Below are 57,671 nucleotides of genomic sequence, written 5' to 3' on the forward strand. Positions count from 1 at the left end.
ATTTACTGCTCAGTTTGTCACGGTGCAAAAGGAGATGGAAAAGGTAACTTGGTGAAAAGAGAAAAATTCTTAGGGGTTCCAAACTATCACGATAGAGAACTTACTGAAGGAGGTATCTACCACGTTATTACTTATGGTTTGAATTCAATGGGGGCGCATAAAAACCAATTAACGCAACACGAGCGTTGGTTAGTTACTGATTATGTGCTTAAATTGAAATCAGAATAATAAATTGTAAAACTTAGTTGAAAGTTTAGATATGTACACATTATCAAAAAATTTGAAAACCTTTGCCTTTATCCTTATGGCTCTTGGAATTATAGGGATCGCGTATGGGTTTTTCAGTGCACCAAAGACGACTGCTGAAGTAGAGCAGATTTTAAATGAGCAAGCGCACCATGATGGTGGACATCATGCGGACCATAGTGAAGTGTCAGATGCAGATCATGACGCTCACCAAAAACATTTAGAGCATGTGTTAACTCAGATGCAAAATAAACCTTGGACAGCTGTATATGTAGCTTGTATTTTCGTAATGCTTGTTTCTTTAGGGATTCTTGCTTTTTACGGGATCAATTACGCAGCAGCAGCAGGTTGGTCGCCAGTTCTTTTCCGCGTTATGGAAGGACTAACGGCTTACTTATTGCCAGGTTCTATTATTTTCTTCTTGTTGTTAATCGCTAGTGCTGCTGGAGGTAACCACCTATTTATTTGGATGGATCCTGCCGTAGTAGAACACGATGCGTTAATTCAAGGGAAAACAGGATATTTAAATATTCCTTTCTTCTTTATAAGAGCTATCATCTTCTTAGGTGGTTGGAACTTATATAGAATCTATATGAGAAAGCAATCATTAAAATTAGACGAAACAGGTGACTTAACTTTCCACAAGAAAATGTTCAAAGCATCTGCTGGTTTCTTAGCTTTCTTTATTGTTACTGAATCTATGGCTTCTTGGGACTGGATCATGTCTATTGATACACACTGGTATAGTACATTGTTCGGATGGTATGTTTTCGCTAGTTTCTTTGTAACTGGTATTACTACAATCGCATTCTCTACTTTGTACCTGAAAAGCAAAGGTTATCTAGAATTTGTGAACACAAGTCACATTCACGATTTAGCTAAATTTATGTTTGGTTTAAGTATTTTCTGGACTTATCTTTGGTTCTCACAATTTATGTTACAGTGGTACTCTAACATTCCAGAAGAGGTTACTTACTTTATCTTCAGAATTCAAGAGTATAACTTACCATTCTTCGGAATGTTATTGTTGAACTTTGTGTTGCCATTATTATTGTTAATCAACACAGATTTCAAACGTTTATCTTGGATTGTAGTTATGGCTGGTACTTGTATTATCGTAGGTCACTATTTAGACTTCTTTATTATGATCAGTCCTGGTACAGTTGGTGGATCTTGGTTTATCGGTGTTCCTGAAATTGCAGCGTTAATGTTCTTCATCGGATTATTTATCTATGTTGGATTTACAGCAATTTCTAAAGCTCCATTATTAGCTAAGAACAACCCGCTAATTGAGGAAAGTAAACATTTTCATTATTAATAATTAAAAATAAACCAATGACTAGTTTATTAATAGTAGCGATAGTTGTATTATTGGGAATTGCAATTTGGCAGTTAACGAAGATATTTGATCTAACGCAAGTAGGATCAGGTCCTAGTGACTATGCATCTCAAGTAGCTAACGAGAAAGACAATAACATACATGGTTATATTGTTTTTGCATTCTTAGCTTTTATCTACATCTTCACAATATTCTGTTTAGTAGAATATGGGAAGTTCCCTTTAATGAGTGATTCTGCATCAGAACACGGAAATACAGTTGATAACCTGATGTGGATTTCAATGGGATTAATTTTCTTTGTTCAGATTGTAACTCAATTCTTATTACACTACTTCGCTTTCAAAGGACGTGGAGTAAAAGGAAGAAAAGCAAGATACTTCTCTGATAATGATAAGTTAGAAGCAGCTTGGACAATCATCCCAACAATTACATTAACAGGTTTAATCCTTTATGGTTTATTCGCTTGGAATGATATCATGTTTGTGGACGAAGAAGAAGAAGTGATCAACATCGAAGTTTATGCAAAACAATTTGCATGGGACGTTCGTTATTCTGGTGAAGACAATACATTAGGAAAAGCGAACGTACGTTTCATCAAAGGTGTAAACGTAGTTGGTGTGGATATGTCTGACCCTAACGCGCAAGACGATAAAATGGCAAAAGAACTTCACTTACCAGTTGGAAAGAAAGTTGTTTTAAAATTTAGATCGCAAGACGTTTTACACTCAGCTTATTTACCTCACTTTAGAGCACAGATGAACTGTGTACCTGGTATGGTTACTCAATTTGCTTTTGTACCTAGCGTTACAACTGAAGACATGAGAACTCGTGAAGGAATTGTTAGCAAAGTGAATAATATTAATAATATTAGAGCGGAAAGAAGCCAAAAATTAGTTGCTGAAGGACATGAGCCTTTAGATCCATATACATTTGATTACTTACTATTATGTAATAAAATTTGTGGAGCTTCTCACTATAACATGCAAATTAAAGTTGTAGTGACTAAAGAAGAAGAATTTAAAGCTTGGTTAAAAGAGTTGCCAACTTTAGCAGAACAAGTAGCTGCTGAAAATGGTGCTAAAGAAGAAGAAGTTACTGCTCCTGCTGAAACAGAAGTTGTTACAGAGGCAGTAGAAACTGAAGCTATCGCTCAAGTAGTACAATAATTCACGTATTAAATTAAAACTTATACTATGTCAGCAATAGGACACGAAATAATTAATGATCACGATCACGATCATCACGATAAAGGAAATTTCTTTACTAAATACGTATTTAGTTTAGATCATAAGATGATTGCCAAACAATACTTGATTACAGGTATCATTATGGGAATCATTGGGATTGTAATGTCCCTTTTATTTAGAATGCAAATCGCGTGGCCAGAAGAATCTTTTCAAGTATTCAAATGGTTATTAGGTGATAAAATGGCTCCTGATGGAGTAATGCGAAATGATATCTACCTTGCTTTGGTTACCATGCACGGAACAATTATGGTATTCTTCGTATTGACAGCAGGTTTAAGTGGTACGTTCTCGAACTTACTTATTCCTTTGCAAATTGGAGCACGTGATATGGCTTCAGGATTTATGAACATGTTATCATACTGGTTCTTCTTTGTTTCTGCAGTATTAATGGTTATCTCATTATTCGTAGAAGGTGGACCTGCTTCTTCTGGATGGACTATTTACCCTCCATTAAGTGCATTGCCACAAGCAATCCCAGGATCAGGTATGGGGATGACACTTTGGTTAATCTCTATGGCTATCTTCATCGTTTCTTCTACAATGGGTTCATTAAACTACGTGGCAACTGTAGTGAACTTGAGAACAAAAGGAATGACAATGACTAGAATGCCATTGACAGTTTGGGCTTTATTCGTTACTGCTATTATCGGTATCGTATCTTTCCCAGTTCTTTTATCAGCTGCTTTATTATTGATTTTCGATAGAAGCTTCGGTACTTCATTCTTCTTATCAGATATTTATTTAGCTGGAGAAGTTTTACACTACCAAGGTGGATCTCCAGTATTATACGAACACTTATTCTGGTTCTTAGGTCACCCTGAAGTATATATCGTAATCTTACCAGCAATGGGTATTACATCAGAAATTATCGCAACTTCTGCTCGTAAACCAATCTTCGGTTACCGTGCAATGATTGCTTCAATTTTAGGTATTGCTTTCTTATCAACAATCGTTTGGGGTCACCACATGTTCGTTTCAGGTATGAACCCATTCTTAGGATCTGTGTTTACATTCACAACCTTATTGATCGCAATCCCTTCTGCAGTAAAAGCATTTAACTACATTACGACTATTTGGTCTGGTAATATTCAAATGAACCCTGCAATGTTGTTCTGTATTGGATTCGTTTCGACATTCATCACAGGAGGTTTAACAGGGATTATCTTAGGAGATTCAACATTAGATATCAACGTACACGATACGTATTTCGTTATCGCTCACTTCCACTTAGTAATGGGTATTTCTGCTCTTTACGGAATGTTTGCTGGTATTTACCACTGGTTCCCTAAAATGTTCGGTAGAATGATGAATAAAAACTTAGGTTATATTCACTTCTGGGTAACTGCTGTTTGTGCGTACGGAGTATTCTTCCCAATGCACTTCATCGGATTAGCTGGTCTACCTCGTCGTTACTACTCTAACACTGCTTTCCCATTATTTGACGAGTTCTATGATGTGAACGTATTAATTACAGTGTTTGCTTTAGTAGGTTCGGCTTTCCAATTGGTATTCTTATGGAACTTCTTCGTTAGTATTTTCTACGGTAAGAAAGCGCCTCAAAACCCTTGGAGATCAAACAGTTTAGAGTGGACTACTCCAGTAGAGCACATCCACGGAAACTGGCCTGGTGAATTACCAGTTGTTTACAGATGGCCCTATGACTACAGTAAACCTGGATTACCAGAAGATTACGCACCTCAAACTATGCCTTATATGGAAGGTGAGGAGCAATTACACCACTAAGATTATTTTAGTATAAATACAAAAACGCCATTCAAATTTGAATGGCGTTTTTTTGTATCCCATTTTTTGATTTATCTTTGTTTTATGAATGAACATTTAGATCCTACGACCAAACATTTCAACCAAGAGGAATTTGACGTTGAAAAAAGACTAAGACCCCTGTCCTTTGACGATTTTGCAGGGCAAGATAGTGTTTTGGAAAACCTTAAAGTTTTCGTGGCTGCTGCAAATCAACGCGGTGAAGCGCTTGATCATGCGTTGTTTCACGGACCTCCAGGATTGGGAAAAACTACATTGGCAAATATCTTAGCCAATGAGTTAAACGTGGGAATTAAAATTACTTCAGGACCTGTGTTGGATAAACCAGGTGATTTAGCAGGACTCTTGACTAATTTGGAAGAAAGAGATGTGTTGTTTATTGACGAAATACACCGATTAAGTCCTATTGTGGAGGAATATTTGTACTCGGCAATGGAAGACTTTAAAATCGATATTATGATCGAATCGGGACCTAACGCACGCTCAGTTCAAATTCACCTGAATCCATTTACTTTGGTAGGGGCAACCACGCGCTCAGGTTTGCTTACAGCTCCTATGCGTGCGCGTTTTGGTATCCAAAGTCGTTTGCAATATTATTCTAAAGAACTACTCGCAACAATTATAGAACGCAGCGCTTCTATTCTCAATGTACCTATTGATCTCGAAGCAGCCATCGAAATTGCCGGGAGAAGTAGAGGAACTCCACGTATTGCGAATGCATTACTGCGTAGGGTTCGCGATTTCGCACAAATTAAGGGAAATGGTAGTATTGATATAGCAATCTCTAAATATGCCTTAAATGCGCTTAATGTAGACGCTAGAGGGTTGGATGAAATGGATAATAAGATCCTCTCTACTATTATTGACAAATTTAAAGGCGGACCTGTAGGATTGTCTACTTTAGCAACAGCTGTGTCCGAAAATGCAGAAACACTTGAAGAAGTGTATGAACCTTACCTGATTCAAGAAGGTTTTATTATTCGTACGCCTAGAGGGCGTGAAGCCACTGAGCTAGCTTTTAAACATCTTGGACGATCGAAATCCGTGGGCGGATTATTTGATTTATAGAAAATTATGGATAAAAAATCCCACTATGCCGAGCTGATCAAAGCCGAAGCCAAGCGTTTGGGGTTTATGTCTTGTGGTATATCCAAAGCCGGTTTTCTCGAAGAAGAAGCACCTCGTTTGGAGCAATGGCTCAAAGGTAATATGCATGGAAGCATGCAATACATGGAAAATCATTTCGACAAACGCTTAGATCCAACCTTACTAGTAGAAGGAGCAAAGAGTGTAGTCTCGCTCTTGTTTAATTATTATCCCGAACACCACCAAACACAAGGAGCATATAAAATTTCAAAATATGCCTATGGTGAAGACTATCACTATGTAGTTAAGGATAAACTAAAAGAACTCCTGCATTTTATCCATGAAAATATAGGAGAAGTCGATGGACGTGCTTTTGTTGATTCAGCTCCTGTTTTGGATAAGGCTTGGGCAGCAAAAAGTGGATTAGGATGGGTTGGAAAGAACAGCAATCTCATCTCTAAACAAGTAGGGTCTTTCTTCTTTATTGCTGAACTAATTATCGATTTAGAACTCGAATCTGACGGAGCTACAACCGATCACTGTGGTAAGTGTACCCGATGCATAGATGCTTGTCCTACAGGAGCAATAGAAAGCGCTTATATCGTCAATGGATCTAAGTGTATTTCGTATTTTACCATTGAATTAAAAGACGATATTCCAACCGATTTAGCAGGACAATTTGATAATTGGATGTATGGTTGTGACGTCTGTCAAGACGTTTGCCCATGGAATCGCTTTGCCAAGCCTCACAACGAACCTCGATTTACTCCTAACGAGGCGTTAATGAACTACTCAAACAGAGAGTGGGAAGAACTTACAAATGAGGTTTTTAATGATATTTTTAAAAAATCTGCAGTAAAAAGAACTAAATATGTGGGTTTAGTACGGAATATTAAATTTTTAAAGGAATAAAATTCTAACATTAAATTATCTTTAAAAAGAGGTAACTTTGTTTATTCGGTTAAAAGTATTTTTATGAATAAAGAAAGCTTACGTAGGGAAGCGTTGTTATATCACGCAAAACCAACACCTGGAAAAATTCAAGTAGTACCTACAAAAAAATATTCTTCTCAAAGAGATTTAGCACTGGCATATTCGCCAGGAGTAGCTGAACCATGTTTAGAAATTGCAAAAGATGTAAATAACGTTTATAAATATACAGCAAAAGGAAACTTAGTTGCTGTTATCTCCAACGGAACAGCCGTTTTAGGATTGGGAAATATCGGTCCGGAAGCGTCAAAACCCGTAATGGAAGGAAAAGGACTGTTGTTTAAGATCTTTGCAGATATCGATGTTTTCGATATCGAAGTTGATACAACGGACATCGATAAATTTATCGAGACAGTAAAAAATATTGCTCCTACATTTGGAGGGATTAACTTAGAAGACATCAAGGCACCAGAATCTTTTGAAATTGAAAGAAGATTAAAAGAGGAATTAAATATTCCAGTGATGCACGATGATCAACACGGAACAGCTATTATCTCTGCTGCGGCTTTATTGAATGCTTTAGAATTAGCAGGAAAGAAAATCGAAGAAGTGAAAATGGTCGTTTCTGGAGCAGGTTCTGCGGCAATCGCTTGTGCTAATTTATATGTTGCATTTGGTGTAAAACAAGAAAATATCTTAATGTTCAACAGTAAGGGGGTATTGAAGAAAAGCGATGATCGCATTTCGGATATGCAACGCGTCTTTGCAGTTGATTACGATATCTCTTTACTAGATGCTATGAAAGGCAGTGATGTATTCATTGGTCTTTCTACAGCTGACGTTGTTACGCCAGAGATGTTGTTAGGTATGGCAGAAAATCCAATCGTATTTGCTATGGCTAATCCAAAACCTGAAATTGATTACAACTTGGCGGTTCAAACCCGAAAAGACGTAATTATGGCTACAGGGAGATCGGATTATCCGAATCAAGTGAATAACGTTTTAGGATTCCCTTATATCTTCAGAGGAGCTTTAGATGTTCGCTCAACAAAAATTAACGAAGAAATGAAGATGGCTGCAGTTGTTGCTTTAGCTAAATTAGCAAAAGAACCAGTGCCAGAACAAGTTAATATCGCTTATGGAGAAACAAAATTGAGTTTTGGACGTGAGTATATCATTCCAAAACCGTTTGATCCTCGTTTGATCGCTGTTGTTCCACCAGCGGTAGCAAAAGCAGCCATGGAGTCTGGACTTGCAGAAGCGCCGATTACAGATTGGGATAAATACAAGCAAGAGCTAGAAGAACGCATGGGATCTGACAATAAGTTGGTTCGTATGTTGTTCAATAGAGCTAAAATTGATGCCAAACGCGTAGTGTATGCAGAAGCAGATCATTTAGATGTGCTAAAAGCAGCTCAAATTGCGTACGAAGAAGGAATTGCTATTCCAATTTTATTAGGTGATAAAGAAACCATCTTAGAATTGAAAAAAGAGATTGAGTTTCATGCAGATGTCGAGATTATCGATCCTAAAGCCGATATTGAGAAAGAAAGAAGAGCAACATTTGCCGATTTATACTGGAAAACAAGACAGCGCAAAGGAATTACGCAATATGAAGCGTCAAAATTAATGCGCGAACGCAATTATTTTGCTGCGATGTTGGTTAATACCGGACAAGCAGATGTTTTGGTAACGGGATATTCTCGTAGCTATCCAACAGTGGTAAAACCAATTTTAGAGTTAATTCCACGTGCACAAGGAGTAGATAAGATTGCTACAGCTAACTTGATGATGACCAAAAGAGGTCCTATGTTTTTAGCAGATACAGCCATTAATCCGAATCCAACGGCGGAAGAATTAGCAAAAATTGTCACTATGGTTGAGAAAACAGTGAAAATGTTCGGATTAGATCCTGTAATCGCCATGTTGTCTTACACCAACTTTGGTTCAGCAGAACACGCTTCACCAACAAAAGTGAAAGAAGCTGTGAAAATCTTACACGAAAACTATCCTGAAATGGTAGTGGATGGTGAAATTCAAATGGACTTTGCGTTGAATAATGACATGCTAAAGTCTAAATTTCCATTCTCTAAACTTGTGAATAAAAAGGTAAATACACTTGTTTTTCCAAACTTAGATTCAGCTAACATTACGTATAAAATGTTGAAAGAATTGAATAAAGCTACTTCAATTGGTCCAATTATTATGGGTCTTGAAAAAGCTGTTCACATCTTTCAATTAGGTGCTAGTGTTGATGAAATGGTCAATATGACAGCTGTTGCTGTGGTAGATGCTCAAGTAAGAGAGAGCCGCAAGAAAAAATAAAAAACCAAAATAAAAATCTTCCTTGGTTTGCCAATCATTATGTTAGTAAATAGTTAAAATTATTTACTATTTTTGATGAAAATTAGATAGTATGATTGCGCAGATTCAAGGAAGATTAATTGAAAAAACACCTACCGAAGTAATTGTGGATTGCCACGGGGTAGGGTATCAAATAAATATATCACTGTATACATATTCGCTTATAGGGAATGCTGAAAGCCTAAAGTTGTATACTTTTCTACAAATTAAAGAGGACGCGCATACCTTATTCGGATTTATTGATAAAGTAGAGCGCGAGCTATTTAAACTTCTTATCTCCGTATCTGGAGTTGGTGGTAATACCGCCCGTAATATCTTATCTTCTACAACACCCAAAGAATTATTGCAAATGATTGCCAATGCTGATGCAAAGGGCATTCAGCGTATCAAAGGGATTGGTGCAAAAACAGCACAGCGAATTATTCTCGACTTGCAAGAAAAAGTACTGAAACTTTATAATATTGATGAAGTTTTGCCAACAATTAACAATACAAATGCCGATGAAGCGTTATCTGCTTTAGAGGTACTTGGTTTTGTACGCAAAACAGCTGAAAAAGTGGTGGATGCTATTTTGAAAGCTAACCCAGAAGCTTCTGTTGAAGATATTATTAAACAAGCATTAAAAAAATTGTAAGTCTTGGGAGATTTCTTTGTTTTTCACCGAAAGTTAGCGTTGTGTTTACTTTTTATTTTATGTGGTGTTCTACCTGGAGCCGCACAAAATACGCTATTGAATCAACCGAATGATTCTATTGCACAACCTGCTTATGATTTTGGTAAGGTAGAATTACCAGATCCCGAAATTATCAAGGAATCTTATCGCTATGATCCTCTAACGGATCAATATTACTACGCTAAAGTAGTGGGCGATTATAACCTGAGTTTACCTCTTATTCTTTCTCGTAAAGAATACGAGAAAATACTGATGCGTGCAGAAATGCGTCGCTATTTTTCACAAAAATTCAATGCCGTTAACGGAACCTTAGAGGATGAACAAGCGCAACGAGATATGTTGCCGCGTTATTACGTGAATTCTAAATTGTTTTCTGGGATCTTCGGATCAAATGAAATTGATGTAAAACCTACAGGATCTGTTGAGTTTGATATGGGAATTCGCCATACTAAACAAGAAAATCCATTGATGTCTAGCCGAAATAGAAAGTCAACAACTTTTGATTTCGACCAGCGAATCAGTATGGGATTACAAGGAATGGTTGGAACGCGCTTAGCAGTGAACGCTAATTATGATACGCAAGCGAGTTTTGACTTTCAAAATATCATGAAGTTAGAATACAGCCCAGACGAAGATGATATTGTTCAGAAAGTAGAAGTAGGGAACGTAAGTATGCCAATCAGTGGATCGTTAATTCGTGGTGCTCAAAGTTTATTTGGAGTAAAAACGGAATTGAAATTTGGTAAAACTACAATTACGGGAATCTTTTCTGAACAAAAATCTCAAACAACTTCTGTCAATGCAGAAGGTGGCGGGATGTTGGAAGATTTCGAAATGTACGCGTTGGATTACGATGAGGATCGACATTTCTTCTTATCTCAATACTTTAGAAGTAAGTATGACGAAGCGCTGAAAAATTATCCTTACGTTAACTCTAGGGTGAGAATTACTCGTGTGGAAGTTTGGGTAACCAACCGCTATAACCGAGTGAGTCAGACCAATAACAATTTGCGAAATATTGTGGCCATCCAAGATCTTGGAGAAGGTTTTTTGCGCAATGTAAAACCTGAAATGATTTTCTCACCTCGTGTAGATCCTGCTGCTTTTGTATTGAATAAAACAATTGATGCGCCAGTAGATAACAAGAATAACCAATATGATCCAGGAAAAATAGGAAGTAACTATTTGACTCAAGCAATTCGTACCTCAGGAATTGGCGGAAGTGGTTTTACAAATAATGTGCAAGAAGGGTTAGATTATGCTCGTCTAGAAAGTGCGAGAAAATTAAGTCCTAATGAGTTTACCTTTCACCCTCAATTGGGATATATCTCCCTACAACAACGCTTGTCTAATGACGAGGTATTAGCCGTAGCGTTCCAATATACAATTGGAGATAAAGTATATCAAGTAGGAGAATTTGGTACAGACGGTGGAAGCTCAAACGTTGATACAAATATACCAGGGCAAACAGATCCAGATGCGACAGTGCCCTTGGCACAAGCGCTTGTCGTAAAAATGTTGAAGAGTTCGTTAACCTTAACGAGCGCACCTGTTTGGAATTTGATGATGAAGAATATCTATCAGATTCCAAATGCAATGAATATTTCGCAAGATAAGTTTCGCTTCAATCTTCTTTATACAGATCCGAGTCCACTCAACTATATTAGTCAAGCAGGAGATACCCCTCTTCCAGAAGGAGTAGAGCGTACTCCATTATTAAAAGTATTTCATTTAGACCGTTTAGATTCATCCAATAACCCACAAAATGGAGGAGATGGATTTTTCGATTACCTGCCACAAGGAAGCGCAGCAAATGGACTAGATCCCAATACGGGAAGTTTTAACAATAACAATAACGGAGGATATGGTGGAAATAGTGGCTATGGCGGCTATGGAAATAACTCCAACCAAAATCAGTACAACAGCAATACCTTTGATGGTATTACTATTGACGCTGTAAATGGTCGTATTATCTTTACTACTGTCGAACCATTTGGTTCATATCTTTTCGACAAATTGAAAGGCAAAGTAGAGGAAGATTATGAAACACAAGCCAGCTACAACAGCAACCAAAAGAAATATGTGTTTAGAGAACTATATGCTAATACAAAATCATCTGCAATCCGCAATCAAAGTAGCAAGAATAAATTCCAATTAAAAGGAAAATATTCGAGTGTAAGTGGACAGGGAATTCCAATCGGAGCATTTAATATTGCGCCAGGATCTGTAATAGTTAATGCAGGTGGTCGCGTGTTGACAGAAGGAGTAGATTATACTGTTGACTATACTGGTGGCCGTGTAATGATCTTAGATGAAGCTTTGTTGGCGTCTAATACACCTATTAATATTTCAGTTGAAAACAATACCATGTTTGGTCAACAAACCAAGCGCTTTTTCGGATTAAACATCGATCACCAATTTAGTAAAGACTTTAAAATTGGCGGTACATTTTTACGTCTATCGGAAAAACCAATGACGCATAAAACGGTTTACGGACAAGAATCTGTAAACAATACCATTTGGGGATTCAATATGCAGTACTCGACAGAAGTGCCCTTCTTAACCAGAATGGTGAATAAGTTACCCAATATTGATACTGATGTTGAATCGAGAATTTCGCTTCGAGGTGAATTTGCCTACTTACAGCCAGATGCATCGAAGAACGATCAAATGAATGGAGAAGCTACGGTTTATATTGATGACTTTGAAGGGGCGCAATCGCGTATTGATATTCGATCTCCTTTGGCTTGGAAATTGTCGAGTACACCTGTTGGCTTCTTTAAAAAAGATAGCAATACATATGAAGATCCCAATCAATTACCACAATCATTAGAGGATGGATTCCGAAGAGGAAAACTATCTTGGTATACAATTGATCCTACGTTTTATGTAGGAGCAAAACCATCTGGTGTTGGAGATCGCGATATGTCGTCTAATAGAACGAGACGTATTTACAGTGAAGAGTTATTTGCAACCAAAGACATTGCTTACGGAGAAAGTAGAGTAATCACTACCTTGGATATGACATACTATCCAGAAGAACGAGGACCATACAACTTTAACCCAGAGTTTTTACAAGGATTGAAATCTAAAACTCCACGTAAAAACTGGGGAGGTGTAATGAGAGGTTTGGCAACAACCAACTTTGAACAAGCTAATATAGAATTTGTTGAATTTTGGGTGTTAGATCCTTATGTAGGTCGTTCAAATGACGTGATTAACCAGCGAAATGATGGTGAACTTCGCTTGAACTTTGGATTTATTTCTGAGGATATCTTGCGCGATGGATACAAACAATATGAAAACGGTTTGCCAGGAGTTGGAAGTACGGTTGCCACAATTGAAACGATTTGGGGGAAAGTGCCTGCTGCGCCATCTCTAATTTACGCCTTTGATGTCAATTCGGAAAGTAGACGTTTACAAGACGTCGGATTGGACGGATTAGGCGATGAAGACGAAAAAATAAAATTTAAAGATTTTGCTGGTTTCCCTGATCCAGCAGCAGATAATTTTGTACACTACTTAGACGCTGAAGGGGGAATCTTAGAACGCTATAAAGATTACAATGGATTAGAAGGAAATTCACCTGCTTCTGGAACAAGAGGAGGAAATAATCAACCCGATGCAGAAGATATTGATGGTGACAATACCATGAATACCATCGATGCTTATTTTGAATATGCCGTAAAAATTAAACCTAACCCAGAGGTTGGTGAAAACTATGTAACCGATATTCGAAATACTACAGCGCAGCTAGCAGATGGATCAGTTACACCTGTACGTTGGGTACAATACAAAATTCCGATTGACGAGAATGGTAAAAAAATCGGAATGATCGACGATTTTAGATCCATGCGTTTTATGCGTATGTATTTAACAGGATTTGAAAGCGACGTGACCTTGCGTTTTGGAAGTTTAGATTTAGTGCGTTCTGACTGGAGAAGATACAATGCAAGTTTGCAAAATGACAAGGATAATAACCCGATGCCATTAAGACCGAATACAGGATTTGATGTTACTTCAGTGGGAGTTCAGGATAACTATGATAGAAAACCTATACCCTATGTTGTACCTCCAGGAGTGAAACGCGAACAGTATTACGTAAACAATACAGTAGTCGCTCAAAATGAGCAATCGTTATCGCTAAAAGTATATCCTGTTGAACCAGGAAAAACACCAGACGGATTAGCACCAGGTGACTCAAGAGGAGTGTATAAAAACTTTAATTTAGACCTTCGTCGTTACAATAAACTGAGAATGTTTATCCACGCGGAAGCACTTGAAAATAGTGCAGTTCGTTTGAGAGATGACGAAATGGTAGCCTTTATTCGATTGGGAACAGATATTACAGATAACTTCTATCAGATTGAAATCCCATTAAAAGTAACCAACTTAGGTGAATCAAACCCCGATTTGATTTGGCCAGAAGCGAATGAATTAGAATTGAGATTAGAACTTTTGACGAAGTTGAAAGTGCTATTCATGAATGAAGTAGGAAATCAAGAAAGATTAACTGATATCTTCTTCAAGGAAGAAGAAGAATTGTCAAGTGGAGCTTCGCGTCCAAATAAATTGCGCTATGGTATTAAGGGGAATCCAAACTTTGGAAACGTTCGCGTGATCATGATTGGATTGCGAAATGATTTGGATCGCGTTGGGGCTACAGGTGATTTAGCTGGAGAATTCTGGTTTGATGAATTGAGAATGTCCGATATGGATAACAAAGGAGGATGGGCAGCTACCTTGAGTATGGATGCCAATATCGCCGACTTTGCCAATATCTCCGCAACGGGAATGAAGCGAACCATCGGATTTGGTGGTTTGGAACAAGGACCTAACCAACGAAGTAAAGAAGAGTTTAAATCGTACAGTATTGTAACAAATGTCAATTTAGGACAATTACTTCCTAAAGATTGGAGAATTAATCTACCGTTCAACTATGCGATTAGTGAAGAGTTTATTGTGCCAGAATTTGACCCTGCCAACCCAGATGTCAAGTTGAAAACAATGAAATCAGTTTCTCCTTCTTCGGCAATAGCAGAGGAAATTGAAAAACGAGCTACAGATTATACCAAGCGTAGAAGTATCAACTTTATTGGAGTAAACAAACAGAAAAATCCAGAAAGTAAAAAGAGAATATACGACATTGAAAATATTACCCTTTCTCATTCGTATAATGAAGTAATTCACCATGATTTTGAAGTGGAGTCTATGATCGATCAGCAAACGCGTTCGTCTTTAGAGTACACCTATAGTTTTGAAACAAAACCTGTAGAACCTTTTAAAAAGGTGAACTTTATGAAGGGAAGATATTGGCAAGTATTGAAGGATTTTAACTTCAATTATTTACCGTCAAACATTATGTTTAGCAGTAATATTATGCGTCAATACAACCGTCAGCAATATCGCTTAATTGATGTAGAAGGAATCGGATTAGATCCCTTGTATAGACGTAATTATTATTTCAATTACAACTATGGGTTCAATTTTGATTTAACCAAATCTCTGCGTCTAAATTATGTAGGAGGAAGTAATAATATCGTTCGAAACTACTTTGATAGCCAATATAATGTTATTGAAAGTAACACCATTTGGGATGACTATTTCAATACGGGAGAACCGAATCAGTTTACGCAACAAATAACGTTGAACTACGATTTGCCAATCAATAAAATACCGTTCTTAGCCTTTGTTCGATCTACTTACGCTTATACAGGAACGTATAATTGGCAACGTGCTTCTGATGCATTTAGTGAAATTGAGTTTGAAGGAATGAACTACAGTTTAGGGAATACAATTCAAAATTCACGCAATCAACAGCTGAATACAACCTTTAGTATGGAAACACTATATCGCTATGTTGGTTTAGTGAAGAGCAATAAAAACAAACAGACAACAGCGAAAAAAGCAGCGATTGTTCCGGGGCAAAAAGTGGTACAAACCAAAGGAAATGAAAAAGAAGGTGCGGGTACGGCATGGAAAGATTTTGCAGTTGGTTTATTGACGTCATTAAAAACGGTTCAAGTTAACTATTCAGAAAATAGCAGCACAGTTTTACCAGGTTATATGCCAAGTGTTGGATTCTTTGGAACGGCAAAACCAACAATGGGATTTGTGTTTGGAGATCAGTCTGATGTGAGATATAAGGCAGCTAATAATGGATATCTAACCGATTTCCCTGAGTTTAACCAAGAGTTTACTCAAGTAACAAACAAAGCGCTGAATTTTACAGCTAGTTTAAGTCCTATTCCTGATTTGACTATCGACGTTACGGGACGAAGAATGAAGTCAGAAAACTATTCAGAACAGTTTCAGGTTGTCGATAACGAATACTTGTCTCAATCGCCATATAATTACGGGAATTTCAATATTTCGACGATTATGTTAGGAAGCGCATTTTCTAGTAATTCACTAGAATACTCCGAAGCATTTGAGCAAATGAAAGAAAATCGTTTGACTATTGCTAATCGTTTGGCAACGGCAAGAGGAATCGATTTGAGCAATCCAAATAACATTGATGCAGATGGCTTTCCCATTGGTTACAGCAAAGGCAATCAGGAAGTGTTATTGCCTGCATTTTTAGCAGCCTATACAGGAAAAGGAGCCAGCAGTGTATCGACTAGTATGTTTAGAGATATTCCATTGCCAAACTGGACGATGCGCTATACAGGATTAATGCGTATTCCTTGGATCAAGGATAAATTTAGACGATTTTCTCTTCATCATGGTTATACGGCAACGTATGCTTTAGGTTCGTTCACATCGAATTTTGAGTACCAAGCCAATCCTAATGAGATTAATCAATATGGAAATTTTCCAGCTAAAACAGTGGTTAATAATGCAATTCTAACAGAGCAATTCAACCCGTTGATTCGCTTTGATATGGAAACAAAATCGGCGATTAAAATTTTAGCTGAAGTTCGCAAAGATAGAACCTTGGCCTTGAGTTTTGACAACAACTTATTGACGGAGACTATAGGGCACGATTACGTGATTGGACTGGGGTATCGCATTAAGAATGTAGGTTTCAATTCCATGTATGCAAATAACGGAATGGGCGGACGTATTGAAAGTGATATCAATATCAAGGTCGATTTAACCCTAAGTCAAAGAGAAACTATTGTACGTTATTTGGATTATAACAACAACCAAGTAGGAGGAGGACAAGATATGTGGAAGTTGTTAATCACTGCCGATTACATGTTGAGCAAGAACTTAACGGCTATATTCTTCTACGATCATTCGTTCTCGAAAGCCGTGATTTCAACAATGTATCCGATAACTAATATTCGCACGGGATTAACGATGCGATATAGTTTTGGAAATTAGTCGAATTTGTTTCGAAATACATAAGTTTATTATACATTTGCTAAAAAATAAATACAAAATGAATTTACCAGCTAATTTAAAGTACACAAAAGACCACGAGTGGGTAGCTATCGAAGGTGATATTGCTACTGTAGGTATTACAGATTTCGCTCAAAGAGAGTTAGGAGATATTGTATATGTTGAAGTAGAGACATTAGACCAAACGTTAGATAAAGACGAAGTGTTTGGTACAGTTGAAGCTGTAAAAACAGTATCTGATTTATTTTTGCCATTATCAGGTGAAGTAATTGAGTTCAACGAAGGATTAGAGACAGAACCAGAATTAGTTAACCAAGATCCGTATGGAGCTGGATGGATGATTAAAATTAAAGTTTCTGATTTAAGCGAAGTTGATACTTTGTTGTCAGATGCAGCATATAAAGAATTAATTGGCGCGTAAGTTTTACTTTTTAATAGGCTTACTCTGGACATGTTTTATTGTATATGCATGTTTAGCAGAGGCAAGTGCTATACCTAGTACGTCTTACTTTAATTTTCCAAATAGAGATAAAGTAGCACATTTTACTTTTTATTTTGTTTTTTCTTTGGTGTGGTTTCTGTTTAAAAACAAAAAAAATGCCACAAGAAAGACGAAAATCAGAACAGGAATAGTTATCTTTACTATAGCAACGTTCTTAGGTGGATATATTGAAATATGTCAGTATTATTTTACCGAATCAAGAAGTGCAGAATGGGCAGATTTTATTGCGAATTCTTTAGGAAGTGCAATAGGAATTTTATTTGGTTTACTTATAACAACGCATAAAAAAAAATAGAGCCCCAGTTATGGGGCTTTTTTTATTAATAAAAAAGTACTTACAAAATGAGAGATTTGAGAGAATTTATGGACTCTACCTATTTGAAGACCGCAGAACAAGCTGGTTTGTCTGAGGTGGATAATAAGAAGGTAGTAACTGACCTGATTCAGGAAGCAATCGATGAGCAGTTTAAACTGGCAATGATTAGACCTGAGGAAGTGAAACAGGGGAGAGCTTTAGTCGATCAACATAAAGCAAGTGTTTTAATAGGTACAGTTATTGATTTTCCTGCTGGAAATGGCGGATTAGAAGCTAAATTAAAAGAGGCCAAACAAGCTGTGGCTGATGGAGTAGATGAGTTGGACTACGTTGTGGATTACAAAGCTTTTCAGAAAGGGCTCATTGATCAAGTTAAAGATGAAGTTAAACAATGTACAGCTTACGGTTTACAAGCAGGAAAAGTAGTGAAATGGATTATTGAAGTTGCTGCGTTATCGAATATGGAAATTGTAAAGTTGACTACCTTGATTAAAAATGTTGTGTTGAGTAACTTTAAAGAAGCAGATTACGACAAGGTGTTTGTAAAATCTTCTACAGGTTTCTATAAAACAGAAGGCGGAAAACCCAACGGAGCAACGAAGGAAGCACTTGTATTGATGTTAGAAAATGCAGGTCCACTACCAGTTAAAGCTGCTGGAGGAATTCGCGATCGAGAAACCGCTCTCGAAATGATCACTTTAGGCGTTAAAAGATTGGGAACTTCTTCGGCAAAAGTTATTGTTGAGGGGAAGGGAACGGCCGAAAATTATTAAAAGATTAAAATAAGTGAATATTCAAAGCTCAAACAGATGTTTATAGGTGTAGTTCTAAAAATTGGAGTATATTTGCAACTCATTAAAAACAAATGAAAACAGCTTTGAATATTTCTTCAGAAAATAAACAATCGGTTTCTATCCTTAAGGAATTTAAAGAGATGACTAAGATGGGACTTGCCCTGAGCGTAGTGTTTTCCACTTTGGCAGGTTATGTTTTAGCTGTTCCGGATATTAGAAGCATAAATTATATGACCATACTTGCGCTAGCAGTAGGGGGATATTGTATGGTTGGAGCATCAAATGTTTACAATCAAATCATCGAACGCGATTTAGATGCTAAAATGAATCGTACGGCTAATCGTCCAATTGCTTCAGGTCGTGTAAAGCCTACTCCAGCTTTTATTTTAGCTGTAGTTTTAACATTGCTTGGAATCGGTATTTTATATGCGATTAATCCAAAAACAGCGATGTTTGGAGCAATCTCTATCTTTTTATACACAAGTGTTTATACACCGTTGAAAACCATAACACCATTGTCTGTGTTTGTGGGAGCTTTTCCGGGGGCTATTCCATTTATGTTAGGATGGGTAGCAGAAACAAATAATTTCGGAATCGAAGCAGGAACACTTTTCCTTATCCAATTCTTTTGGCAATTCCCACACTTCTGGGCTATAGGATGGTTCTTGTACGACGATTATAAAAGAGGTGGTTTTTCCATGTTGCCAACGGGTAAAAAGGACAATAAAACCTTAACTCAAATTATTTTGTATACCATTTGGTTAATCATTGTTTCTATTTTTCCAGTGTTCAATGTTACAGGTCGTCTGTATTTAACACCAATTGCCGCGGGCTTAGTCTTGTTGGCTGGAATTTGGATGCTTACAGCAGCAGTGAAACTCTACAAACAAAGAACGGATAAAGCCGCTCGTGCATTAATGTTGGTAAGTGTAACTTACATCTCATTAATTCAGATTATTTATGTATTAGATAAAATTTTGCGATAGTTTATACACAAGGATATGGAAAATATTGTAACACAAGAACAGTACGAGAAAAAAGGCAGAGCATTGAAGGTAATGCTATTATTTGCTATCGGAAGTATTGCCATGGTGTTTGCTGGGTTAACCAGTGCTTATGTGGTAAGTAAATCAAGACCTGATTGGTTGACAGATTTTGTTTTACCTCTTGATTTCACCATTAGTACCATTGCAATTGTAATTAGTAGCTTAACCATGCATCTTGCAGTTAAGGCAACGAAAGAGGGAAATGTTAAAGGAAGTACGATTTATTTAATTTCTACTTTGATTTTAGGTCTCTTATTCGTTTTTTTGCAATTCAAAGGTTTTGGACAGGTAATAAGCGAAGGCTATTTCTTCACAGGGAGTGAAAGTACAATTACAACTTCATTTTTATATGTTATTGTAATTGTGCATATTGCACACTTATTTGGAGGGATGATTTCTTTACTAATAGTAATTTATAATCATTTTAAACAAAAGTATAATCCTGAGCAATACGTTGGAATACAGCTATGTGCGTGGTTCTGGCATTTCTTGGATATCCTTTGGGTTTATTTGTTTTTGTTTTTTACATTCTTTAAATAGAAAATTTAAATTAAATTTGGGAACTTTATAACTAACAACTTTTTATGGGAGCGACAGTTACTACAGAAGCTACTGAAGTAAGAGGCGATGCAAGAGGGCCTCTAAACGTAAGCTACGGTAAAATGATGATGTGGTACTTCATATTATCAGATTCATTAACATTTTGTGGATTCCTTGTAGGATACGGTTTTACAAGATACAAGTTTATGGATACTTGGCCGATTGCTGACGAGGTGTTTAACCACTTTCCTTTTTTACACGGGGTAGATGCACCGATGTATTATGTGGCCTTAATGACCTTCATTCTTATTTTCTCATCGGTAACGATGGTATTAGCAGTTGATGCTGGTCATCAAATGAAGAGAAAAAAGGTGGCAACGTATATGTTTTTAACAATCTTAGGTGGTTTAGTGTTCATCGGATCACAAGCTTGGGAGTGGAAAAACTTTATTAACGGTTCTTACGGAGCTGTAGAAACTAGAGGAGGATCTATTTTACAGTTCGTTGGAGAAGACGGAAAACAAATCGCTTTATCAGAATTTGCCGTTGTTGATCCAAACAGAAACGATGCTACATTAACTAGAGCAAAAGCAACTTGGTTCGTTAAAGGACCTAGCCAACCGACTTATTCGTTAGCTGAAGTTCAAGCTGGTTTTGAAGCAAATCCAACAATTAGAATTAGAACACAAAATACAACAGACGCAAAACACAAAGAAATTCTTACTAGAGAAGCTTCTGTGGAGCGCTTGAAAGATGCTGTATTAGTGGTAGAAGGTGCTAACCTTATCCGCAACGAGTACGGACATAAAACATTCGCTGATTTCTTCTTCTTTATTACTGGTTTCCACGGATTCCACGTATGTACAGGTATCTTAATCAACATTATTATTTTCTTTAATGTGTTATTAGGTACGTATGACAGAAGAGGTTCATACGAAATGGTTGAAAAAGGAGGATTATATTGGCACTTCGTAGATTTAGTATGGGTGTTCGTATTTACATTCTTCTATTTAGTTTAATGTTATAAAATAGTATTTGATTATGGCAGCAGAAGCAACAGCACATCACTCAAACGCAAAGAAAATCTGGAAAGTATTCTTTATCTTATCTGCAATTACAATTGTAGAGGTTGTATTGGGAATCTTTAAACCAGAAAGTATACACCATGTACACATCTTTGGTCTAAGTTTGTTAAATTATATCTTCATTGTTTTAACAATTTGGAAAGCGTACTACATCATGTGGTCGTTCATGCACTTAGAACAAGAAAAAACAGCATTTAGATGGACCGTAGCAGGAGTTCTAGCATTCTTGTGTGTTTATTTAATTACGCTAGTGTTGATCGAAGGAAACTACGTTTATGAGGTTTTCCAAAACGCACAATATAAGTGGATATTTTAATAAGTTATTATAAATTAAAAGGCGGTTTATTAACCGCCTTTTTTTATTTTTGTCTAGCTATTTAATTTATTTGTAAAGTGAAAAAATATATCATACTCGTTTTGCTCTTTATCATGCCGATTTGTGCATATCTGTTTTTCGCTACAGGAGTGAATCAGTTTCAACGATTACCCATCATTAGCGAAAATGTAAATGAATTGCCAATAGGCGAAACTTCTTTGGGGAAACAACCCGTTTTAGAAGGACGTATCACTGTTTTAGGGTTTCCTGGTGCCCATTTGTACAAAGACCGCGGTGATGCTTTTAATCTCAACCAAAAAATATACAACCGCTATAAAGACTTCGACGATTTTCAGCTAGTCATGGTTCTGCCTAAAGGCTCTGAAGAACAAGCGAAGAAAGTTGTAGAAGATCTGGCTCCCATTTCGGATATGTCCAACTGGAATTACCTCTTTTTAGAACCAGCAGAAATTCAAACCTTTTATAAAAGTTTAGGATTAGCTGGTAAACTAGATGATGATTTGGCTAGTATTAATGTATACATTATCGACAAAGACAAAAATCTTAGAGGTAGAAAAGGTAAGAATAAAGCAGGTGAGTTGGAGTATAAAGAAGGATATTCTACTATTTCGGCTGCAGAATTACACAACGATATGATGGACGACATGAAAGTGGTACTAGCAGAATATCGATTGGCATTGAAAAAGTATGAACGCATTAAAAAGACAGAGTAGTTATGAAAGATAAATCGTATATCTGGATTTCCTTAGTAGTTTTAGTTTTTGGTATTTGGGCTGTGCCTAAAATCATTAAAAAATTTGAAAAATCAGACTTGTTTGTGATTGGTCAAGCGCCACAGTTTGAATTAGTAGATCAAAACAACAAGACAATTAACAACGCGAGTTATAAAGGAAAAGTTTATGTGGTAGAGTTTTTCTTTGCTAATTGTCCGACGATCTGTCCGATTATGAATCAGAACATGTTGAAATTACAAGATACTTTTCGCCCTCATATGGACTTTGGAATAGCTTCTATTACTATCGATCCTACTAACGATACAGTTGAGGCATTGCATGCTCACGCAGCAGACTTAGGGGTGAAAATTCCTTATTGGCATATGCTAACGGGTGATGCGAAATATATTTATGATTTAGCAGGTAAATTCAATTTGTATACCGGAGTTAATCCAGAAGCTCCAGGAGGGTTTGAACATTCAGGATTATTTGCCTTGATTGATAAGGAGGGTAATATCAGATGTAGAACAGATGAACAAGGAAACCCTATTTTATACTATGATGGTACATCAGACGAAGGAGTGAAATGGATCAAAGAGGATATTAAATTATTGTTAGAGGAATAAGACATGGAAAACTATAAAGAATTAGAGCAAAAGTACACCAAGTGGATTTGGATCTTGTCAATTACAATACCTGTAGTCGTGGCCATTCTATTTGGCGTTAATTTGCAAAAACTAGGATATGATGTTCAACCGTTGAGTTTTTTACCACCGATTTACGCTACGATTAACGGTATTACAGCTGTTTTGTTAGTTTGGGCGGTAGCTGCTATCAAAAAGGGAAACAAAGCCTTGCACGAGCGTTTAATCAAGTTGTGTATCGCTTGTTCAGTTGCGTTTCTAGCGATGTATGTCGCGTATCACATGACGTCAATTGAAACTAAATACGGTGGAGAAGGATGGATGCGTTATGCGTATTTCTTTATCCTAATTAGCCATATTCTCTTGTCTATCATCATCATCCCTTTTGTATTAATTACGTTTGTACGTGGGATCTCAGGTTCGTATCAACGCCATAAAAAATTGGCGAGAATTACTTATCCAATGTGGTTGTACGTTGCTGTAACGGGCGTGATCGTATACTTGATGATTTCACCTTATTACGTAAATTAGAACACTATGAAGAAGATTGGTTTTTTAGTTGCTTTTTTTATTTTGGCCTCAGCACAAACTGCAGTAGCACAATGTGCCATGTGTAGAGCCGTGCTCGAAACTGAAGATGGAGGTGTCAAAGCAGAAGCCGTAAATGACGGTATTGTTTACTTAATGATTTTCCCTTATTTACTCGTGGGATTTGCTTTGTACTTTAGCTACAAAGTGTACAAAAAGAAGAAGAGTTAATAGTATATAATACGAGAACCGCCATGAAAGGCGGTTTTTTTATTACCTTTAATGTAACAATTAGAGTAAGGCTTCGTCTTATTGTTTAGCTAATTACATTGCAATGAATTCAACTAAAAATTACTTCTCCACCTTGTTTCTACTGTTGATGGTATCTGCCTTCGCACAGGATAAACAGTGGACTTTGGATGAGTGTATTTCACATGCCATCGTGCACAATATAAGTGTTAAGCAAATTGAAATTAACGAACAAAATAAAAGCGTTAATTTAGAATTGGCAAAATACGATTTTCTTCCCGTGGTTAGCGCCAATGCAAACCACTCGTGGACATTAGTCGATCAACCGGATCCGCAAACGGGTGTGATTGGGCAACGTACATTACAGGAATCTACCGTAGGATTGAGTGTGGGCATCGATATCATTGATGGATTGCAAAAACAAAAAAAGTTAGCTAAAGCTCGTTTAGAACACATTGCATCCGTTTATCAAATACAAAAAATAAAAGAAGATATTGCCTTGTCTGTGATTAATTCTTACCTGCAAATTATCTTCAATAAAGAATTGGTTCATACCAATCAAGTGCAGTTGGCGTATGATCAAGCAGAGGAAGAGCGTGTACAAGCGCTTGTTGATGCGGGAGTAGTTCCTGCAGGAGATTTACTCGACGTTAAAGCTACTGTCGCTTCTTCCAATCAGCGATTAATCAGCTCACAGAATGAACTTGTAATCGCAAAATTAAACTTAGCACAACTCTTGCAAATTCGCGATTATGAAAGCTTTGACGTTATCGATACGGATTATCAAGTAGAAGAATCAGAATTGATGATCTACAGTCCTCAAGATATTGCTATTCGCGCTTTTGAATCGCTAACAAATATTAAAACAGCAGAACTCAACGTACAGTTGGCTGAAAAAAATGTTCAAATTAGCAAAGGTGCATACTATCCAAAACTGACAGGTTTTTATAACTTCGGATCGAATATCAGTTACCAAGATCGCATTGTAGGAAGTCGTCCATCTGGACAAATGGATCAAGTTGGTGTAGTGGAAGGTTCTGGTCAACGGGTGATGCGTCAAGGACAGATGAACGTTTACGGCGGACCAGAGTCGTTCTTTAGACAATTTGATAACAACAAAAATTCAGTCTTCGGATTGAGTTTGTCTATTCCGATTTTTAATGGAATGAAAGCCAGAAAAACAGTACAACTAAATCAACTGGCTTTAGAACAAATGCAGTATGAAAAAGAAGCCGAGGAACTTAAATTGGAACAGTTGGTTTTCAAAGCTTATACCGATACGAAGAGTTCTTATCAAAGTTATGAAGCGAGTGTTGTAACCTTAGAATCGCGTGAGAAATCCCTAGAGTATGCCAGAGCGCGTTATGCCGTTGGATTGATTAATATCTTCGAATTGAATCAAAACCAAAATTTGTACGTAACAGCTCAATCTAATGTACTCAAAGCAAAATACGATTACATTTTTAAGAATAGAATTTTAGAATACTACTTTGGAGTTCCCTTGTTTAAAAGAAATTAAATTATGAAAAAGAAATATATATTTATCGTTTTAGCTGTTGTCATAGTCCTGTTTCTTGTGGTAAATTTCTTTCGAGGAAAGGATGATTCGATTGTAGTAGAATGGGCAACTATTAATGAAATCAATTTAGTAGAGACAGTTTCGGGAACAGGAAAAATTCAACCTGAAATTGAGATTAAAATAACGCCAGAAGTATCTGGAGAAATCATAAATTTGCCAGTCAAAGAAGGACAAGTTGTAAATAAAGGGGATTTGCTCGTTGTGATCAATCCCAATTTATACGAATCTAACTTGGATCGCATGGTGGCTATGCTCTCAACAAGTAAAGCTGGATTAGAACAAGCAGAAGCGCAATTGAAAGAAACGAAAGCTTCTTTTGCTCGAAACAAAACGCTGTTTGAAAAGGGAGTTATTTCAGGTTCTGAATGGGATCAAGTGGTGCGTTCTTATGAGGTAGCCAAAGCGAATAAAAACTCAGCTTTTTACAATGTAGAAAGTTCTAGAGCAGCCGTAGAAGAAGCAAAAGTAAATTTGTTGAAAACAACAATTTACGCTCCAAGTGCTGGAACCATTTCTCGCGTAGATGTTGAACTGGGAGAACGCGTTTTGGGAACGCAACAGATGGCCGGTACAGAACTGTTGCGTGTGGCTAATTTAAACAGCATGGAGGTTGAAGTAAACATTAATGAAAATGACATTGTCAAAGTAAAAGTTGGCGATGAAACAAAGATTAGCGTAGATGCTTTTTTGAAAAAGGAATTTAAAGGGGTTGTTACTAGTATTTCCAATTCTGCATCGAATCAGACACTTTCAGCGGACCAAGTGACAACGTTCAAAGTGAAAATAAAAATTTTACGTGAATCGTATGAAGATTTACTCGATGGTAAATTAGAAGATTATTCTCCTTTTAGACCAGGAATGACTGCTGTGGTAGATATTATTACACACGTCAAGAATAAAGTGGTTGCCGCTCCAATTAGTGCGGTAGTTATGCGTAGCCCCAATGATACTTTGGATACCTCATTAGCCAACCAAAGTGTACAGACATCTGAGGTGTTGAAAGAAGCTGTATTCGTAAATGCGGATGGTATTGCCAAATTGCGCTTTGTGAAAACAGGAATTCAAGATGATAAAAACATTGAAATTGTGCAAGGTTTGAAAAAGGGAGATGTGATTATTACAGGACCTTATTCGACAGTTAGTAAGACCTTGAAACACAACGATAAGATTAAGAAAGAAGAAACGAAAGAATGATTGTACTATTGAATGTAGAGACGGCAACAAAGAATTGTTCTGTCTCTTTGTCTGTAGATGGGACACAAGTAGGAATGAAAGAAATCGCAGAAGAGAATTTCTCTCATGCAGAAAAACTACACGTATTTATCGAAGAGCTTTTGAAAGAAAATGGTTTTAGCATGAAAAATTTAAGTGCTATTGCTGTGAGTCAAGGTCCTGGATCTTATACAGGATTGCGTATCGGGGTATCTTCGGTTAAAGGATTGTGTTACGGATTGAACATCCCAATGATTGCTATCGATACGCTACAAATAATCGCGAAGCAATTGCAAGTAACAAGCGGATGGATTATCCCAATGATTGACGCAAGGCGAATGGAGGTGTTTTGCGCCACTTTTTCCCATGACTGGGATCTCGTTAAGCCAATTGAAGCAAAAGTGATTGACGAGGCTTCTTTTAGCGAATTAGAAGGGGATATACCCGTTTACTTCATCGGAGATGGAGCAATGAAATGTGCGCCCGTTTTAACAGCAGCAAATTTTCACTTCTGTGAAATTATTGTTTATCCTTCTGCTAAAGAAATGGTAGCGTTAAGCTATGAAAAATATCAAGCCAAAGACTTTGTAGATGTGGCTTACTTTGAACCTTACTACTTAAAGGATTTCGTAATGCCCACAAAAAAACAGAAATAAGTGATCATAACGCATCACTTATTTCTCTTGCTTTTAATAGAATAAAGGAATTTACTGCAGTAAAATTATCATTGTCTACCCAAACCTGAACGACATAAGTGATTTTTGTGTCGAGTAATTCCTTGATGAGAATACGAGGTTGGGGCTGTGATAAAATCTTGTCATTCGACAAAAGCTCCTCTAATAATTTTTCAATAAATAAATTGGTGTTTTTAGTGAGAGTCGTTTGAACCAATACCTCGGATCTCCTTAAATTATTTTGCGATATATTTTTAATCTTGCTATTGGATAAAACGCCATTGGGCAAGTAAATTACGTTATTTTGATAGTTGACAATTTGAGTGGAAAAAATGTGAATGCTAATAACTTTTCCCGTTTCTCCTTGTGCTTCAATGATGTCTCCAATGCGAAAAGGCTTGAATAAAATAATCAATACTCCTCCTGCGAAGTTGCTCAATGACCCTTGTAAGGATAGACCAATAGCCAAACTCATCGCTCCGATGATTGCGACAAAAGAACTGGTTTGAATCCCCAATTTAGAAGCAATGACAACGAATAACAAGATGCGAAAACCCCAAAGTAGTACATCTAGGATAAAGCTCGAAAAAGTGGGGTCAATATTGCGTTTCGTCAGAATGCGCTTGGCAATTTTTTGAGACATTTTGATGACCCAAAGTCCTAAAGCCAAGATGAATAAAGCACCGACAATATGCGGAATATAGTCGATGAGATTCTCGATATAAGACGTGAGTAAATGATCCATTTTTTCCATAATCTAGAGCTTGAATAAACTGCTTAATTCAGTGGTTGGTGTTAAACAATGTTTGTTTTCGCAAAGATAATACTGTGTCGTTGAATCAATCGTATATTTTTCAAAATAGGGAATAGAACTCGCCTGGGTAACAGGAAAAATAAACGTTTTACTAATTAAGTTCGCTTGAATTTTCAAACTTTCTTCTAGTGCATTAGTTCCTACAATCGTTAATTCTGCTGGTGATTCGGTATAAAGCATGGTCAAAAGCCAATGAGAATAAGCAGAAGGGTAGTCTAAATTAGACTGCATTACTTCAATCATGTTATGGGCAAGTTGGGTGTAATATGAATGTTCAAATGCAATCCCCAATTGTAGTAAACTCATGCATAAAACTGCATTGGCAGAAGGGATCACATTGTCTTCCGTCTCTATACTTCTCAAAATATTACCTGCTTGATTTACCTGACTAAAATAGAAGAACTTGCTTTTTTCATCTAAAAATAGATCTAAAGTTAAATCCATCAGACGTTTGGCTTGCCATAAATACGCTTGATTAGCTGTGTGTTCAAACAAGCGGATTAACGCCTGAATATAGAAGCTATAATCGTCTAAATAACCCAAAGTTTGTGCTTGTTGCTGATGAGACGAGTGAAATAATCCTTGTTCTTCATCTAACAAATAGTTCTGAATATAGTGGTTGATGTGCTCTGCTTGTTTTAAATAAGAAGGATTGCCTGTCGCACTGTATGAATCGACCAAACCTGTGATTAACATCGCGTTCCAACTGCAAATGATCTTGTCGTCTAATAGAGGTTTAGATCGCTGTACTCGCTCTTGTAAAAGCAAGTGCTCCCATCTTTTTTTGCGTTCTTGTAAATCAAAAATATCCACTTGATTGGCTGAAGCAATCGCTTCTAAAGTTTGATTTTGAATGAGTACAAAATTCTCTTCTTCCCAATATCCATAATCGTTGATATTGAAAACTTGGGCAAATAAGCTAAAATCATCTCCTAAAATTCGACGTAATTCCGCCTCTGTCCAAACATAATAAGCACCCTCTTTTGACGCGCCATGTACATCCAAGCTATCCGCATCTAAAGCAGAATAAACACCTCCCCAATCGGATTGCCAATTGCGTTGAATAAAGGTTACTGTTTTGTCAATTATCTCTAAATACAGCGGATTTGCTGTGCGTTTATACCCATCGCTATACACGCTTAACAATTGTGCGTTGTCGTAGAGCATTTTTTCAAAATGAGGAATATGCCATTTAAAATCAACAGAATAGCGTGAAAATCCTCCCTCAATTACATCAAAAATTCCACCCCAAGCCATTTGAGTTAGAGTTAAATCAATATAGTGAAGCAGGTCTTTATCTCGTGTAAGGTCTCCCAATTTTTGAAGATAAAGTAGGTTCGTCGGCATCATAAACTTAGGTGCTCGTTGGTACCCTCCATACTCCAAATCAAAACTCTGTTTCCATTTTTCTAGGAGGACATCTAAATTAAATCGACGCTCTTCATTTACCGATGGAGCAAGTCCCATAATATATACTCCCTCTTGTAGTTTTGTTGCAAATTCAAGTACTGTTTCGGGCTTGTCTTGATGTAATTGCGCCAGTTGAGTTAAAGCGTCCAACCAAGTTTGTTTTGGAAAATAGGTTCCTCCCCAAATCGGTCTTCCATCAGGTAAGCATACTACATTGAGCGGCCAGCCACCTTGTTTGGTCATCAGTTGTACTGCTTTCATATAGTAGGCATCTACATCCGGATGCTCCTCTCGATCCACTTTAATCGAAAGAAAATCGCGATTCATTACTTCGGCTACCTCCAAATTAGTAAAGCTCTCATCCTCCATAACATGACACCAATGACAAGTGGAATAACCAATACTAACAACAACTAATTGGTTGAGTTTCTTGGCTTTTTCAAAAACAGAGTTGCTCCACGCTTTCCAATGAATGGGGTTGGTAGCATGTTGTTTTAAATAAGGATTCGAAGTGTAGATTAATTCATTCATCGCTTGAGTTTGAAGAACAAAATTAAGGAAAATTATTTAGTAGAGAGAGGATAGGGGAAAGAGGAGAGAGGAAATCGAAACGCAGTGGAAATCGAAACGCAGTGAAGATTCATCGAACACAAAATAAATATTAACTCTGTGAGATATATTCATTGAATACCAAAATAAAATATAAACTTAATGAGATAAATATAAAAGATGAGTGTGAACTTTTCAATACACAGAAATAGTTACTTTTTTATGAATTTGTATGTTGTGAATGCCTGATTTTTCTAAAAAAGGATCACTACTTTAATCTAGAATTCTGCCCTTTTCATCTCTCTTCTCACTCTTTTCAAATAAAGGATAACATTAAGTTAACGTTGGATTATAGAAATATGATCACTTTTGCAGTACGCAAAAAATAAAAAATAAATGGAACAAATTTTTATTGTAATGCTGATAGCCTTAGGGATATTAGCAATAATAGATTTGACTGTTGGAGTTAGTAATGATGCCGTAAACTTTTTAAATTCAGGTCTTGGTTCTAAAGCCATGTCTTTTAAGGGGATTATGCTTGTTGCATCTTTAGGTATTCTCGTTGGAGCCGTTTTTTCCGGGGGGATGATGGAGATTGCTCGAAGTGGTATTTTTGTCCCCAGTATGTTTACCTTCAATGATGTAATGATTATCTTTCTGGCGGTGATGATTACCGATGTCTTGCTTTTAGATGTCTTTAATACCCTGGGATTACCTACGTCAACAACGGTTTCTATTGTCTTTGAATTACTAGGAGCAGCTGTGTGTTTGGCGGTAGTGAAAATTGTACTCAGCGATGATAGTTGGGCGACACTACCTTCTTATATCAATACAAAAAAGGCTTCTGAGATTGTGGTGAGTATTCTCCTATCAGTAATTTTGTCTTTTACCTTAGGGACCTTAGTTCAGTACGTCTCTCGTTTGATTTTCACCTTTCAAGTAGAGCGTAAATTGAAGTACTTTGGAGCTTTATTTGGAGGAACTGCTATTACAGCGATTTCCTTTTTTATCCTAATCAAAGGACTGAAGGGATCTAGCTTTTTAACAGCAGAAGCATCCAATTGGATTGATCACAATCAATTGATCATCTTGGCTGGAAGTTTTGTTTTCTGGACGATGTTCTCTCAATTTTTAATGTCTGTCTTTAAACTCAATATTTTACGAGTTATTATTGTTATAGGAACATTTGCTTTGGCCTTGGCTTTTGCAGGAAATGACTTGGTGAATTTTATCGGTGTGCCAATTGCAGCAATACAGTCGTTTGAGTTCTTTCAAAGCTCAGGACAAGCACCTGATGTATACTTGATGGGAAAACTAGCAGAAGAAAGTGTGAAAGCACCTTTTTACTTCCTATTATTAGCAGGAGCTATTATGGTTTATACCCTATGGACATCCAAGAAGGCGCGTAATGTAATCGAGACAGAGATGAATTTAGCTCGTCAGAGTTCAGATTCGTCTGATGAGAAATTTTCACCCAATTTACTCTCTAAAGCATTGGTTCGAAGTATGGTTATTTTAGGAGGAATTGTCAATTATTTTCTTCCAAAATCATGGCAAATCCACATGGATAAGCGTTTCGAACAACCAACTGTGAAATCGAAAAACAAGAATAAACAAGATGAACCGGCTTTTGATATGGTGCGTGCTTCTGTAAACTTGATGGTAGCAAGTATCTTAATCTCAATAGGAACATCGATGAAATTGCCGTTGTCAACTACGTATGTGACGTTTATGGTTGCAATGGGTACTTCCTTTGCAGATAGAGCGTGGGATAGAGATTCAGCTGTATACCGTGTTGCAGGTGTTTTTAATGTAATTGGTGGATGGTTTGTAACAGCAATCGTAGCTTTTATCGCTGCTTTTATTACCGCGTACATTCTTTATATAGGAGAAGTATATGCTTTAGTTGCGATGTTAATCCTAGTGGGAATCTTGTTGTATCGAAGCAATAAAATGCACCAGCGTTTAGAGCTAGAAAAGAAACAAAAAACAGAAAAGCTAAACAAGATTGACATCGTTACGATTCACGAAGTAGCTTCTGAGAGTTCGACGCAAATTGCAAAAGTAATCGTTCGTACCAATGAATTGTATACCAGAGTCATTGACGGCGTTGCTTTACAAGATCACGCCGATCTAAAAGCGTGTAGAAAGAAACTTCGACAATTGGAAAAAGAAGTGGATAGCTTGAGAGGAAATGTGTATTTCTTTATTAAGAATTTAGACGAAACCTCTGTTGGTGCAAGCAAGTTTTATGTCTTGACGCTAGGTTTCTTACAAGATATTATCAAGTCTGCTTTGTTCATTACACAAAACAGTTATACACATGTGGATAATAACCATAAGAAATTGAAATTTAACCAGATTCGAGATCTCAAGTTAATCGACAATAAATTACAGTTGTTCTTGGATGAGGTTGGCGCGATTTTCTTAGAAGAAAAGTTTGATCGAATCGGTGAGGTCTTAGCACAAAAAGAAGACATTACACAAACGATAGATAAATTGATTCAAAAGCAGATCGTTCGTATTCGAACAACCGAAACGAGTCCAAAAAATAGTAAGTTGTATTTTTCGATTCTCTTTGAAACAGACGATTTGGTGAAAGCAACTATCGGCTTGTTGGAATTGTTCGAACAATTTGATGTCGAAAAGAAGAAAAAGGGAAGAACCACAAGTTAATATGAAAAAAAACAGCAGGCTAAAAGCACTGCTGTTTTTTATGGAATCAAAAAAAGCGCCTATTGGCGCTTTTTCTGTATGATACAATTTAAGGATTATCCATTGATTGCTTCAACAACAATTTTGTCATCAGCCAACATGTGTCTTAACATACTTTCGATTCCGTTTTTTAACGTAAACGTAGAAGAAGGACAACCGCTACAAGCACCTTGTAAAATAACCTGAACTATATTGGTTTCTCCATTGTAATTTTGGAAAGCAATATTTCCTCCATCCGCTTGTACAGCTGGTTTTACATTCTCTTCTAAGATGTTGATAATACGCTGTGATTTCTCATCTAAAGAATCAAATTGGATATCCGCTTGTTTTTCAGTCTCCTCTGTACGAGTAAGTAGAGATTCTTCAACAGCTAAATTTCCTTGCTCTAAGAATGATTTGATAAACGAACGCGTCGACTGAATGAACTCATTCCAATCAAAAGCTTCGTATTTCGAAATCGAAACATAGTTCTCGTCAATGAAAATTTCTCTCACGAAAGGCAACTTGAAAAGTTCCTTAGCTAATGGAGAAGATTGTGCTTCATCAATGTTTTTAAACTCAACCCCTTGCTTGGTTAACAACTTGTTGGCAACAAATTTAATCACTGCAGGATTAGGTGTAGATTCTGCATAGATCGTAATAGGATGTTTTTTGTGATCATCTTTAGATTCTATTAAGATTTTCTTACCTTTAGCCATGAAAGTTTGGATTTGATCTGCAACAGTATCTTGCACATCCTGCCATTCTACAATTGAAAATTTTTCAATAGCAATGAAATTATTTGCAATAAACACCGTTTTTACAAATGGAAGGTAGAAAAGTTCACGCGCCAAAGGAGATTGTGCGGTTTCATCAATGTTTTTGAATTCGTAATTGTCTCCTTTTGTAATGAAATCAGGTAGGATAAACTTGACAATTGCTGGGTTTTGAGTATTTTGAATTTTAATCTGCGACATTTTGTTTGATTTTTTTTCAAAATTAACAAACTTATATTCTACGAATCTGTATATTTGGTTTTTTAAACATATAATTAACATATAATTAAGTATGAATTAACAAGACTCGAGAGGGTTAAGTGGTTCAAACGAAGAGAAGTAAGTACAATTTTTAAATTTTTCAATAATGTGTAAAGTAATTAATTATGAGAAAAGTAGTTGTTGTAACTACGCGCGGAGCGATAGTTATGCGTTGAATATTAAAACAATGATTGATTTATTTCATCAAAGAGCAATGAGCTTTGATCTTAATTAAAATCTAAGCATATGAGTAAGAGTAATGTTTATATACCAATAAAATCATTTATGAAACGATTTTTATTATTTATGTTTTTTCTACTTAGTGGAGTTTTGAGCGCTCAAACAGGAGGCGATGCTATCTTGTTGGCAGATGGGCGTATTCAAGCTTGTAGTGGAATATTGTATGATACAGGAGGTATAACAGGTAATTATCAGAAAAATGAAACGATTACCATGACTATATGTCCCGAAGCTCGTGGAGGAGTTGTCCGGTTGAATTTTACCAGTTTTTTATTAGGTGAAGGAGCTTCATTAGAAATTTACAATGCTGCTGGACCAAATACCCCATTTCCGGGAGGACCATTCACAAGAAATAATCCAATACCAAATGGGAGAACTTTCATTACAGATAATTTTGAAGGTTGTATCACACTTGTATGGAGAACTGGTGACTTTCCTACTGCACCAGGATTTAGTGCTATTGTGTCTTGTAATGCTGAGCCATGTCAAGAGATTTCACCGAGAGTTTTAAGAACAATCCCAGCCTTTGATCTTGGAGTACCTCCTGCTTGTGAAGAAGATTTAGGAGTTATTCGCGCTTGTATTGGTGAAGAAATTCAAGTATTTGGAGACGCTGAGTTTTCAAATAATGGCGTAGGAGCAAAATATAAGTGGGATTTTGATAATGGAGTTGTTGCTAATACAAAAAATGCATCTATTATCTATGATGAAAAAGGAGCGTATCGTGTTCGTTTCATTGTGCAGGACGCATTGTCGTGTACTAAAATAGTGAGTTTTGTTATTCAAGTTGGTGAAAGTGAAGCCGATTTTACCTTAACCTCTGATAAACCAGTATACTGCGTTGGAGAAACTGTAAGGTTAAAAGGAAAAGTCACTTTACGTGAGGTAATTTACGAACCAGAAGAACCTGAAAGTAATCCAGTTGCATTACCTGATGGTACAGGTGAAGTGTTTTTTAGTGACATTTCTTTTAATCAATATTGTGCTAGTGCAGTGATTGAGAATCTTGCTGACATTGAAAGCATTTGTATTGATATTGAGCATACATATTTAGGAGATTTAGATATTATTTTAATTGCTCCAAATGGAGAGCGAGTATATTTGTTGGATCGATTCTCTCCAGAAACTGGAGGAGATGCTAGATCAGATATTCTTTTAGGAGATCCTAGTAATAGAAATATAACACCATATGGTACGCCACTTAGATATTGTTTTAGCCAAGATGCTCTTAAGACATTAAGAGGAGCACCAGTGCAACCAACTACAGGAACAACAACTCGTTTTCCAAATACAAAATCTCCTGGTACTTACTTGCCAGCTATAAGAAGACCAGGAACTGCGCCTAATACGTTTAATAATTTAATAGGTGCACCGTTAAATGGTAAATGGAGTGTAAGTATTGAAGACTTACTAAATATTGACGAGGGCTATTTCTTCGGTTGGGAGATTAAGTTTAATGAACGTTTTAATCTACCTGATTTATCATTTGCTCCTCAAGTTGTAAATGAGCGTTGGTTACCTGTACCAGGATTGGTTACTGGTGCAAATGGAGAAGCAACTTTTAATACAACTGTTCCAGGAACTTATACTTTTACCTATGAAGTAGTTGATAATTTTGGTTGTACTTATTCTGAAGATATCACGATTGAAGTGAAAAACACACCTGTTTTAGGTCAAGTGGCTAATTTACAGGCTTGTATAAATGAAGCGACAAATAAGGCTACATTTAATTTACCTGATGTGAATAGCAGTATTGATGCTTCTAATAGTTACGATATTTCTTATTATAATTCAGAAAGTGATGCAGTAGCAGGTAGAAATGCATTACCGAATAGTTATGAATTAAATACAGCGAATGGTGTTTCTGAAAAAACGATTTGGTTGAGAGTGAAACACAGAGGAACAACTTGTGTTACTGTTGATTCATTCAAATTAATTGCAAGACATTGTGCAATCGATTTAGCTCCATTAAATGATTTAACAGTTTGTAAAAACGTAGATGGAACTATTCCTTCTTTCAATTTAACACAACAAAGTAGTGTAGTATATTATGGTAATCCAGATTACCTTGTACAATACTTCGAAAGTAATAATGATGCAATGGCGAATATAAATCCTATTGCAAATCCTGCTAATTATACAATTGCACCAGGAGAAACTGAAAAAACGCTATTTATACGTGTGCATAATCGTGCGAATGTGAACGAATTTGCAACAACGTCATTTAAAATTATCGTTCTAGATCTACCTGTTGTGCCAAACTTAGATCCGTTGTATGCTTGTCCTCAAAGTAATAAGCAAACTGGAATATTTGATTTAAGTGTATATAATAGCTTGTTTTTAAGTGGGTTTACTAATAGAGAAGTGACGTACTATAAAACGGAACAAGCAGCTATCACTGGAGATGTACAAAATATGATCGTAAATACGACTAGCTACGAATCTTTAAGTGGAGTTATTGGAGTGCGTATTACGGATTTAATCTCAGGATGTTTTAACTATGGTACAATTGAATTAATTGTTCAAGATCTTCCTGATTTAAATCACAATGTAGTTGCTGTGTCTTGTAGCTTATCAACAGCAGATAATGGAATTGCATCGTTTGATTTAAGAGGCTTAATCCCAGAAATTTTACACGGAAATGTAAGCCCTTTTATTGAGGTTAAGTTTTATAAAACGATCACGAATGCCGAAGCGGAAAGTAACCCAATACTAACCAATACGTTCGTTAATGATGTACCTCATACTCAAATTATTTATGCACGTGTTAGCTATGTAAATGGCTCATGTTATGAAATTGTAGAGGTAGAATTAGTTGCTGCACCTAAAGTTCTAGTTCAAGAACGCGTGGAGATGAATGTTTGTGTGGATAATATACATCGTGAGATGGTTGTTGATTTGACTGACAATGAATCTACAATATTAAATGGACTGAATCCTGCACAGCATGAAGTTACATACTATAGTCGTCGTCAAGATGCAGAAGCTAAAGTTAGAGCTATTGCTAATCCAACGAGTTATTCTAGTATTGTTTCAAATAGTATATGGGTTCGTGTAGAATCTAATGTAACAGGATGTTATGGTATTTCTAATATCGTTTTAGTACCCGTGTTACAACCTATAATAGCTGATTTACCAGTGTATTCAGTTTGTGAAGAAACAAGTGGAGAAGGTATTGCTAATTTCAATTTGAATAATCATATTCAACAATTCTTAGGTGGAGGAGTTGGATTTGCAGTTTCTTATCATGGAACAATAACTGATGCGAATTCAAATACAAACCCACTACCAAGTAATTTTAGAAATACAACACCATATCAACAAGATATTTATGTTCGATTTGAAGCGGATTCTGGATGTTCAGTAGTAAAACTGTTAACACTAAAAGTTTTAGCAGAACCTGTACTTAATATTCCTGCAGAACCTGTTGCTATCTGTTCAGTTTCTACAGATGGATTTGGAACATTTGATTTGTTAGCCTTAGTAGCTGATTTACAAAACGGTGATCCAAGTATTATTTTGAAATTCTATGAAACAGAACAAAATGCTATTGATAATACACACGCAATTCAAAATCCGAGTACGTATACAAACATTACGCCTGGAAATAGTACGATTTATGTTAGAGGAGAATTAGCAGGTGGATGTTTTACTGTTCAACCAATTGAATTAATGGTGATTACTTCTCCTGTTAGACCAATTGAATTGAATGATTTAGTTTTATGTTCAGAGAGTGTTCTTATAGACTCTGCAATCTTTGATTTGACAGAACAAACTGCAAGAATTATTGCAGCACAAAGAGATCAAAACAATAACGGAACAAGTTTAGTTGTTCGTTATTACTTAACTCAAGATGATGCAGAAGCTAATGTGAATGCAATTGCTACACCAACAAATTATGTTAACGTAGTAAACAATCAAGAGATTTGGTATCGCGTTTATCATAAAGGAACAAGTTGTTATGCAGTTGGAAGTTTCCATTTAATTGTTAATAAACCACTTCCACTATTAACACCGCGTGAAATTTCTCTTTGTCAAGATCACTTGCCAAATACAGGAAGAGGAGTATTCGATCTTACTATTCGCGAAAGAGAAATCTTAGGTAGAGATATTGATCGTGTTACATTCAAGTACTATGAGAACTTAGCAGATGCAAAAGCAGATGTTAATGCAATTTCAAATACTACTAGTTATGCAAATACATCAAATCCACAAACGATTTGGGTAGCTGTTACTAGTTATAATGGTTGTCGTGATTTTGTGCCTTTGAGTATTAAAGTATCGCCTTTACCAGATGTAAATAGCGTGCCAACAGCGTTACATGCTTGTGTGATTGATATTCTAACGAACTCAGCATTGTTCGATTTAACAAGTAAAGAGTATGAAATTGCAAATCAGTCAACTGGTTATTTCTTCAAGTATTACAAAACACCAGCAGGGGCTGAAACAGCTGATCCAAATGATGAGATCTTGTTTCCAGAGGCACACACAGCTATTACAGGTACAGTGTATATTAGAGTTACTTTAGGTAGCTATACAAACCCTTGTTTTATTGTTGTGCCATTGAATATAGTTGCTGATTTAAAACCAACGTTCGAAGACATTTTGTTCCTACACTGTTTAGAAAATGCAGGAAACTTCTCTACTTTTAATTTATTAGAGAAAAAAGAGGAAATTTTAAATGGGAACAGTGAAGACAACATCGATATTTTCTTCTATGTTAAATATGCAGATGCAATGAGTCACAATATTGGAAATGCTATTCCTCCAAGTTATACGTATACCAACGTTGTTGATAACGATCAAACAATTTGGGTTCGTACGGTAAACAAAACAACAGGATGTTTCTACGTTGGACCAATGAGATTAAAGATTGAAGAAAAAGTTAAAGCATTTGATATTGATTTAACTGATTTATCACGAGTGGAAAAATGTGCTTCTCCTGCAGGACCAAGTGGTACAGCTACTTTCAATATAGGAGCATTTACGAATGAGATTTTAGGAACACAAAATGTTCCATTAGCAGAGTTAGCAATTGCTTATTACTATAACAATACGGCGATTCCTGCTGCTAATTTAGGAGCGTATAGTTTACCAATTGGTACACATGAAATCATTGCTAAAGTTGTTCACCTACCACAGACTGACGATAATGGATATGTAACAGATTATTTCTGTGAAGCAGAAGTTGCCTTTACATTAACAGTATCTGAAAGTCCGATTGCTCCAGTATTACAAGGATCTATCCTTTGTGTGGATTACAACACGGGTAAATTGATTGATCCGTATACAATTGACTCTGGATTCAGAGGAGATGATTACGATTTCCAATGGGAATATGCTAATGCAGCGGGTGCTTTTGTAGCTATCCCAGGTGCAACAAAACCATACTATGTGGTAGAAAATATTTCTTTAGGAAGATCATATAGAGTTGTAGTGAAATATAAAGGGCAAAAATGTTCGACTCCTAGTGATCCAGTAGTACTTACTTTTGTAGATCAAATTGATATTAAAGTAGTAGGTGCAGATTCTAAAGGATTAATTGGTGAGTTAGACGGTGATGAAAGAATCACAGTTACGATTGCTTCTCCACAGGAATCTAGTATTTACGAATACGCGTTAGATGAAGGAGCTTACCAAGATTCAAGATTCTTCTACGATGTAGCAAACGGAACACACAGAGTTTGGGTTAGATTTAAAGACGCAAAATCAGTTTGTCCTCAATATATTGATATATTTGTTTTAGGATATCCAAAATTCTTTACACCAAATGGTGATGGATTTAACGATACTTGGAACATATCAGCACTAAAAGGACATCCAGAAGCTGTAATTTACATCTATGACAGATTCGGTAAATTGCTGAAACAATTAAGTCCTTCTAAAGAAGGTTGGGATGGAACATTTAATGGGAAACCAATGCCGTCTACAGATTATTGGTTTACTGTAGACTATCTAGAAGAGGCTAAAGAAACGAACCGAGTTCCTAGAAAAGTTCAGTTTAAAGGACATTTCTCATTAAAACGATAATTTAGGATATGAAGATATTTAAGAAAAGATATTTAGCAGTTGCGTTACTAGTTACTCAAATGGGTAATGCGCAAGACGGTGGATTACCTATCTATTCGGATTATTTATCTGATAACTATTACTTGATTCACCCAGCAATGGCCGGATTGAAAAATAGTACACAGATACGAGGAGCTATAAGACAACAATGGGGAGATGTAGATGACGCTCCCCAAACACAAACATTAACTGCTAATACCCGCGTCGGCGAAAGATCGGGTATTGGTATCATCGCTTTCTCTGATAAGAATGGATACCATTCTGAAGCTGGAGCAAAGCTTACTTATGCGCACCATATTACATTTAGTGAGTCGCGTTATGAGTTGAATATGTTGTCTTTTGGTATGAGTGCTGGTTTTTCTCGCATTACTTTAGACGAAACAAAATTTGGTTCTGTTTATGACCCAATATTAAGTGGAGGTTTAGAAGTAAAAGATAGTTACTTTACAGTCGATTTTGGTGCTGCATATCACAAGGAGAACTTCTTCTCCATGTTTACAGTAAAGAATGCGATCACAAGTAAAAGAGAATTGTACACCGATGTAGAAAGTGATAATTTACGCCGTTATATCTTAGGTGGAGGTTATACTTTTGGAAATCAAAAATTCAACGGTGGTTGGATGTATGAGCCTTCTGTATTGATTCAGTACGTGGAAGAAACAGAATTGAAACTCGTAGATGTGAACATGAAAGTGTATAAAACATTGAATGACGCAAAACTATGGGCAGGGGTTTCTTACCGACGCGATTTCGATAACGCAGAGTATATCAAAGGAAGTGATACAAAAAAACAAGCACTGCAAAGTTTAAGTCCTCTAGTAGGAGGATCGTATAAAAGCTTTAGCTTGACTTATACGTACACACACCAATTAGGAAATAATTCGTTTAACACAGGAGGTTTTCACTTGTTTACTTTAGGTGTTAACTTGTTTGCAAAACGCAGTTCGTTAGACTGTAATTGTCCTAACTTACATGATTAATAAAAAAATGTCCCGATCTTTATCGGGACTTTTTTTTTAAGTACTAGTTTATGATTATAAAAGAAATTAGAGGTAAGTATCCTCAAATCGAATCAGATTGTTACATAGCAGAAAATGCTACTATCGTTGGTGATGTGACCATTGGGAAATCTTGTAGTGTTTGGTTTAATGCTGTGATCCGTGGAGATGTGAATTCCATCGTCATAGGAGATAAGGTTAATATTCAAGATGGAGCTATTATTCATTGCACCTACGAAAAACACCCAACAGTTATTGGCCATAACGTTTCCATAGGTCATCAAGCTATGGTGCATGGATGTGTTATTCACGATAATGTACTCATCGGAATGGGAGCTATTGTGATGGATAATTGTGTGGTACACAGCAATACCATTATTGCAGCGGGGGCGGTGGTTACTCAAAATACCATTGTAGAATCAGGAAGTATTTATGCAGGGATACCAGCGAGAAAAGTAAAAGATATTAATGAATCAGATTTTGCAGGTGAAATTGAGCGCATTGCAACAAACTACGTGATGTATTCGAGTTGGTTTAAAGAAGCAGATGCAAAGGCAACGGAGGAAGATCCAATCAAGTAGACGATAGAAGGGTTTTATACTTGCGAGAAGTAAAGATCTTTGCGTTAAGGTGTAAAGGGAGGTGAGACAAATAATAGCGCTTAAATGAGCTAATACTAAAAAAAGCATGGTTACATCAACCATGCTTTTTTTAGTATTAGAATTGGATCTCCTCTACGCGATAGTGAGATGGCACAAAAGTCTTTAAAACAGTTGTGTCTATATTACTGTAGAAGACGCATTCACCAAGTGAATCGTTGTCGTTGAGTAAGTCTTTTTCTCGAAGTATTTTTTGCGTGTGTTTAGCTACTGCTTCTCCAGAATCAATAATTACAACATTTTCGGGTATAATCGTTTTGATGATGGGCGTTAGGTAAGGGTAGTGGGTGCAACCTAAAACGAGGGCATCCATTCCTTGTTCTACCATCGGAATTAAATACAGTTCCAGTAAGTCTCTCATCTCTTGAGAATGCAGTTGACCTGCTTCAATCAGTGTAACTAAATTATAGCCGATCTGTTCGATTATTTTTACATCCGGGTACAATTTAAGCTTAGCTGTAAATAAATCGCTAGTAATTGTTCCTTTTGTCGCTAAAACACCTATTGTTGAGGTTTTGGTCAATAGCGAAGCTGGTTTGATTGCAGGTTCAATACCGATAATAGGAATATCAAAAGAAGTGCGAAGTTCTTGAATAGCATTAGTGGTTGCTGTATTACAGGCAACGATAACAAGTTTACATCTTTGATCAACGAGGTGCTTTACATTTTTATGCGATAAAGCTACAATGGCTTCTTTGGTTTGCGTACCATAAGGTGCATTCTTTTGATCGGCTAAGAAAAGCGTATTTTCATTGGGCATTAATTTATTGATTTCACGCCAAATGGTAGTTCCACCTATACCCGAATCAAAAAGCCCAATTGGATTTGTTTTTTTCATAAGTAGAACAAAAATAAAAAAGTCCGTCATAATAACGGACTTTTTTGTTTATAATAATGAATTATTTAATACCTAATTCTTTTTTAACATCAGCAGCTAAGTTAGTACCATCTGCTAATAAAACACCAGAACCCATTGAAGAATCCAATACATATTGTACACCTTGTGCACGTGCTACTTTTTGGATTGCTGTTCTAGCTTTTTCAAAGATTGGTTGCGTTAAGTCAACTTCTTTCTTTTGTAACTCTTGTCCAGCTGTAGTTTGGAATTGTTGGATACGTTGTAAAAGACCTTCTACTTCTTTTTGTCTTTCTTCGTTTACTGCATCTCCAACTGTAGCAGCTTCTCCTTGGTATTTTTGAGCTTTAGTTTGGTACTCAGATACCATTGTTTCGTATTCTTTTTGATATTTTTCACCTAATGCTTTCAGTTCTGCCTCCGCTGATTTCATCGCAGGCATTTCTGTAATTAAAGCTTGAACATCAATGTGTGCAACTTTAGTTTGCGCTGTTGCTGTAGTTAAGCTAACGCCAAAAAACATTACTGCTGCAATCAATAAGGATTTCATTTTTTTCATTGTATTCGTTTTTTATATTATTTTACTTGTTACTTTTTTGCGGCTTCAATTTGTTTTTTCAGTTCTTCTTGTTCTTGAAGCATTTTTTTGCGTTTCTCTTCTTGTTCCTCTTGAACGCGTTTTTTGATTTCTTCTTGCTTGCGTTGCGTCTCCTCAATTTGTTTGCGACGCTGTTCTAAAGCTTCTTTTTTCTTCTGTTCGAGGTCTGCTTTGCGTTTTTCTTCTGCAGCTTTTCGCTCAGCAATTAGTTTTTCGAGCTCTTCGTTCTTATTGTTCTTTTGCTGTTGCTCCGCCTCTTGACGTTTTCTTTCTCGTTCTTCTTGTTGTCTTCGCTCTCTCTCATTTTTAAGCTTTTCAGCTTCTTCTTGCTGCTGCTTAATTTTATTTTCTTGCTCTAACTGAAGTTGCTCTCTCTTTTGCTGCTCTTCTTTCTTTTTCTGTTCAGCCTCTTCTTGCTGCTGCTTAATTTTATTTTCTTGATCTAACTGAAGTTGCTCTCTTCTTTGTTTGTCATCTTTCTTCTTCTGTTCGATCTCTTCCTGTTTTTGTTTTAAGAGTTGCTTTTGCGTTTCAATTTTTTCTTGTCTTAGACGCTCAGCTTCTTCTCTTTTTTCTTCAAGCTCCTTGAGTTTCTCCTCTTGTTGGCGTTTTATCGATTCTTCTTGGCTAATCTGCTCTTGATCCGATTTAGATTGCTGTTGCTTTTGTTTTTCTTCCTTCTGCTCTTGACGCATTTGCTTTTCAGCTTCCTGTCTTCTGCGTTGTTGTTCTTCGCGTCGACTTTGTCTCAAAGCAATTGCATCTTCTTCTTTCTCCTCTTGTTCAACAGCTTCTACCTGTTCGGCTGTCATGTTTTGTTTTCGACGAGCAGAAGTCATCCTACGAATGACTAAATTACTAATATCATATCGTTTATCCGCTATGAGCATTGTAGTTTCTGCGTTTTTGTCTAAAACATAGTCGTACTTTCTCGCCTCTGCAATATCTTGAACCATAGCAAATACCTGATCCTGAATCGGTTTTGCCAAGCTTATTTTTTGAGAAAAATATTCGCCATCTGTACCAAAATACTTTTGCTGATATTTTAAAAGATCGTCTTCGAGTTCACTAATGCTTTCCTCTTTTTCATTAATCAAATCACGGGTTAACAAAACGCGTTCGTTTGCTAAATCCGTTTTGAGTTTTTTAATCTCTTCTTTCTTTTTGTCAATTTCTTGCTTCCATCCTTCGGCTCGATTGGATAATTGTGCACTTGCTTCCGTGTACTCTGGTACATGTTGCAAAATTAGTTCCATATCAATATAGGCAACTCGTGCAGACCCTCCTTGGGCTAAAGAAATAGAATAACCAAAAATACTGATTAAAAAAATAAAAAGATACCTCATAATTTGTTAAATTTTAGCAAAGTGTATCACTAAAACTGTTGCCCAAGGATAAAGTGAGTCTCCCATCCATTTCTTTGTGTCATTCCTGGAGGTGCATCAAATCCATATCCGAAGTCAATACCCAATAGACCAAACATTGGCATAATCACGCGAACACCCAATCCAGCAGATCGTTTTAAATCGAATGGATTGTAGTCTTTAAATGAATCGAATGCTGCTCCAGCCTCTGCAAATGACAATACATAAACAGATGCACTTGGTTTTAGTGTAATAGGATAACGTAATTCTAGGGTGAATTTATTGTATATAGTACCTCCAATTTGTTCGCCGTACTGATTAATAGGGGTTAAAGCTTGGTTTTTGTACCCTCTTAATTGAACAACTTCACGTCCATCTAATGAGAAGTTTACTAATCCATCTCCACCAACATAGAAACGCTCAAATGGAACAACCCCGCGGTTGTTGTTGTAAGCTCCCATATATCCAAATTCACCAACTGTTCTGAATACTAATTTATCAAAAATTGTGGTATACCAATCACCTTTGAATTTTAATTTATAATATTCTAACCAGTTGAATCTTTTTTGGTCTACTTTACTTGCATCAGCAGTAGCATCTTGCCAATTGCTCACAGGTTGACCTGCTGCATTTAAATAACTACCAGTAGGGATAACCAATCCTGTATTTGGATCAATTTGACCTGGTTTAGATTTGTATTTATATTCTTCTTGATTTCCTAAATTCTTGTAGTCAACATTGTTGAATAAAGAGTAAGGAGGAGTGAATTTTCCACTTACACTAAAGTATGAACCAAAGGTAGGGAAGTTTGGATCCATCCCGCGGTTATCTCTAGAAAGTTCAATTTGATACGATAAGTTTCTTGAAGAACCATCACCAAAGGTAAATAATCCTGTGTTGTAGTTTTTCATATCGTAGTATTGGAAACTTAAGGTATGTGACAACACGAAGTTATCATCAGGAACACTTAAATTCTTTGCCACCCCTAATTGAATGGTTGTAATGTCAAACCCTCTACTGCGATCAGTTCTTCTACTGTAGTAGTCATATAAGTTTTGTTTACTATACGCAATAGTACCGAATAAGTTTACAGGTTTCTTTCTTCCCAACCAAGGTTCTGAGAAACTCAAACTGTAGGTTTGGAAGTATGAACTTCCTTGTAATCTCAAGGATAACGACTGACCGTCTCCCATTGGGAACGGGTGGTATGCTTTTTTATTGAAAATATTACGCAAAGAGAAGTTATTGAAAGACAATCCTAAAGTTCCGATGAAACCTCCTCCACCGTAACCTCCTTGTAATTCAACCTGACTTGATCCCTTTTCTGCTACAGACCATTCAACATCTACTGTTCCTGAAGCTGCATCCGGATTTAAAATATCTGGTACAATCGCTTGAGCATCAAATATGTTTAATTGTCCTAATCGACGCATCGTTTCCATTACCATAGCCTTACTCCAGATTTCTCCTGGTCTTGTTCTCAAGGTACGGTGAATTACGTGATCATGGGTATATTCATTTCCTCTAACCGTGATGTTGTTGAAACGAGCAATAGGTCCTTCTGTGATTCGAATTTCAAAATCAATAGTATCATTCGCTGTTTTTACTTCTACAGGAGTAATATTCGAGAAAAGATATCCGTTGTTTTGATATTGATTCGTTAAGTTGTAGCCATCAGGATCCGTTTGGTCGTTGATTCGCTTGTTTAACAAAACGCCATTGTATACATCGCCTTTTCCAATTCCCAAGATATTTCTAAGTTGGTTGTTGGTGTATACTGTATTTCCAATAAAGCGAATGTCTCCAATGTAGTATTTGTTACCTTCTTCTACATCGATGTTAATCGCTATGCGATTAGTTTTTGGATCATAAGCTGTCGTGTCTGCAATTACACGAGCATCACGATATCCTTTTTCTTTATACTTGTCTACTAAACGCGTTAGATCTTCTTCATATTTCGTTTGAATGAATTTTGAAGGTTTAAAGATTCGAAGCGGGTTAAATGGACTGCGTTTTTTTGTATCCTTTAATGCTTTGCGTAGTTGTTTGTCCGTTAAATGACCATTCCCATCAAACTGAATATCAGAAATACGGACTTTTTTTCCGCGATCAATTCCCACTACTAAATCTACATAGCGACCAGTAGAATCTGTAGGTACTGTGTTTAGCGTGATCTTGGTATTGTAAAAACCGTCTTTTTTATACTTGTTTAAAAGGTAGTATTTAGTTGTTGAAAGCAAGTTTTCGTTGACAATTTTTCCTTTAGTCAATTTTGCTTCCTTGATAACAGTTTCTGATTTAGCTTTTTTATACCCTCTAACTTTAGCGCTGTTTAAACGAGGTAACTCATTTAAAGATAACTCTAGGTTAATGGTGTCATTTACAACAGATGTTTCGTATATATTGATGTCTTTAAAAAAACCAAGTTTCCAAAGTTTTTTTAATGCATCACTAATCTCTTCTCCGGGAACAGAAATTTTTTGACCTTTATTTAAACCTGTAAAAGTTACAACTGTTTGAGGGTTGTAATTGATTTTACCAGTAACTTTTATATCTCCTAAAATATAAGTTTTAGGGGTTTCTAAGGTAGGAATATAGTCTCCTTGTTGTGCTTGAACACTGCTACAAATTAGACCTGCAATGAACAGGGCAAAAAGTGAGATGCCTTTTTGAAACATTATTTTCGTTTTTATTTAATTTGTTCACTTGTTTTTCCATATCTTCTCTCTCTTTGTTGGTAAGAAAGAATCGAACGATAAAGTTCTTCTTCAGAGAAGTCGGGCCATAATACCTCTGTAAAATATAATTCAGCATAAGCAATCTGCCAGAGTAAGAAATTACTAATTCTCTGTTCTCCACTTGTGCGTATTAACAAATCAACATCAGGCATATTATGCGTGTAAAGATGCTCATTAATAATTGATTCGTCAATATTGTCTTCTGAAATTATATTATTTTTAACTTTAATAGAAATTTCCTTAATTGCGTGTATTATTTCTGCTCTAGCACCATAACTAAGTGCTAAAGTTACAGTCATCCTTTTGTTTTCTTTCGTTTTGTCAATTGTTGAAGCCAAATTTTGACGAACTTTTTCTGGAAGTAATTCTAGATTTCCAATTGCATTAAGTGCAATTCCATTTTCCATAAAAGTGGGAAGTTCCTTTGTAAGTGATTTGACTAATAATTCCATTAACTTGTCTACCTCATATTTGGGTCTGTTCCAATTTTCAGTAGAAAAAGCATAGAGCGTTAAATAGTTAATGCCCAGTTCTCCACATTTTTTTAAAGTGGTTCTCAGTGATTTTACACCATTTTCATGGCCAATTGTTCTTAGAAAACCTCGTTGTTTAGCCCATCTACCATTGCCATCCATGATAATCGCAATATGCTTTGGTAGTTGGTTCATGTTAATTTGTTCTTTCAATTTCATTTAATCTGCGCAATAACAAGGATTATGTCCAAAAGTATAACTTATCGTAATGCCTGAATAGAAAAACCAGTCATTTCCTTTTTTTCCAAAGCGAAAATTTTCCATTTTGGATCCAGAAGGATTACTGCCGTCTAAGTTGTCCGTAAAACTATAAGTTGCAGTTACTTCTGCGTTAATATTAATTTGAGGGTTAACTCGTATTTTCATTCCAGCAGCAAAGGGAATGGCTGCTGTATATTTTTTATCACCTTTAGTTAGTCTCTTTCCTCTGAAATATAAATCGGAGTAGCGAATTCCCGATACACCTGCATATAAATAAGGTGTCATTGCAAAATTCTCTTGATGTAAATCGAATTCAAAAAAATTAAATTCAAGACCTAAACTCAATTGTTGAATTGTATTTTCAAAACGAAGATCTCGTGTTTTTCTACTTTCACTTGAAGCGTCTGCGTCGTTTCCTGTCAATTTTTGTTGACTAAAACTAAGACGGTATGAATGTCTAGGACTCTTGTTCCATCTATAAAAAATGTTATAGCCTAAATTTTTAGGATTAATAAACTGTGTGGATCCAATGTCTCCAACATAGTTAGTACCACCTAAACCAACGCCTACCTCATGGATTTGAGCGTATGCTAAAGGCATGCAAAGCAGCAAGATAAATGTAATAAAGGCCTTTTTCATTTTGTTAAAATAATTCACAAATATAGTAATAATGACGTCTCTTTGTTTGAAAAAAAAGAATTTGTTATGACAAAATCAGACAAAAAAGAGTTATAAAAAAATAAATGTAATAAAAAAAGTTGTTTTGACGTTTTTTTAATTGCGTTTATCTTCGCCCCAAAGTAACTTATTTCGCAAGGTTTTAATAAAACTCTGTTGTGGAAATTCTACTAAGTTAATGGTGAAAGGTGCTTTGGATATTGTTACTTCTGTTTCGTTGTTTACGGCTTGTGTGCTGCTGTCTACTGATAGCAAGAACTGACTTTCTCTAGCGTTAACTTTTAATTTTATTGTTAAGTTATCTCGGATAACTAAAGGTCTAACATTAAGGTTATGCGGTGCTAATGGAGTAAGAACAAAACACCCTGTTTCCGGTTCAATGATAGGACCTCCACAACTCAATGAATATCCTGTTGATCCCGAAGGGGTAGATATAATTAAACCATCTGCCCAATAGGTAGCTAAATACTCATTGTCAAGGTAAGTCTCTACTGTAATCATTGAGGTTGTATTCTTTCTCGAAACAGTGATGTCATTTAAGGCAAAATTGATATCAAAATTTGAGTTAGACGCCGGATCACACGCTATTGTAAGCAAAGCTCTTCTCGATAGCTTATAGGTCTCTTTGAACAAATGAGGCAGATGCTCTTCAATCGTGTCTTCCTGTATATTAGCTAAGAATCCTAAACGCCCAGCATTGATCCCTACGATGGGAATATTTTTGTCTTTAATAAAATTTGCAGCTCTTAGCATCGTACCATCTCCACCAATACTAATGAAAAAGTCGACGTCTAACGGTAATTCATTTTCGTCGTCAAATGTCTCATATGTTGTCGGAAGTATGTTTTTTTCGTTTAAAAGATCGTAAAAATTTCGCTCGAAAATAATCGTAGGTGTATAAGTTTCAAAAACGTTAAAAAGACGATTAACGATGTTTTGTACGATGGTTTTGTTGGTTTGCCCGTAAATTGCAAATTTCATACTATATGTTTAAAAATTTGTTTAGATAATTGGAGTGATCTATTAGTTTATTTTGATGTGAATCTTCCTCGTGTTGCGAAACAATCGTAAAATCAAAACGCCGTAAGTCCTGAATAATTGTATCTACGTTTTTTTGTGTTAGACGCAAGAGTACTTGAGTTTTGAGGTCAGAGGTGCTCCATACAATAATTCCGAGTAATTTGCTGTTGTTGCTTTCTACTAGTTGCGTAATCTTAGCAAGACTGCAGGCTTCTGTGTCATTTTCGATCAGTAAAGTTGTTCCAACTTCAGTTAAAAAGGTACTTTCCAATAAGTTTGCAGTTATAGCAGCTTTTGGAAGCATTCCTATTAGGTAGTGTTCTGTGTCTAAAACAGGAAGGATATTACATTTATTTTGAATAAAAGTATCTGCTATTTTGGCCAGATCATCAGTGGGTTGGATATAAAAGGATTCTACATGATAGCTTATCGACGCCAAAGTTTGAGTCTCGTCAATTTCATATAAAAGCGATGTGGCCAAATTTCCTATCCAACTATCGTTAGCATCTACTAGTGCTAAATGCGAATAGTCGTGCTGATCGAGAAAAGCAATTACCTCATGCACCGGTGTAGAAAGGGTGAAGGTAGGAAGCGTAAGTAAAGATGATTCAACGGTCGTCAAAATAGGTTCTATTAAATTCTAACTGCAAAATAATTAAAAATAAACCAATAAGCCTTAATTATACTTTGTATTTTTGTTTTTTAATATCTTAATTATGACAAAGCTATCTGTAAATATCAATAAAATTGCTACCTTAAGAAATTCTAGAGGGGGTAATGTACCTAATTTAGTGAAAGTGGCTGAAGATGTTCAAAAATTTGGAGCTGCTGGGGTAACCATCCACCCTCGTCCTGATGAGCGTCATATTCGCTATCAAGATGCAAGAGATTTAGTGCACGTTGTACATACAGAATACAATATAGAAGGTAATCCGATGGATAACTTTTTAAAACTGGTTTTTGAGTGTAAACCTACACAAGTAACTTTAGTTCCTGATGCAGTTGATGCATTAACTTCTAACGCTGGTTGGGATACCTTAAAACACAAAGATTTTTTGACTGATGTGATCAAAGAATGTAAACAACAGGGAATCCGTACTTCTATTTTTGTTGATCCTGTTCTTGAAATGGTAGAGGGAGCTAAAATAGTTGGAACTGACCGCATCGAGTTGTACACGGAAGAATTCGCAACACAATACGGATTGGGAAATGAAAGGGGAATTGATCCTTATATTAAAGCCGCCGAATTAGCTGTCGAATTAGAATTGGGAATTAATGCAGGACATGATTTGAGTTTAGATAATATTCAATTCTTTAAAAATAATATTCCCAATCTTTTAGAAGTGTCTATTGGACATGCTTTGATTGCCGAATCACTTTATTTGGGATTGGAAAATGTAGTTAATATGTATATTCAAAAATTGAGTTAATGGAAGGGATTTTATATTCAAAAATTGAAGGAGAAGGCGGAATTCCAATGCTTGTATTACATGGGTATTTTGGAATGTCTGACAACTGGAACACCTTTGCTAAGCAAATGGTGGAAAAAGGATATGAAATGCATTTACTGGATTTGAGAAATCACGGTAGAAGTTTTCATTCTGACGATTGGTCTTATGATTTTATGGTTGAGGATGTTATTCGTTACATGGATCATTACAATATTTGTGATGCCCTTGTCTTAGGTCATTCTATGGGAGGAAAGGTAGCAATGCACTTAGCTTCGAAATACCCTACTAGAGTGGAGAAACTTATAGTGGCTGATATTGCACCTCGTTCTTATGCGCCTCATCATCAAGATATTTTAACGGCTTTAAATGCTGTAGATTTTTCAACCAAGCCTTCGAGAAAAGAAGTTGATGACCTAATTAGTACGCGTATTAGTGACTTCGGTACCAAACAATTTTTGTTGAAAAGCTTATATTGGAAAGAACCCGATCAGTTGGCATTTCGATTTAATTTGGAAGTATTTAATCGAGATGAAAATGTTGTTGGAGAAGGAATTGATCAAGATGCTTTATATGATAAACCTACGCTTTTTATTCGCGGAGGAGCCTCAAATTACATCCAAGAGAAAGATCATGCCAGTATTAAAAAACACTTCCCTCAAGCCGTCATTGAAACGATTCCAAACGCAGGACACTGGTTACACGCCGAAAATCCTCAATTGTTTTTTGAATTGGTTTTGAAGTTTTTGACTAAGTAAAACAGATTTAAAATATAAAATAGCCCTTGCAATTCCTGCAAGGGCTATTTTTTTTGTAAATATCGATTTTGAAGAAGGAGTATATCTTGTTTTTCAACAATATTAATGTTTTATTTGTATTTAGATTTAATAAATATAACAAACAAAATAAGAGGTGATGAAATTAAATTTTATATAAAGCGATGTATTTTATGTGAAAAATAGATTTTTGTTTGTTAAAAATGAATTTTGTTTAGTATTTTGTTTTGTTTTAATTTTATTGGTTTCTTGTTATTTAGTTTATTTTAACTTAATTTAGGTGATCTCAAAAATGAGAAGTAGCCATTTAAACGTTGAAATCAGTAATCTAATGTTGATTTTGGCGTAAAAACCTTAGAATCCCTTACAACTATGAAACAAAAAAATGTTTTCCTACTTGGTATTTTACTGTTGTTAAGTAATGCTGTTTTTGCACAATACTACAAACAACATTACATCGCTCCAGCCCCATGGCAGTATTGGAGCACAGCAAATCAAATCGTAATAGGTACATTGTCCACCAATCCAGTTGATGTAATCCTGAAAAAGAGCGATGGAACGGAGTTGACAACTTTAACGGTTACTGCTAATAATCCCGTTTCTTATCGTTTTCAAGGTGATGCCAATGGAGTGACAAGAAATGCAATTGACACAACCTATGACGATCGAGGTTTGGTTGTAGAAGCTAGTGAGCCTGTATTAATAAACCTTAGAAATATAGCTTCTGATGCAACGATAGGATGGACCTCTTTGGGCGTTGAAAATATTAAGGGAAATGCCTCTTTAGTGAGTTTTGGTGAAGAAGGATTAGGAGTTGAGTTTCGCTTAGGTTATTATCGATCAAGTACGCAAGGATTATATGCTAATGCGCCCGTTTATGCTGTTATGGCAACTGAAGATGAAACAACAGTAGAAGTTCAACAAGGAACCAATGTAGATACTTTTGTGCTAAATGAAGGTCAAAGCAGATTGTTTAAAGCTCCTATGGGAAGTTATTTGAAGGCAAATAAATCTGTGGTTGTAAATGTTGGAAACTGGGGAGATACGCCTGGACTTTGCGGGCCTGGAGGAATAAATGGACAAGATGGAACATTCGATCAAGTAGCTCCTGTACATATGTTAGGTAATCGCTATTTAGTCGTACGTGGAGAAGGTTCAGTACCCAATGAAACACAACGCAATCAGCTACTAGGATCTGAACAAAGTTTAGTTGTCGCTACAAAAGACAATACAACCCTTACGATACAAAATTATACCGCACAAGGTGTTGCTTCGGGAACATTGATTACACAGGTGCTAGCTAATGCCGGTGATTATTATTCTTTTTATCACGGCGATGGAATCAACAAAAACTCGTCAAGTTTAATTGTATCTGATCATGAGGTTATCGTTTATGCAGGTACAGCCGTGGAGTGTGAAACCGATATTTCTACTGTTTTACCCATAGGAGGGTGTGCCGGTTCAATCAATATACAAACCAAGAAATTTGTCAATTACAATGATAATGGACTACCTTATATGGGGTTTGCCGTTATTGAACACCAAACAGAACCCGTTTTGCTAAACAATCAAGATATTGAAACGCTAACGAATACAACTCGTGTGCCATTAGGTGATAGCGGTTTGTACATGATTACGTTTACCCATACGTCAATCGGAAATCCCGAAAATATCATTTTGAGATCCGATCTTCCTCTTACCGTTAGTTTAGTACAACAAGGAGATGGGTTTTCTATGTCTGCGTTTTTTTCCTCTTTTGGACAAGCAGCACAAGCACCTATTGAAGTTAAACGAAATGAAAATTGTACAGTTCGTTTAGAGTCAGAAGAGGAATCAATAGAATATGAATGGTTTTTAAATGGAGAATCTATTGGTGTTACAACAGAATCGTATATCGATGTGACCGAAAGCGGATTATATACTGTTCGAATTAAAAAAGAATGCGGTTGGAGTAATCGTTCTTTGCCTTTAGATGTTGAGGTTATACCATGTGTTGATTTATCCATTACCAAAAGGGTAAAGTCTCAAAATGACGGATTTGCCGTTTTTGAAATTACCGTCAAGAATTTGGATGAAATTTTCGCTGATCCAAATGTAACCGTAGAGGATATCTTACCCTCTGGATATGAATTTGTTAGTTATGAAGCGGATAAGGGAACCTATGATGCTTCTACTGGTAAATGGAGTATTGGTGAATTGGCTCCACAAGAGGAAGTGAAACTAGAGATCAGAGTCAAGATCGTTGAAGAAGGAGAATACCTCAATAAAGCAACAGTAGAAGGTGAGGCTATTGATCCAAATATGGATAATAACACCGCTGAAGCCATTATAACACTAGGGAAATTGTCGTTTACTAAAAAGGCGGTCGACTTAGAATACAATCGAATTGGCGATAAGATCGAGTATGAAATTGTTGTAAAAAACGTAGGAGAAACCCTCGTTACAGCTATTGAAATTACAGATGATAATGCAGATACTGGTTCGTTGAGACCAGCTAAAATTGCTGAATTAACACCTGGTGAAACAGTAACTGTTACGGCATATCACACCATTACAGAAGCCGATTTTAGAGCAAAAACGGTTGTTAATCAAGCGACGTTGGTTGCTCAAACAACAACCGGAACGATGACAAAGGTATCTGATGACCCTAAAACACCGCAACAAGATGATCCTACTATTACAGCCATTCTATATCAAGCAGATTTACACGCAACAAAAGATGATGGTTTGACTTATTATACCCCTGGTCAAGAAACAACATATCGCATTGTAGTAGAAAATAAAGGACCAGGATCTGCGGTTGATGTAGAGGTAGTAGATCAAATGCCAGAAGGAGTAATCGATATGCGCTGGAGTAGCTCGCAAGGTACTTCAGGTAGTGGTGATTTATTCGATACAATTGCTCGATTGGATGTGGGTGATTCCGTGACTTATGAAGTGACGTTAACCATCCCTCTAACCAATGTAAAAACCTTTATTAATATTGTAACGGTTGAGGCTCCAGAAAATGAAGATCCTGTTGAGGCTTGTGATACATGCATGGATATAAACTATCAAAAAGTGTTTATTCCAAGGGGAATATCGCCCAATGGAGATGGTGCAAATGATTTCTTGGATTTGACAAATTACAACGTCCAGAACATTAAAATATTTAATCGCTTGGGGCAAATTGTCTACGAAAAAGGGAAGTATGAAAAAGAATGGTTTGGTCAATCAAACTCAGGAAATAAACTATTGCCATCAGGGACGTATTTCTACGTGATGAAAAACATCCTGAATGATGTCTATACCGGTTGGATTTACCTCCAATACTAGTGCTTAAATCATGCGTTTTAAGTTTATATTTCGAAAAGCTGCCTTGTAATCACAAGGCAGCTTTTTTTGTAGTTTTTACTTCTGATAAAATGGTTTCTTAAAAAATATGTTGTTTCAATAACTTGTAAAAAGAATAATTAAAAAAATGATATAAAATAATGGAACTTGTTTAGATTTTTTCTAAAAAGAAGAAGAATTGTTTCTAAATCTTCTTTTTGGATGTTAAAGTGTGTATTAAAAATTTGTCAAATTATTATATATTTATATATTTACTATATGTGAAATAAAATAATAGTTAATTATGATAAAAAAGGTATTGTCATTGTCTCTTTTAACCCTAATTACCGCATCGACGTATGCAGGTGGTTATCGCGTTAGTATGCAAGGAAATAGACAACTTGCAATGGGGCATGCTGGTGTGGCTGTTATTAGTAGTGGTGCGGAATCTCTATTTTTTAACCCCGCGGCATCGGTTTATCTAGATGATAAGTTTAATTTCTCAGCGGGGATGAATTATCTAGTCGCGGATACAAAGTTTCAAAACGAAACATATGGTTGGGAAAATGATACGCGTAACCCTGGAACCCCATTTTATCTGTACGGTACCTATAAGGCAACCGATTGGTTGACCGTTGGGTTAGCTGTTTATACGCCTTATGGAAGTGCGGTAGACTGGGATAGGGATTGGCAAGGTTCGCATCTAGTCAATAACATCGACTTAAAAGCCTTTTACTTTCAACCTACAATTGCTGTTAAAGTTAGTAAACACTTTAGTTTTGGCGGGGGACCTATCTTCGTTAATGGAGGGGTAACCTTTGATCGAAATGTTTCTCGAAGCATGACCAATGAAGAAGGGAAGCGTACAAGTGTAGAAATTGAAGCGAAAAATGTTACTGCTTGGGGATGGACTGCTGGATATTTGGTGAATGTAGACGACCATTTGCGCTTAGGGATGAATTATCGCTCTAAAGTGATTATGAAAGAAAACAGTGGAAAAGCAAAATTCTCAAATGCACCTGCTTTTGGAGCAGCCATGTTTAAAGATGGAAAAATTAAAGCCGAAATGCCTCTTCCTGCAGAGTTAACGGTGGGTGCTTCGTATTCTTGGGATAAATGGGTGTTGGCTTTTGATTATAATAGAACATTCTGGAAAGTATATGACGCCTTGGTTATCGATTTCGTAGATAGCCCGTTGGGAACTTCAGTTAATGCAAGAAATTACAAAGACTCTAGTACCTATCGCTTTGGAGCGCAATATGCAGTAAATGATCAATTAACGCTTAGAGCTGGATGGTATTATGATGAAAGTCCGGTTCAAGAAGGATATTTCGCACCAGAAACACCGAGAAATGATTCTAGAGCCTATACAGGTGGTTTAACTTATAAATTTAAAAATGGTATTGGAGTTGACCTAGTGTTCTCTTATCTACATTTTAGTGATACACATAATTCATATGATTACTACCATGAAGATGGACAAAATGTCTCTTTTGGCGGAACATATAAATCTGCAGTAACTAGTGGTGGTATAGGAATTACCTATAGTTTTTAATGATAAAATGATTTAAGATGAAAAGAAAATATTTATATATCGCTCCTGTTTTGGCTTTCTTAGCGGCCTCTTGTGAGCCTTCTATTAAAGATGAAATAAATTCGGAAACTTATTATGCTGGTGAGGCAGATTTCTCTTCTTATGTAGCTATTGGAAATTCTCTAACAGCGGGTTATATGGATGGAACACTTTACCGCTCTGGACAAAAGAACTCTTTTCCCAATATACTAGCACAGCAATTTAAAATTGTCGGAGGAGGTGAATTTACGCAACCCCCTTTAGATGATGATACAAATGATGTTGGAGGAATGCTAGTCGGTGGAGTTTCGATGCCTGGTTTTGATACAAAACTTGTGATGAATATGTCTACAAGTAGCCCTGAAAATAAATCGGGAACTGTAACGTTAGACGTAACCAAGAAAAGTCAAAAAGCCTATCACAATGCAGGAGTGCCTGGAGCAAAAACATTTCATTTGATCGCTCCCGGTTACGGAAGTTTGAGCAATTTACAACAAGGGAAAGCCAATCCTTATTTTGTGCGTACTGCTACTTCAGATGAAACAACAGTAATGGCTGATGTGATGAGTTTAAAACCAACGTTTTTTACCAATTGGATTGGTGCTAACGATGTTTTAGCTTACGCTACCTCTGGTGGTGAAGGAGTTGATCAAAACGAACAGGCAAATGGAACTGATTTGACGCAATATGGAGGTAATGATATTACACATGTAGGAGTGTTTAAAGTAGCTTACGAAGGAATCGTTACTACTTTGACAAGTGGTGGAGCAAAAGGAGTATTAGCTACTGTTCCTGATGTAACGACAATTCCATACTTTACGACAGTACCGTATAACCCAATTACAGCTGATGCTGTTGTAAAACCTGGACA

At 36.4% G+C, this 57,671-nt stretch carries 43 protein-coding genes (2 of these 43 running past the window's edge); 32 read left to right on the forward strand and 11 right to left on the reverse strand.

Going from position 1 to position 57,671, the window contains the following annotated elements:
• From H4K33_RS02215 to tsaB, 23 genes are all read left to right on the forward strand, one after another.
• Positions 1 to 228, forward strand: partial view of a cytochrome c gene (locus H4K33_RS02215; RefSeq protein WP_182646879.1) — the final stretch only. 321 nt of this gene lie to the left of the window's left edge; the window shows 228 of its 549 coding nt (coding positions 322–549); its start codon lies beyond the left edge, outside the window; it ends in the stop codon at positions 226 to 228.
• A 31-nt stretch (positions 229 to 259) separates the two neighbouring features.
• Positions 260 to 1,564 (forward strand): quinol:cytochrome C oxidoreductase, encoded by a 1,305-nt coding sequence (locus H4K33_RS02220; RefSeq protein ID WP_182646880.1) that lies wholly within the window; start codon positions 260 to 262, stop codon positions 1,562 to 1,564.
• A gap of 17 nt (positions 1,565 to 1,581) precedes the next feature.
• Positions 1,582 to 2,751: a cytochrome c oxidase subunit II gene (locus H4K33_RS02225; RefSeq protein ID WP_182646881.1), complete on the forward strand. Its 1,170-nt coding sequence runs from the start codon at positions 1,582 to 1,584 to the stop codon at positions 2,749 to 2,751.
• A gap of 27 nt (positions 2,752 to 2,778) precedes the next feature.
• The gene (locus H4K33_RS02230; protein ID WP_182646882.1) at positions 2,779 to 4,575 is read left to right on the forward strand and encodes a cbb3-type cytochrome c oxidase subunit I; all 1,797 of its coding nucleotides are present in this window, start codon (positions 2,779 to 2,781) and stop codon (positions 4,573 to 4,575) included.
• 84 nt (positions 4,576 to 4,659) lie between these two features.
• The gene (gene ruvB, locus H4K33_RS02235) at positions 4,660 to 5,682 is read left to right on the forward strand and encodes a Holliday junction branch migration DNA helicase RuvB (protein ID WP_182646883.1); all 1,023 of its coding nucleotides are present in this window, start codon (positions 4,660 to 4,662) and stop codon (positions 5,680 to 5,682) included.
• A 6-nt stretch (positions 5,683 to 5,688) separates the two neighbouring features.
• Positions 5,689 to 6,612 carry a tRNA epoxyqueuosine(34) reductase QueG gene (queG, locus tag H4K33_RS02240; protein WP_182646884.1) on the forward strand — a complete coding sequence of 308 codons (924 nt, stop codon included), beginning with the start codon at positions 5,689 to 5,691 and terminating at the stop codon, positions 6,610 to 6,612.
• Between the two features lie 63 nt (positions 6,613 to 6,675).
• Positions 6,676 to 8,955 (forward strand): NADP-dependent malic enzyme, encoded by a 2,280-nt coding sequence (locus tag H4K33_RS02245; protein ID WP_182646885.1) that lies wholly within the window; start codon positions 6,676 to 6,678, stop codon positions 8,953 to 8,955.
• A 91-nt stretch (positions 8,956 to 9,046) separates the two neighbouring features.
• Complete coding sequence (ruvA, locus tag H4K33_RS02250) at positions 9,047 to 9,628, forward strand: Holliday junction branch migration protein RuvA (RefSeq protein ID WP_182646886.1); 582 nt, start codon at positions 9,047 to 9,049, stop codon at positions 9,626 to 9,628.
• Positions 9,629 to 9,631: 3 nt separating this feature from the next.
• On the forward strand, positions 9,632 to 16,996 hold the full coding sequence (gene sprA, locus H4K33_RS02255; protein WP_182646887.1) for a cell surface protein SprA: 7,365 nt from the start codon (positions 9,632 to 9,634) through the stop codon (positions 16,994 to 16,996).
• Positions 16,997 to 17,054: 58 nt separating this feature from the next.
• On the forward strand, positions 17,055 to 17,435 hold the full coding sequence (gene gcvH, locus H4K33_RS02260) for a glycine cleavage system protein GcvH (protein ID WP_182646888.1): 381 nt from the start codon (positions 17,055 to 17,057) through the stop codon (positions 17,433 to 17,435).
• Positions 17,425 to 17,811 carry a VanZ family protein gene (locus H4K33_RS02265; protein WP_182646889.1) on the forward strand — a complete coding sequence of 129 codons (387 nt, stop codon included), beginning with the start codon at positions 17,425 to 17,427 and terminating at the stop codon, positions 17,809 to 17,811. The genes gcvH and H4K33_RS02265 overlap by 11 nt, the downstream gene beginning before the upstream one ends.
• Before the next feature lie 47 nt (positions 17,812 to 17,858).
• Positions 17,859 to 18,605: a deoxyribose-phosphate aldolase gene (deoC, locus tag H4K33_RS02270; protein WP_182646890.1), complete on the forward strand. Its 747-nt coding sequence runs from the start codon at positions 17,859 to 17,861 to the stop codon at positions 18,603 to 18,605.
• Positions 18,606 to 18,697: 92 nt separating this feature from the next.
• The gene (cyoE, locus tag H4K33_RS02275; RefSeq protein WP_182646891.1) at positions 18,698 to 19,612 is read left to right on the forward strand and encodes a heme o synthase; all 915 of its coding nucleotides are present in this window, start codon (positions 18,698 to 18,700) and stop codon (positions 19,610 to 19,612) included.
• Between the two features lie 15 nt (positions 19,613 to 19,627).
• The gene (locus H4K33_RS02280; RefSeq protein WP_182646892.1) at positions 19,628 to 20,212 is read left to right on the forward strand and encodes a cytochrome c oxidase subunit 3; all 585 of its coding nucleotides are present in this window, start codon (positions 19,628 to 19,630) and stop codon (positions 20,210 to 20,212) included.
• Positions 20,213 to 20,256: 44 nt separating this feature from the next.
• Positions 20,257 to 21,231, forward strand: a complete 975-nt coding sequence (locus tag H4K33_RS02285) for a cytochrome c oxidase subunit 3 (RefSeq protein WP_182646893.1) — start codon at positions 20,257 to 20,259, stop codon at positions 21,229 to 21,231.
• Between the two features lie 22 nt (positions 21,232 to 21,253).
• A complete protein-coding gene (locus H4K33_RS02290; protein ID WP_182646894.1) occupies positions 21,254 to 21,613 on the forward strand; it encodes a cytochrome C oxidase subunit IV family protein in 360 nt (119 codons plus the stop codon).
• A gap of 113 nt (positions 21,614 to 21,726) precedes the next feature.
• Positions 21,727 to 22,347, forward strand: a complete 621-nt coding sequence (locus tag H4K33_RS02295; RefSeq protein WP_182647098.1) for a hypothetical protein — start codon at positions 21,727 to 21,729, stop codon at positions 22,345 to 22,347.
• Between the two features lie 2 nt (positions 22,348 to 22,349).
• Positions 22,350 to 22,973, forward strand: coding sequence for an SCO family protein (locus H4K33_RS02300; protein WP_182646895.1), 624 nt, complete (start codon positions 22,350 to 22,352; stop codon positions 22,971 to 22,973).
• 3 nt (positions 22,974 to 22,976) lie between these two features.
• Entirely contained in the window at positions 22,977 to 23,522 is a 546-nt protein-coding gene (locus tag H4K33_RS02305; RefSeq protein ID WP_182646896.1) for a DUF420 domain-containing protein, read from the forward strand.
• A gap of 6 nt (positions 23,523 to 23,528) precedes the next feature.
• Positions 23,529 to 23,750, forward strand: a complete 222-nt coding sequence (locus H4K33_RS02310; RefSeq protein ID WP_182646897.1) for a hypothetical protein — start codon at positions 23,529 to 23,531, stop codon at positions 23,748 to 23,750.
• 103 nt (positions 23,751 to 23,853) lie between these two features.
• On the forward strand, positions 23,854 to 25,287 hold the full coding sequence (locus tag H4K33_RS02315) for a TolC family protein (protein WP_182646898.1): 1,434 nt from the start codon (positions 23,854 to 23,856) through the stop codon (positions 25,285 to 25,287).
• A gap of 3 nt (positions 25,288 to 25,290) precedes the next feature.
• Complete coding sequence (locus tag H4K33_RS02320; protein ID WP_182646899.1) at positions 25,291 to 26,541, forward strand: efflux RND transporter periplasmic adaptor subunit; 1,251 nt, start codon at positions 25,291 to 25,293, stop codon at positions 26,539 to 26,541.
• Positions 26,538 to 27,215, forward strand: coding sequence for a tRNA (adenosine(37)-N6)-threonylcarbamoyltransferase complex dimerization subunit type 1 TsaB (tsaB, locus tag H4K33_RS02325; protein WP_182646900.1), 678 nt, complete (start codon positions 26,538 to 26,540; stop codon positions 27,213 to 27,215). Before H4K33_RS02320 ends, tsaB begins: the two co-directional genes overlap by 4 nt.
• 4 nt (positions 27,216 to 27,219) lie before the next feature.
• Here tsaB and H4K33_RS02330 read toward each other — a convergent pair whose 3' ends face one another.
• Entirely contained in the window at positions 27,220 to 27,987 is a 768-nt protein-coding gene (locus tag H4K33_RS02330) for a mechanosensitive ion channel family protein (protein WP_182646901.1), read from the reverse strand.
• A 3-nt stretch (positions 27,988 to 27,990) separates the two neighbouring features.
• Entirely contained in the window at positions 27,991 to 29,988 is a 1,998-nt protein-coding gene (locus H4K33_RS02335) for a thioredoxin domain-containing protein (protein WP_182646902.1), read from the reverse strand.
• Positions 29,989 to 30,402: 414 nt separating this feature from the next.
• Between H4K33_RS02335 and H4K33_RS02340 the strand changes: the two genes are divergently transcribed.
• Positions 30,403 to 32,682, forward strand: a complete 2,280-nt coding sequence (locus H4K33_RS02340; RefSeq protein WP_182646903.1) for an inorganic phosphate transporter — start codon at positions 30,403 to 30,405, stop codon at positions 32,680 to 32,682.
• Positions 32,683 to 32,777: 95 nt separating this feature from the next.
• Here H4K33_RS02340 and H4K33_RS02345 read toward each other — a convergent pair whose 3' ends face one another.
• Positions 32,778 to 33,677 carry a NifU family protein gene (locus H4K33_RS02345; protein WP_182646904.1) on the reverse strand — a complete coding sequence of 300 codons (900 nt, stop codon included), beginning with the start codon at positions 33,675 to 33,677 and terminating at the stop codon, positions 32,778 to 32,780.
• A 345-nt stretch (positions 33,678 to 34,022) separates the two neighbouring features.
• Between H4K33_RS02345 and H4K33_RS02350 the strand changes: the two genes are divergently transcribed.
• From H4K33_RS02350 to H4K33_RS02360, 3 genes are read left to right on the forward strand one after another with little or no spacing between them, the layout of a single operon-like run.
• The gene (locus tag H4K33_RS02350; protein ID WP_182646905.1) at positions 34,023 to 40,007 is read left to right on the forward strand and encodes a T9SS type B sorting domain-containing protein; all 5,985 of its coding nucleotides are present in this window, start codon (positions 34,023 to 34,025) and stop codon (positions 40,005 to 40,007) included.
• 8 nt (positions 40,008 to 40,015) lie between these two features.
• Positions 40,016 to 41,026 carry a type IX secretion system membrane protein PorP/SprF gene (locus tag H4K33_RS02355; protein ID WP_182646906.1) on the forward strand — a complete coding sequence of 337 codons (1,011 nt, stop codon included), beginning with the start codon at positions 40,016 to 40,018 and terminating at the stop codon, positions 41,024 to 41,026.
• A gap of 50 nt (positions 41,027 to 41,076) precedes the next feature.
• Positions 41,077 to 41,625 (forward strand): gamma carbonic anhydrase family protein, encoded by a 549-nt coding sequence (locus H4K33_RS02360; protein WP_182646907.1) that lies wholly within the window; start codon positions 41,077 to 41,079, stop codon positions 41,623 to 41,625.
• A gap of 136 nt (positions 41,626 to 41,761) precedes the next feature.
• On the opposite strand, the gene murI is transcribed toward H4K33_RS02360, so the two are convergent.
• The 8 genes from murI to H4K33_RS02400 form a co-directional block, all read right to left on the reverse strand.
• A complete protein-coding gene (gene murI / locus H4K33_RS02365) occupies positions 41,762 to 42,541 on the reverse strand; it encodes a glutamate racemase (protein ID WP_182647099.1) in 780 nt (259 codons plus the stop codon).
• Between the two features lie 61 nt (positions 42,542 to 42,602).
• Complete coding sequence (locus H4K33_RS02370) at positions 42,603 to 43,118, reverse strand: OmpH family outer membrane protein (protein ID WP_182646908.1); 516 nt, start codon at positions 43,116 to 43,118, stop codon at positions 42,603 to 42,605.
• Positions 43,119 to 43,147: 29 nt separating this feature from the next.
• Positions 43,148 to 44,503 (reverse strand): OmpH family outer membrane protein, encoded by a 1,356-nt coding sequence (locus tag H4K33_RS02375; RefSeq protein WP_182646909.1) that lies wholly within the window; start codon positions 44,501 to 44,503, stop codon positions 43,148 to 43,150.
• A 29-nt stretch (positions 44,504 to 44,532) separates the two neighbouring features.
• Entirely contained in the window at positions 44,533 to 47,199 is a 2,667-nt protein-coding gene (locus tag H4K33_RS02380) for an outer membrane protein assembly factor (RefSeq protein WP_182646910.1), read from the reverse strand.
• Between the two features lie 11 nt (positions 47,200 to 47,210).
• Positions 47,211 to 47,951 carry an isoprenyl transferase gene (locus H4K33_RS02385; protein ID WP_182646911.1) on the reverse strand — a complete coding sequence of 247 codons (741 nt, stop codon included), beginning with the start codon at positions 47,949 to 47,951 and terminating at the stop codon, positions 47,211 to 47,213.
• Positions 47,952 to 48,632 (reverse strand): DUF6089 family protein, encoded by a 681-nt coding sequence (locus H4K33_RS02390; protein WP_182646912.1) that lies wholly within the window; start codon positions 48,630 to 48,632, stop codon positions 47,952 to 47,954.
• A 135-nt stretch (positions 48,633 to 48,767) separates the two neighbouring features.
• Positions 48,768 to 49,652 (reverse strand): NAD kinase, encoded by an 885-nt coding sequence (locus H4K33_RS02395; RefSeq protein WP_182646913.1) that lies wholly within the window; start codon positions 49,650 to 49,652, stop codon positions 48,768 to 48,770.
• Between the two features lies 1 nt (position 49,653).
• Complete coding sequence (locus H4K33_RS02400) at positions 49,654 to 50,313, reverse strand: CBS domain-containing protein (RefSeq protein WP_220485286.1); 660 nt, start codon at positions 50,311 to 50,313, stop codon at positions 49,654 to 49,656.
• Between the two features lie 94 nt (positions 50,314 to 50,407).
• On the opposite strand from H4K33_RS02400, the gene H4K33_RS02405 reads away from it, so the two are divergent.
• The 5 genes from H4K33_RS02405 to H4K33_RS02425 all read left to right on the forward strand — a co-directional run.
• A complete protein-coding gene (locus H4K33_RS02405; RefSeq protein ID WP_182646914.1) occupies positions 50,408 to 51,121 on the forward strand; it encodes a pyridoxine 5'-phosphate synthase in 714 nt (237 codons plus the stop codon).
• Complete coding sequence (locus H4K33_RS02410; protein ID WP_182646915.1) at positions 51,121 to 51,897, forward strand: alpha/beta fold hydrolase; 777 nt, start codon at positions 51,121 to 51,123, stop codon at positions 51,895 to 51,897. Before H4K33_RS02405 ends, H4K33_RS02410 begins: the two co-directional genes overlap by 1 nt.
• 390 nt (positions 51,898 to 52,287) lie before the next feature.
• Positions 52,288 to 55,230 carry a gliding motility-associated C-terminal domain-containing protein gene (locus H4K33_RS02415; protein ID WP_182646916.1) on the forward strand — a complete coding sequence of 981 codons (2,943 nt, stop codon included), beginning with the start codon at positions 52,288 to 52,290 and terminating at the stop codon, positions 55,228 to 55,230.
• A 301-nt stretch (positions 55,231 to 55,531) separates the two neighbouring features.
• Positions 55,532 to 56,782, forward strand: coding sequence for an OmpP1/FadL family transporter (locus tag H4K33_RS02420; protein WP_182646917.1), 1,251 nt, complete (start codon positions 55,532 to 55,534; stop codon positions 56,780 to 56,782).
• A gap of 17 nt (positions 56,783 to 56,799) precedes the next feature.
• Positions 56,800 to 57,671 carry the 5' portion of a hypothetical protein gene (locus H4K33_RS02425; RefSeq protein WP_182646918.1) on the forward strand. The gene runs 748 nt beyond the window's last position, so only the first 872 of its 1,620 coding nucleotides appear in the window; its start codon is at positions 56,800 to 56,802; the stop codon falls past the right edge of the window.

Source organism: Myroides sp. WP-1 (assembly GCF_014145635.1).
In the GTDB taxonomy this organism is placed as follows: domain Bacteria; phylum Bacteroidota; class Bacteroidia; order Flavobacteriales; family Flavobacteriaceae; genus Flavobacterium.

Excerpts from the sequence above, each read along its gene's own strand:
- H4K33_RS02385 (WP_182646911.1), bottom strand. The coding sequence starts at position 47,951 with ATGAAATTGAAAGAACAAATTAACATGAACCAACTACCAAAGCATATT.
- queG (WP_182646884.1), top strand. The coding sequence starts at position 5,689 with ATGGATAAAAAATCCCACTATGCCGAGCTGATCAAAGCCGAAGCCAAG.
- cyoE (WP_182646891.1), top strand. The coding sequence starts at position 18,698 with ATGAAAACAGCTTTGAATATTTCTTCAGAAAATAAACAATCGGTTTCT.
- deoC (WP_182646890.1), top strand. The coding sequence starts at position 17,859 with ATGAGAGATTTGAGAGAATTTATGGACTCTACCTATTTGAAGACCGCA.
- ruvA (WP_182646886.1), top strand. The coding sequence starts at position 9,047 with ATGATTGCGCAGATTCAAGGAAGATTAATTGAAAAAACACCTACCGAA.
- ruvB (WP_182646883.1), top strand. The coding sequence starts at position 4,660 with ATGAATGAACATTTAGATCCTACGACCAAACATTTCAACCAAGAGGAA.
- H4K33_RS02330 (WP_182646901.1), bottom strand. The coding sequence starts at position 27,987 with ATGGAAAAAATGGATCATTTACTCACGTCTTATATCGAGAATCTCATC.
- H4K33_RS02305 (WP_182646896.1), top strand. The coding sequence starts at position 22,977 with ATGGAAAACTATAAAGAATTAGAGCAAAAGTACACCAAGTGGATTTGG.
- H4K33_RS02345 (WP_182646904.1), bottom strand. The coding sequence starts at position 33,677 with ATGTCGCAGATTAAAATTCAAAATACTCAAAACCCAGCAATTGTCAAG.
- H4K33_RS02320 (WP_182646899.1), top strand. The coding sequence starts at position 25,291 with ATGAAAAAGAAATATATATTTATCGTTTTAGCTGTTGTCATAGTCCTG.
- H4K33_RS02230 (WP_182646882.1), top strand. The coding sequence starts at position 2,779 with ATGTCAGCAATAGGACACGAAATAATTAATGATCACGATCACGATCAT.
- gcvH (WP_182646888.1), top strand. The coding sequence starts at position 17,055 with ATGAATTTACCAGCTAATTTAAAGTACACAAAAGACCACGAGTGGGTA.
- H4K33_RS02355 (WP_182646906.1), top strand. The coding sequence starts at position 40,016 with ATGAAGATATTTAAGAAAAGATATTTAGCAGTTGCGTTACTAGTTACT.
- H4K33_RS02375 (WP_182646909.1), bottom strand. The coding sequence starts at position 44,503 with ATGAGGTATCTTTTTATTTTTTTAATCAGTATTTTTGGTTATTCTATT.
- H4K33_RS02285 (WP_182646893.1), top strand. The coding sequence starts at position 20,257 with ATGGGAGCGACAGTTACTACAGAAGCTACTGAAGTAAGAGGCGATGCA.
- H4K33_RS02405 (WP_182646914.1), top strand. The coding sequence starts at position 50,408 with ATGACAAAGCTATCTGTAAATATCAATAAAATTGCTACCTTAAGAAAT.
- H4K33_RS02220 (WP_182646880.1), top strand. The coding sequence starts at position 260 with ATGTACACATTATCAAAAAATTTGAAAACCTTTGCCTTTATCCTTATG.
- H4K33_RS02340 (WP_182646903.1), top strand. The coding sequence starts at position 30,403 with ATGGAACAAATTTTTATTGTAATGCTGATAGCCTTAGGGATATTAGCA.
- H4K33_RS02390 (WP_182646912.1), bottom strand. The coding sequence starts at position 48,632 with ATGAAAAAGGCCTTTATTACATTTATCTTGCTGCTTTGCATGCCTTTA.
- H4K33_RS02360 (WP_182646907.1), top strand. The coding sequence starts at position 41,077 with ATGATTATAAAAGAAATTAGAGGTAAGTATCCTCAAATCGAATCAGAT.
- H4K33_RS02280 (WP_182646892.1), top strand. The coding sequence starts at position 19,628 with ATGGAAAATATTGTAACACAAGAACAGTACGAGAAAAAAGGCAGAGCA.
- H4K33_RS02370 (WP_182646908.1), bottom strand. The coding sequence starts at position 43,118 with ATGAAAAAAATGAAATCCTTATTGATTGCAGCAGTAATGTTTTTTGGC.
- H4K33_RS02290 (WP_182646894.1), top strand. The coding sequence starts at position 21,254 with ATGGCAGCAGAAGCAACAGCACATCACTCAAACGCAAAGAAAATCTGG.
- H4K33_RS02395 (WP_182646913.1), bottom strand. The coding sequence starts at position 49,652 with ATGAAATTTGCAATTTACGGGCAAACCAACAAAACCATCGTACAAAAC.
- H4K33_RS02410 (WP_182646915.1), top strand. The coding sequence starts at position 51,121 with ATGGAAGGGATTTTATATTCAAAAATTGAAGGAGAAGGCGGAATTCCA.
- H4K33_RS02350 (WP_182646905.1), top strand. The coding sequence starts at position 34,023 with ATGAAACGATTTTTATTATTTATGTTTTTTCTACTTAGTGGAGTTTTG.
- H4K33_RS02315 (WP_182646898.1), top strand. The coding sequence starts at position 23,854 with ATGAATTCAACTAAAAATTACTTCTCCACCTTGTTTCTACTGTTGATG.
- H4K33_RS02335 (WP_182646902.1), bottom strand. The coding sequence starts at position 29,988 with ATGAATGAATTAATCTACACTTCGAATCCTTATTTAAAACAACATGCT.
- H4K33_RS02310 (WP_182646897.1), top strand. The coding sequence starts at position 23,529 with ATGAAGAAGATTGGTTTTTTAGTTGCTTTTTTTATTTTGGCCTCAGCA.
- H4K33_RS02380 (WP_182646910.1), bottom strand. The coding sequence starts at position 47,199 with ATGTTTCAAAAAGGCATCTCACTTTTTGCCCTGTTCATTGCAGGTCTA.
- murI (WP_182647099.1), bottom strand. The coding sequence starts at position 42,541 with ATGAAAAAAACAAATCCAATTGGGCTTTTTGATTCGGGTATAGGTGGA.
- H4K33_RS02300 (WP_182646895.1), top strand. The coding sequence starts at position 22,350 with ATGAAAGATAAATCGTATATCTGGATTTCCTTAGTAGTTTTAGTTTTT.
- H4K33_RS02420 (WP_182646917.1), top strand. The coding sequence starts at position 55,532 with ATGATAAAAAAGGTATTGTCATTGTCTCTTTTAACCCTAATTACCGCA.
- tsaB (WP_182646900.1), top strand. The coding sequence starts at position 26,538 with ATGATTGTACTATTGAATGTAGAGACGGCAACAAAGAATTGTTCTGTC.
- H4K33_RS02245 (WP_182646885.1), top strand. The coding sequence starts at position 6,676 with ATGAATAAAGAAAGCTTACGTAGGGAAGCGTTGTTATATCACGCAAAA.
- H4K33_RS02225 (WP_182646881.1), top strand. The coding sequence starts at position 1,582 with ATGACTAGTTTATTAATAGTAGCGATAGTTGTATTATTGGGAATTGCA.
- H4K33_RS02295 (WP_182647098.1), top strand. The coding sequence starts at position 21,727 with ATGCCGATTTGTGCATATCTGTTTTTCGCTACAGGAGTGAATCAGTTT.
- H4K33_RS02415 (WP_182646916.1), top strand. The coding sequence starts at position 52,288 with ATGAAACAAAAAAATGTTTTCCTACTTGGTATTTTACTGTTGTTAAGT.